At 32.3% G+C, this 57,671-nt stretch carries 57 protein-coding genes and 1 pseudogene (1 of these 58 running past the window's edge); 23 read left to right on the forward strand and 35 right to left on the reverse strand.

What is annotated here, in order from left to right:
* Window positions 1-182: 182 nt before the first annotated feature.
* On the forward strand, window positions 183-482 hold the full coding sequence (locus tag DHMRE_RS00005) for a hypothetical protein (protein WP_322632032.1): 300 nt from the start codon (window positions 183-185) through the stop codon (window positions 480-482).
* Window positions 483-541: 59 nt separating this feature from the next.
* On the opposite strand, the gene DHMRE_RS00010 is transcribed toward DHMRE_RS00005, so the two are convergent.
* Complete coding sequence (locus DHMRE_RS00010; RefSeq protein WP_195909679.1) at window positions 542-3,451, reverse strand: HsdR family type I site-specific deoxyribonuclease; 2,910 nt, start codon at window positions 3,449-3,451, stop codon at window positions 542-544.
* A gap of 4 nt (window positions 3,452-3,455) precedes the next feature.
* Window positions 3,456-4,610, reverse strand: a complete 1,155-nt coding sequence (locus DHMRE_RS00015; protein WP_195909680.1) for a restriction endonuclease subunit S — start codon at window positions 4,608-4,610, stop codon at window positions 3,456-3,458.
* 35 nt (window positions 4,611-4,645) lie between these two features.
* Between DHMRE_RS00015 and DHMRE_RS00020 the strand changes: the two genes are divergently transcribed.
* From DHMRE_RS00020 to DHMRE_RS00030, 3 genes are read left to right on the forward strand one after another with little or no spacing between them, the layout of a single operon-like run.
* Window positions 4,646-4,996, forward strand: coding sequence for a hypothetical protein (locus DHMRE_RS00020; RefSeq protein ID WP_322632033.1), 351 nt, complete (start codon window positions 4,646-4,648; stop codon window positions 4,994-4,996).
* Window positions 4,997-5,019: 23 nt separating this feature from the next.
* The gene (locus DHMRE_RS00025) at window positions 5,020-5,301 is read left to right on the forward strand and encodes a hypothetical protein (protein ID WP_322632034.1); all 282 of its coding nucleotides are present in this window, start codon (window positions 5,020-5,022) and stop codon (window positions 5,299-5,301) included.
* An 8-nt stretch (window positions 5,302-5,309) separates the two neighbouring features.
* Window positions 5,310-6,821, forward strand: coding sequence for an N-6 DNA methylase (locus DHMRE_RS00030; protein ID WP_195909682.1), 1,512 nt, complete (start codon window positions 5,310-5,312; stop codon window positions 6,819-6,821).
* A 106-nt stretch (window positions 6,822-6,927) separates the two neighbouring features.
* Here DHMRE_RS00030 and DHMRE_RS00035 read toward each other — a convergent pair whose 3' ends face one another.
* From DHMRE_RS00035 to DHMRE_RS00060, 6 genes are all read right to left on the reverse strand, one after another.
* Window positions 6,928-7,059 carry a hypothetical protein gene (locus DHMRE_RS00035; RefSeq protein ID WP_322632035.1) on the reverse strand — a complete coding sequence of 44 codons (132 nt, stop codon included), beginning with the start codon at window positions 7,057-7,059 and terminating at the stop codon, window positions 6,928-6,930.
* Window positions 7,060-7,065: 6 nt separating this feature from the next.
* Complete coding sequence (locus tag DHMRE_RS00040; RefSeq protein ID WP_195909683.1) at window positions 7,066-7,482, reverse strand: hypothetical protein; 417 nt, start codon at window positions 7,480-7,482, stop codon at window positions 7,066-7,068.
* 39 nt (window positions 7,483-7,521) lie between these two features.
* Window positions 7,522-8,178: an AAA family ATPase gene (locus DHMRE_RS00045; RefSeq protein WP_195909684.1), complete on the reverse strand. Its 657-nt coding sequence runs from the start codon at window positions 8,176-8,178 to the stop codon at window positions 7,522-7,524.
* On the reverse strand, window positions 8,145-8,567 hold the full coding sequence (locus tag DHMRE_RS00050; RefSeq protein ID WP_195909685.1) for a type II toxin-antitoxin system PemK/MazF family toxin: 423 nt from the start codon (window positions 8,565-8,567) through the stop codon (window positions 8,145-8,147). Before DHMRE_RS00050 ends, DHMRE_RS00045 begins: the two co-directional genes overlap by 34 nt.
* Entirely contained in the window at window positions 8,557-8,844 is a 288-nt protein-coding gene (locus DHMRE_RS00055; RefSeq protein ID WP_195909686.1) for a hypothetical protein, read from the reverse strand. Before DHMRE_RS00055 ends, DHMRE_RS00050 begins: the two co-directional genes overlap by 11 nt.
* 286 nt (window positions 8,845-9,130) lie before the next feature.
* Window positions 9,131-9,289, reverse strand: a complete 159-nt coding sequence (locus DHMRE_RS00060) for a hypothetical protein (RefSeq protein ID WP_195909687.1) — start codon at window positions 9,287-9,289, stop codon at window positions 9,131-9,133.
* A gap of 334 nt (window positions 9,290-9,623) precedes the next feature.
* Here DHMRE_RS00060 and DHMRE_RS00065 point away from each other — a divergent pair, with 334 nt between their 5' ends.
* Both DHMRE_RS00065 and DHMRE_RS00070 read left to right on the forward strand, forming a co-directional pair.
* Window positions 9,624-10,196: a hypothetical protein gene (locus DHMRE_RS00065; protein WP_322632036.1), complete on the forward strand. Its 573-nt coding sequence runs from the start codon at window positions 9,624-9,626 to the stop codon at window positions 10,194-10,196.
* Between the two features lie 2 nt (window positions 10,197-10,198).
* Entirely contained in the window at window positions 10,199-10,465 is a 267-nt protein-coding gene (locus tag DHMRE_RS00070; protein WP_195909689.1) for a hypothetical protein, read from the forward strand.
* 136 nt (window positions 10,466-10,601) lie between these two features.
* Here the strand turns inward: DHMRE_RS00070 and DHMRE_RS00075 are convergent, their stop codons facing one another.
* The 10 genes from DHMRE_RS00075 to DHMRE_RS00120 all read right to left on the reverse strand — a co-directional run bounded on the left by DHMRE_RS00075 (window position 10,602) and on the right by DHMRE_RS00120 (window position 23,347).
* On the reverse strand, window positions 10,602-11,213 hold the full coding sequence (locus DHMRE_RS00075; protein WP_195909690.1) for a GTPase: 612 nt from the start codon (window positions 11,211-11,213) through the stop codon (window positions 10,602-10,604).
* A gap of 13 nt (window positions 11,214-11,226) precedes the next feature.
* Window positions 11,227-12,570 (reverse strand): GTPase, encoded by a 1,344-nt coding sequence (locus DHMRE_RS00080; protein ID WP_195909691.1) that lies wholly within the window; start codon window positions 12,568-12,570, stop codon window positions 11,227-11,229.
* Between the two features lie 4 nt (window positions 12,571-12,574).
* On the reverse strand, window positions 12,575-17,851 hold the full coding sequence (locus DHMRE_RS00085) for a lecithin retinol acyltransferase family protein (RefSeq protein ID WP_195909692.1): 5,277 nt from the start codon (window positions 17,849-17,851) through the stop codon (window positions 12,575-12,577).
* Between the two features lies 1 nt (window position 17,852).
* The gene (locus DHMRE_RS00090) at window positions 17,853-18,896 is read right to left on the reverse strand and encodes a GTPase (RefSeq protein WP_195909693.1); all 1,044 of its coding nucleotides are present in this window, start codon (window positions 18,894-18,896) and stop codon (window positions 17,853-17,855) included.
* Between the two features lie 8 nt (window positions 18,897-18,904).
* Window positions 18,905-20,341: a GTPase gene (locus DHMRE_RS00095; protein ID WP_195909694.1), complete on the reverse strand. Its 1,437-nt coding sequence runs from the start codon at window positions 20,339-20,341 to the stop codon at window positions 18,905-18,907.
* Window positions 20,342-20,674: 333 nt separating this feature from the next.
* Window positions 20,675-21,052: a hypothetical protein gene (locus tag DHMRE_RS00100; RefSeq protein WP_195909695.1), complete on the reverse strand. Its 378-nt coding sequence runs from the start codon at window positions 21,050-21,052 to the stop codon at window positions 20,675-20,677.
* Between the two features lie 355 nt (window positions 21,053-21,407).
* A complete protein-coding gene (locus DHMRE_RS00105) occupies window positions 21,408-21,776 on the reverse strand; it encodes a type II toxin-antitoxin system PemK/MazF family toxin (protein ID WP_195909697.1) in 369 nt (122 codons plus the stop codon).
* The gene (locus DHMRE_RS00110; protein WP_195909698.1) at window positions 21,763-21,999 is read right to left on the reverse strand and encodes a hypothetical protein; all 237 of its coding nucleotides are present in this window, start codon (window positions 21,997-21,999) and stop codon (window positions 21,763-21,765) included. The genes DHMRE_RS00105 and DHMRE_RS00110 overlap by 14 nt, the downstream gene beginning before the upstream one ends.
* A gap of 17 nt (window positions 22,000-22,016) precedes the next feature.
* Window positions 22,017-22,805, reverse strand: coding sequence for a hypothetical protein (locus DHMRE_RS00115; RefSeq protein WP_195909699.1), 789 nt, complete (start codon window positions 22,803-22,805; stop codon window positions 22,017-22,019).
* Between the two features lie 257 nt (window positions 22,806-23,062).
* Window positions 23,063-23,347 carry a hypothetical protein gene (locus DHMRE_RS00120; protein WP_195909700.1) on the reverse strand — a complete coding sequence of 95 codons (285 nt, stop codon included), beginning with the start codon at window positions 23,345-23,347 and terminating at the stop codon, window positions 23,063-23,065.
* Window positions 23,348-23,583: 236 nt separating this feature from the next.
* Here DHMRE_RS00120 and DHMRE_RS00125 point away from each other — a divergent pair, with 236 nt between their 5' ends.
* Window positions 23,584-23,919 (forward strand): hypothetical protein, encoded by a 336-nt coding sequence (locus tag DHMRE_RS00125; protein ID WP_195909701.1) that lies wholly within the window; start codon window positions 23,584-23,586, stop codon window positions 23,917-23,919.
* Between the two features lie 45 nt (window positions 23,920-23,964).
* Window positions 23,965-25,569, forward strand: a complete 1,605-nt coding sequence (locus tag DHMRE_RS00130) for a protein kinase (RefSeq protein WP_195909702.1) — start codon at window positions 23,965-23,967, stop codon at window positions 25,567-25,569.
* Between the two features lie 119 nt (window positions 25,570-25,688).
* Here the strand turns inward: DHMRE_RS00130 and DHMRE_RS00135 are convergent, their stop codons facing one another.
* Window positions 25,689-26,147, reverse strand: a complete 459-nt coding sequence (locus tag DHMRE_RS00135) for a hypothetical protein (RefSeq protein ID WP_195909703.1) — start codon at window positions 26,145-26,147, stop codon at window positions 25,689-25,691.
* A 247-nt stretch (window positions 26,148-26,394) separates the two neighbouring features.
* Here DHMRE_RS00135 and DHMRE_RS00140 point away from each other — a divergent pair, with 247 nt between their 5' ends.
* On the forward strand, window positions 26,395-26,724 hold the full coding sequence (locus DHMRE_RS00140) for a hypothetical protein (protein ID WP_195909704.1): 330 nt from the start codon (window positions 26,395-26,397) through the stop codon (window positions 26,722-26,724).
* Window positions 26,717-27,145, forward strand: coding sequence for a hypothetical protein (locus tag DHMRE_RS00145; protein WP_195909705.1), 429 nt, complete (start codon window positions 26,717-26,719; stop codon window positions 27,143-27,145). Before DHMRE_RS00140 ends, DHMRE_RS00145 begins: the two co-directional genes overlap by 8 nt.
* A gap of 44 nt (window positions 27,146-27,189) precedes the next feature.
* Here DHMRE_RS00145 and DHMRE_RS00150 read toward each other — a convergent pair whose 3' ends face one another.
* Entirely contained in the window at window positions 27,190-28,032 is an 843-nt protein-coding gene (locus DHMRE_RS00150) for a hypothetical protein (protein ID WP_322632037.1), read from the reverse strand.
* 399 nt (window positions 28,033-28,431) lie between these two features.
* Between DHMRE_RS00150 and DHMRE_RS00155 the strand changes: the two genes are divergently transcribed.
* A complete protein-coding gene (locus DHMRE_RS00155) occupies window positions 28,432-28,683 on the forward strand; it encodes a type II toxin-antitoxin system CcdA family antitoxin (protein ID WP_195909707.1) in 252 nt (83 codons plus the stop codon).
* Complete coding sequence (locus DHMRE_RS00160; protein ID WP_195909708.1) at window positions 28,664-29,047, forward strand: type II toxin-antitoxin system PemK/MazF family toxin; 384 nt, start codon at window positions 28,664-28,666, stop codon at window positions 29,045-29,047. The genes DHMRE_RS00155 and DHMRE_RS00160 overlap by 20 nt, the downstream gene beginning before the upstream one ends.
* Window positions 29,048-29,157: 110 nt before the next feature.
* Here DHMRE_RS00160 and DHMRE_RS00165 read toward each other — a convergent pair whose 3' ends face one another.
* The 4 genes from DHMRE_RS00165 to DHMRE_RS00180 all read right to left on the reverse strand — a co-directional run bounded on the left by DHMRE_RS00165 (window position 29,158) and on the right by DHMRE_RS00180 (window position 33,721).
* Window positions 29,158-29,883, reverse strand: coding sequence for a 3CxxC-type zinc finger protein (locus DHMRE_RS00165; RefSeq protein ID WP_195909709.1), 726 nt, complete (start codon window positions 29,881-29,883; stop codon window positions 29,158-29,160).
* 65 nt (window positions 29,884-29,948) lie between these two features.
* Window positions 29,949-30,449: a hypothetical protein gene (locus DHMRE_RS00170; RefSeq protein ID WP_322632038.1), complete on the reverse strand. Its 501-nt coding sequence runs from the start codon at window positions 30,447-30,449 to the stop codon at window positions 29,949-29,951.
* Window positions 30,450-31,165: 716 nt separating this feature from the next.
* Window positions 31,166-33,148, reverse strand: coding sequence for a hypothetical protein (locus tag DHMRE_RS00175; RefSeq protein ID WP_195909711.1), 1,983 nt, complete (start codon window positions 33,146-33,148; stop codon window positions 31,166-31,168).
* Between the two features lie 6 nt (window positions 33,149-33,154).
* The gene (locus DHMRE_RS00180; protein ID WP_322632039.1) at window positions 33,155-33,721 is read right to left on the reverse strand and encodes a hypothetical protein; all 567 of its coding nucleotides are present in this window, start codon (window positions 33,719-33,721) and stop codon (window positions 33,155-33,157) included.
* Window positions 33,722-34,062: 341 nt separating this feature from the next.
* Here DHMRE_RS00180 and DHMRE_RS00185 point away from each other — a divergent pair, with 341 nt between their 5' ends.
* From DHMRE_RS00185 to DHMRE_RS00205, 5 genes are all read left to right on the forward strand, one after another.
* Window positions 34,063-34,320: a hypothetical protein gene (locus DHMRE_RS00185; RefSeq protein WP_195909713.1), complete on the forward strand. Its 258-nt coding sequence runs from the start codon at window positions 34,063-34,065 to the stop codon at window positions 34,318-34,320.
* Window positions 34,321-34,427: 107 nt separating this feature from the next.
* The gene (locus DHMRE_RS00190) at window positions 34,428-34,763 is read left to right on the forward strand and encodes a hypothetical protein (RefSeq protein ID WP_195909714.1); all 336 of its coding nucleotides are present in this window, start codon (window positions 34,428-34,430) and stop codon (window positions 34,761-34,763) included.
* Entirely contained in the window at window positions 34,753-35,148 is a 396-nt protein-coding gene (locus DHMRE_RS00195) for a type II toxin-antitoxin system PemK/MazF family toxin (RefSeq protein ID WP_195909715.1), read from the forward strand. Before DHMRE_RS00190 ends, DHMRE_RS00195 begins: the two co-directional genes overlap by 11 nt.
* A 28-nt stretch (window positions 35,149-35,176) precedes the next feature.
* Window positions 35,177-35,755, forward strand: a complete 579-nt coding sequence (locus DHMRE_RS00200) for a hypothetical protein (RefSeq protein ID WP_195909716.1) — start codon at window positions 35,177-35,179, stop codon at window positions 35,753-35,755.
* A gap of 486 nt (window positions 35,756-36,241) precedes the next feature.
* The gene (locus DHMRE_RS00205) at window positions 36,242-37,252 is read left to right on the forward strand and encodes a leucine-rich repeat domain-containing protein (protein WP_195909717.1); all 1,011 of its coding nucleotides are present in this window, start codon (window positions 36,242-36,244) and stop codon (window positions 37,250-37,252) included.
* Window positions 37,253-37,283: 31 nt separating this feature from the next.
* On the opposite strand, the gene DHMRE_RS00210 is transcribed toward DHMRE_RS00205, so the two are convergent.
* The 7 genes from DHMRE_RS00210 to DHMRE_RS00240 form a co-directional block, all read right to left on the reverse strand.
* Window positions 37,284-37,955: a hypothetical protein gene (locus tag DHMRE_RS00210; protein WP_195909718.1), complete on the reverse strand. Its 672-nt coding sequence runs from the start codon at window positions 37,953-37,955 to the stop codon at window positions 37,284-37,286.
* A gap of 4 nt (window positions 37,956-37,959) precedes the next feature.
* A complete protein-coding gene (locus tag DHMRE_RS00215) occupies window positions 37,960-38,214 on the reverse strand; it encodes a hypothetical protein (protein WP_195909719.1) in 255 nt (84 codons plus the stop codon).
* A gap of 58 nt (window positions 38,215-38,272) precedes the next feature.
* A complete protein-coding gene (locus tag DHMRE_RS00220; RefSeq protein ID WP_195909720.1) occupies window positions 38,273-40,273 on the reverse strand; it encodes an HET domain-containing protein in 2,001 nt (666 codons plus the stop codon).
* A 46-nt stretch (window positions 40,274-40,319) separates the two neighbouring features.
* Window positions 40,320-40,763, reverse strand: coding sequence for a nucleoside 2-deoxyribosyltransferase domain-containing protein (locus DHMRE_RS00225; protein ID WP_195909721.1), 444 nt, complete (start codon window positions 40,761-40,763; stop codon window positions 40,320-40,322).
* 1 nt (window position 40,764) lies between these two features.
* The gene (locus DHMRE_RS00230; RefSeq protein WP_195909722.1) at window positions 40,765-43,077 is read right to left on the reverse strand and encodes a hypothetical protein; all 2,313 of its coding nucleotides are present in this window, start codon (window positions 43,075-43,077) and stop codon (window positions 40,765-40,767) included.
* 5 nt (window positions 43,078-43,082) lie between these two features.
* On the reverse strand, window positions 43,083-49,406 hold the full coding sequence (locus tag DHMRE_RS00235; protein ID WP_195909723.1) for a leucine-rich repeat domain-containing protein: 6,324 nt from the start codon (window positions 49,404-49,406) through the stop codon (window positions 43,083-43,085).
* A gap of 236 nt (window positions 49,407-49,642) precedes the next feature.
* Window positions 49,643-50,788, reverse strand: coding sequence for a leucine-rich repeat domain-containing protein (locus DHMRE_RS00240; RefSeq protein ID WP_195909724.1), 1,146 nt, complete (start codon window positions 50,786-50,788; stop codon window positions 49,643-49,645).
* Between the two features lie 397 nt (window positions 50,789-51,185).
* On the opposite strand from DHMRE_RS00240, the gene DHMRE_RS00245 reads away from it, so the two are divergent.
* Entirely contained in the window at window positions 51,186-51,380 is a 195-nt protein-coding gene (locus DHMRE_RS00245) for a hypothetical protein (protein ID WP_195909725.1), read from the forward strand.
* 851 nt (window positions 51,381-52,231) lie between these two features.
* Window positions 52,232-53,144: pseudogene (locus DHMRE_RS00250) on the forward strand (tyrosine-type recombinase/integrase).
* A gap of 44 nt (window positions 53,145-53,188) precedes the next feature.
* Here the strand turns inward: DHMRE_RS00250 and DHMRE_RS00255 are convergent.
* Window positions 53,189-53,635 (reverse strand): Hsp20/alpha crystallin family protein, encoded by a 447-nt coding sequence (locus DHMRE_RS00255; RefSeq protein WP_195909728.1) that lies wholly within the window; start codon window positions 53,633-53,635, stop codon window positions 53,189-53,191.
* A 106-nt stretch (window positions 53,636-53,741) separates the two neighbouring features.
* Window positions 53,742-54,344: a protein-L-isoaspartate(D-aspartate) O-methyltransferase gene (locus tag DHMRE_RS00260; protein WP_195909729.1), complete on the reverse strand. Its 603-nt coding sequence runs from the start codon at window positions 54,342-54,344 to the stop codon at window positions 53,742-53,744.
* Window positions 54,345-54,883: 539 nt separating this feature from the next.
* Here DHMRE_RS00260 and DHMRE_RS00265 point away from each other — a divergent pair.
* Window positions 54,884-55,138 (forward strand): hypothetical protein, encoded by a 255-nt coding sequence (locus tag DHMRE_RS00265; RefSeq protein ID WP_322632040.1) that lies wholly within the window; start codon window positions 54,884-54,886, stop codon window positions 55,136-55,138.
* A gap of 17 nt (window positions 55,139-55,155) precedes the next feature.
* Entirely contained in the window at window positions 55,156-55,287 is a 132-nt protein-coding gene (locus tag DHMRE_RS00270; RefSeq protein ID WP_322632041.1) for a hypothetical protein, read from the forward strand.
* Window positions 55,288-55,410: 123 nt separating this feature from the next.
* On the opposite strand, the gene DHMRE_RS00275 is transcribed toward DHMRE_RS00270, so the two are convergent.
* The gene (locus DHMRE_RS00275; RefSeq protein ID WP_195909731.1) at window positions 55,411-56,043 is read right to left on the reverse strand and encodes a hypothetical protein; all 633 of its coding nucleotides are present in this window, start codon (window positions 56,041-56,043) and stop codon (window positions 55,411-55,413) included.
* A gap of 47 nt (window positions 56,044-56,090) precedes the next feature.
* On the opposite strand from DHMRE_RS00275, the gene DHMRE_RS00280 reads away from it, so the two are divergent.
* Window positions 56,091-56,411, forward strand: coding sequence for a hypothetical protein (locus tag DHMRE_RS00280; protein WP_195909732.1), 321 nt, complete (start codon window positions 56,091-56,093; stop codon window positions 56,409-56,411).
* A 6-nt stretch (window positions 56,412-56,417) separates the two neighbouring features.
* The gene (locus tag DHMRE_RS00285) at window positions 56,418-56,834 is read left to right on the forward strand and encodes a hypothetical protein (RefSeq protein ID WP_195909733.1); all 417 of its coding nucleotides are present in this window, start codon (window positions 56,418-56,420) and stop codon (window positions 56,832-56,834) included.
* 34 nt (window positions 56,835-56,868) lie between these two features.
* On the opposite strand, the gene DHMRE_RS00290 is transcribed toward DHMRE_RS00285, so the two are convergent.
* Window positions 56,869-57,671, reverse strand: the 3' portion of a protein-coding gene (locus tag DHMRE_RS00290) for a hypothetical protein (RefSeq protein WP_322632042.1). The gene runs 220 nt beyond the window's last position; 803 of the gene's 1,023 nt are visible here — the last part of the coding sequence; the start codon falls outside the window, past its right edge; its stop codon occupies window positions 56,869-56,871.

Raw genomic sequence — 57,671 nt, forward strand, 5'->3', positions numbered from 1 at the left:
TATTTTTATTTATCACATAATAACCAATAGGAGTTGTAGGTGTCCAGATATTTCTTCCCCACAAAAACCACAAACCCCTGCTCAGTTTTACTATTCGTCCAAGCTGCTGCTTCACCGGAATGGAATTACTTTTGCTCCGCAGTCTCTTTCCCCGGCAAGATTATATTGTTAAGGAAAGAATTATGATTACTTGTGCTTTACCGGTCAGATTAATTGAGTTAGCCAAAAGTCTAGTGGAAAGTAGAGAAATAGAAAGCGTTAGTTTTTTATTCAGATTAGGACTAATGTATTATGAAAGAACCAGTTGGGTCCCCCCTTTATCGGAATTCTCGCTCTGGTCCAACCCCAAAACTGATTATTCTTTTCGGATAGAAAAAGAATCTCTACATTTTTGACAGAACATTAAAGGAAATAAAGTCAAAATTTTGGAGAGTTGAGGTTGATTTTTAGGGAGAATGTATGTGGGGAAGTTGGTTAGGTAATTAATATTTACCGCTACCTAATATTTTACACTTTTAATCTAGCGGCTATATCCTTTTTACTATCTAGCTGCTAGATAATGCTCACTTAAAAAATAATTTTCCAAAAGGGAAATTAAATCTTCCCTATCTTGGACAACCATTTTCTCTCCCCAACTCCTTTTGCTCTTTTCAGCGATTTCCATCCGAGCCTTTCTCCTTTCCTCTTTTCGTAAACTCCAATCCGGAATATCTTCATTTAATTTAAGAAAATATTCAATCAATTCATTAACAAAATTTTCCTTTCCTTTTTGCGATAACCTTTCCATTAACTTTTTCCGTAATGGATAATGAATATCTTTTTCAATTTGCTGATTAACTTTTTGATTTTCTTTTTCTAATTCTTCATTCAACTCCATTAATTTACTATTTAAATCCCGAATATCTATTTTCTTTTCATTATGCTCCTCTAACAAGCGGCGAAATTTTTCCTCCCACTCTTGGACACTAAATCATCACCTTTGGCGGCGGTCTAAATTATTCTTTATCCTATTTTTCTTAACTCAAATCCCCACTTCGGGATATTTTTCGGGGTCAATCGCCATAACTTCTTTTCTAATTTGAAAAAAGTCAAAATTGCGAAAATCATATTTATCCACCTTAATTGCCTCCCCACTGGCTCCTTCTACTTTTCCAGCTTCCACTTTCGTTATCTTTTCTTCCTCCTCTTTCTCCACTTCACCCGAAAAATCAAAAGTAAAACAATGACCTAAACGGAGACACCAATTCACAAACTCTAAATCTTTTTTTTGTTTCTCTTTCTCCTCCCCTGTTTTATATCACTGCGAACTCAATATTAAACGCAATGATTTAGCTTCTGTAAAAAGCTCTCTTCTTTCTTTTTCGCTCTTTTTGGAACTTAAACAATAGCTTAGAGCCTCATCAAGAAAATCCTTTTCATCAATTTTTCGGTAGTCAAAAAGTAATTGATAAAGTTTTTCTGGCGAATGAAACTCAGCAAAAAAATTTCATAAATTTTCTATCTTTCCGGGTTTTTTTTCTTCCTCCTCAGATTCTTCAAAATACTCCACTAATACTTTTTGGTAAGTTGCTTCATTATTTACTAAATCAACAATAAATCCTTGGTCTTTGTCAGCATATTTACGATTAACCCGCGATATTTTTTGGAAAAAATTATGGGGAGCGGTGATGGGCTGGTCTAAATAAATCCGCTCCAAATTTTCCATATTAAAACCGGTAGTTAATTTATCCACTACTATCGCAATATTTAAGTCTGACCGCGGATTTTTAAAATCTCTAATATTTTCTTTCTCTTTGCCAATGGCACTAATTAATTCAGAAGATTGATAATGATACTGTTTACTAACAATTAAGCAAGCTTTATTTTGATAATTTGGGTCTTTTTGTAATTCCTTAAAAAATTTATAGGCCGCTTCTACATTGTAAGCCATATACATTACTTTTGGTTTACTTTTTAGGTAATGAAAACGAGAAAAATTTTCGTAGTCTTTTTTAAAAAAATCACTTATCATTTTGACTCTTTCTGAACTTTCAAAAAGAATATCCTTTTTACTTTTAGTGCTTTTTCTTTTATCAAAAACTACTTCTTTTTCGGGAAACGCTTGGGCAAATTCTTCTTCATCTCAATAAACTTTTGGTAAATATTCATAAGTTTTTTCATATTTTATCTTTACTACTATCTCATTTTGTAGAGCCTGATTTACTGAATAGGTATGAATGCGAGGTCCAATTTCTTCATAAGTTTTTCCGGCAATCGGGGTCGCAGTAAACCCCAAAAAAAAAGCCTGGGGGAAAACTCGTCGCATTTCCCAAGCCCAACTTACTTTTTTCTGTTCAGCATCCGCCACTAAATTTTGGGAACGATGAGCCTCATCAATTAGCACAAAAAGCCCTTTCGGATTATGAAATTCAGTTAATTCCTGAAACTTTTGAATGAGAGTAAAAATTATTTTACCTTTTCTTTCTTTTCCTAATTGTTCTTTTAATTCTTTAATGTTATCAATTACTATTAAATCATCCAGAGTGAAAAAAGTTCCAGCATATTCTCGGAAGCGTTCATAGATTTGTCGGTCTAACTCGTCGCGGTCAGTAATAACAATAATAGTGCATCCGGAATACTTATGGCGTAATTGGTTAGCCAAAAAAGCCATGGTATCTGATTTTCCACTGCCCGTAGTATGATTATTTACTCCCCCTTTTTGAGAGGAATTTTCAATAGTTTTTAAAGTCTCTTGGACGCAGTCATATTGGTGATAACGAGCAATTTTTTTAATTTTTTCAGAATTGAAAACGATATAATTTTGAATAATGTCTAAAATAATTGGGGGAGAAAAGAGATTATTTTTTTCAGACTTTCAAGGCGTATAATGAAAAATTTCACTACTAGTAGTGCCAACCAAATAATTGTCGCCATCACTCAAAACATTAAAAGCATTAGTAAGAAAAAGGGCGGGCAAATCCTCTTCGCAATCTTTCATTTGGTGAAAGGCTTCTTTTTTTCAATTTCTCCCCGCTCGAAATGGGTCTTTGAACTCCAAAATTACTACTGGCAAGTAGTTAATAAACAAAATTAAGTCTGGTTCTAAATAATTATTCTGTTTGGTGCGAATGCGTAAATAAGGAAAATAGGAGAATTTATTTTGTTGAGGATTATCAAAATCAATAAATTTAACTTGTTTATTTTCCCCTTGGATAGTGATTTTTAAGCCATTCCGTAAATAATTAAAAGCCGTTTGGTTATTGGGACTATTCAATAATTCCTCAATTCCTTGCGTAATGGCATGGTCGGTTAAAGAGGGATTTATTTTTTTGATTTGGTTAAAGAGTTCACTTTCATAAATGGCTCCATCAGTTTTATTTCGCCCTGTTTGAATACCTTCTATTCGATGTCAATCTCATTCTTGTAATTTTTTTAGAAAATCGTTGACTAGGTCTTTTTCTTTTAAAACCATATGATTAATTTTTTTTACCGAAATACTTCAAAAGCAGCAAATCTCTGATTTGCGAATGCAAATCTCTGATTTTCGCGAGCTTACTATCTAGGATAGTAAAAAATTTTTTTTGGTGGGCGGGGTTGGAAACTCAGTTGATTTTCATATTCATTATTTCAGCACTTCGAAGCATTTGGATAATTGAACCGTGCGAATAACCCCTTTTATGTTTATTAATTCACATTCTCAAAGCAAAAAAAAGCGTGGCATTTTCTAATTTATTATCACTTATTAAGTTTCAAATACTATCACCAATAATTATGTCATCGTTTTGGCATCAGGCTATTTTATCTGAATCTAATTGAATACGAGTAATTAAAACCGAATTTATTTTTCCATATTTTAAATCACACTCTTTCACCGCCTTTTCCGTAACCAACTTACTTGGCAGAGTATATTCCGTCAAAAAATATAAATTCGTTAAAACTCCGCTATTTATCCATTTAATCGTGCCATTTTCATAATACTCTTTATTTTTAGTGGAGGGCGTTTTGCCCCGCACTAACTTAAAATAATCTTTAATTTTAATTTCACTATCTCTATACTTCAAAAACAATAAATCAGCATATTCTAAAATAGTCTTAATTATCTCTAAAAGCCTATTATTATAAACTATCTCAGACTTAAATATCTTATCATAAACTATTTGAAATTTTTGGAGGATTTGGTTTTGTTCTGGGAGAGGAGGGAGAGATACTTTTATTGAAGAAAACGAATTTATACTCAACATAGGTATGGTGCTTCCAGTAGTAGTTTGTTTAATTTTTTCTTTATTAGCAGAGAGTAAATAATATAAATAATTAGGATTTACTATTTTAAGGTTGGGTTCCAAACATAAAACCGTGCCAGAGTAAGCCAATCCAGGTTTACCTGAATAAAAAATACTTCCAACAGTTCCTATTGCTGAAAAAAGTAAAGAGTTTTCAGTAGTCAAGGGAATTTTTAAATTTTTAACTGCGTATTCAGTAAGTTTTCTGGAAGGGTTAACAGTTTTTGATTCGACCTCTCCTCCTCGATAATAAGAAACTGTTCCATCTTTTCAATAAAGAGGATTGTTTAATTTTTGTTTATATCCAGACTTAACTTCGCAAATCTCCCCCAACTTATAAATTTTATCCATGCCAAATATACTAAAATTTTAATTAAAATTACTTAATGGTAAAAGTTGAGGAAAAGATTACTTATCGTCCTTATCTAAAGAGAATTGTGGTTAACAATTGAGAATTTGATACGATAATTATCAGTTCTCATTACGAAAAAGAACACGGCTCTTATATGAATGATGAAAAGATATTGAAGATAGTGGAACAGTTAGATAAGAGAAACGGCTTCGCTCCTAAACTCCAAGGTAAATTACCGGGTAGGGTAGAATGGCAATCATTTTTTTGAGAGCCTTTTTGCTATAATAAAAAAGCTTATCGGTTAATTTGATATTGAGAATTAGATACTCCTTGCTTGTGAATCCTTAACTGCTATCGGCGAAGTAAATTTGATAAAAAATGTTAAAATTTTCAAATATACAAAAGAATATGAAAAAAAAGTTAATCCAAAACAAAAACAATTACGCTCCTCATTTGCCCGAGAAACAAATAAATAAAATTGTGCGAGAATTGTCCGACCCTAATCTTTCTCCCGCTCCTTATTCTCCCAACCAAGCACAAGACTTAACTAATAGAGTAGCCGATATAGTTAGCGAGTTAATGAACGAATATAATCACAGAGTTATTGAAATTATTGAAAAAGAGAGAAAAGTAGCCTTTCAAGCCGGCCTAAAAGAGGGAAAAAAGCACCTTAAATTAAATAGAAAATAATCCTCATTATGAATGACTTCTATAATGATTTATGAAAACTACTTGATAACCAACGAGGTAGCATGGATTTACATAAATACAAAGAAATCTGCTTTGATTTAATTTTCCTTTTAGCAGTTAACCGAAAATTTGAGCAAAGAAAAGCCGAATTAGACCCCGAAGATAAAGAAGACTCCGACTATCACGAATTATGACTAGAAAAGGAAAGCCGTTGAGACTATATTAGCCAGCATGTTGACACTAATAAACTAAACCAAGTAATTCATGATGCTCTTTTAACCATTGAAAAATCTAACCCCGACTATAAAGACCTGACCCATAAAGATACTTTTCTAAGTAAAAATCTGGACTTTCAAAAGCTTTCCACCATTTTCCATGACTTCGATAATGCTTTTGCCAAGAAAGAGAATAATTTACAATTAGATTATTTAGGCAATACCTATCAATTTTTCCTTCAACAATTTGCTGCCAGTAGCGGTCGAACTGGCGGAGAGTTTTATACCCCGGCTTGTGTGGTTCAACTATTAGTTAACCTGCTCCAACCTTTTCCCCGCCCTAATTATGAAATAGTAATTTATGACCCATGCTGCGGTAGCGGCGGCATGTTCGTCCAGAGTCAAGAATTTATTACTAAAAATAAAAAAAATAATGAGAATGGCAATTTGGATGCTTATCAACCCCTTTGTCTAGGACAAGAAATTGATGATAGCACTTGAAAATTAGCCCGAATGAACTTGCTTATCCATAGTTTAAAGTTTCATTTAGGACTGAAAGCAGAAGATACTTTTAAAGAAGATTTACATCCGAACAAAAAAGCCGATTACATTATCACTAATCCCCCTTTCAATTTGGCTAATAAACATATTAAAGAGAATGACCCTCGCTGAAAATGAGGAATACCACCGAAAAATGATGCTAATTTTGCTTGAATAGAACATTGTCTTTCTAAATTGAAAGAAAAAGGAGTAGCAGCAATAATTATGGCTAATGGAACTTTGTCGGGATTGAATAAGAAAGTCGCTAGCATCCGGCAAAATTTAATAGAAGATAATTTAGTGGAAGCCATAATTACTCTGCCAAATAACTTGTTTTATACTACCGGTATTGCTCCTTGTGTATGAATTTTGCGAAAAAATAGAGAAAATGAAAGTGTATTAATGATTGATATTTCCCAAGATGATTTTGGAGAAAAAATTAGCAGCAGTCAAAGAATATTAACTGAAAAAAACATTAGAGAGGTTGCCGAATTGTATCACCAATTTCGTGATAAGAAAAAATTGCCTAAAAATGGGTTATTAGCAAAAATCGTCTCCCAAGAGGAAATTAAAGAAAGCAATTATATTTTGGTTCCGGCTCGTTATTTATCTCAAAGTGAGATTGAATTAACTCCGAAAGAAATAGATGAAAAATTATTGAAAACTACTCTCAAATTGAGGGATTTAATTAATCAACAAGACAACTACCACCAAGAATTAAAAAAATTGTTGGAAGAAGTTGAAGGAGAAATTAAGGAGAGGTAAATGGTTATTTTTAATGGTATGTCAAGAAAAAACAGGATAATATGGGAAGCAAGAAAATAACTTCTGTTGCTGTGTTTATTTGTTTAAGCTGTTCTTTTTTGGCATATTATTTCTTAATAGGCTCATCACAACCCAATCCACAATTTTTCGGACAAGTAATAATTTCTATGGTTCCATGAAGCGGAGCCGAACATTTATAGCCCGAACGGCAACGACATTTTAATATTGTTTTTGGCATGATTTTCTATTTCTTTCGTTGCTTACTATAACACTCCAAAGCCTTCTCCAACACTTCATTATAATGCTTTCTTTCCTCATAAGCAATAGATTTTAATTGTTCTATTCACTCCTTTTTTACCCTTGTAGCGAATAAATGAACCCGCCCAGTTTTTTTTAAGGTTCTTTTATCAATATTTAGGGATTGAGTATTTTCGCTAACTTCATCAATAGGAGCCGAACCTCAACTCTTTTGTTTTTTAGTTTTTGGTTTGCTTTCTTTTTCGGCTTTTTTCTCCTTCTTCTCAACACAATTAACACAGTAAGTATGATTATTATCCAACTCCTCTCAATTACGAGCCATGGAATAAGCGACTTCTTGCTGAAATTCCTTTCCGCAACTATCACAAGTAAAATTTGTTTTTGAAAAACCAGTTAGTTTCATATATTATATTTTACTGTTAACTGCTAACCAAGATAACAGTTAACATTTTTTTAATATACTTTTCACTAACCCTTTTACTTGTTCTTGTAATCTTTTATATTTTACCTCGCCAATACTTAATCCTTGATTCTGGGCTTCTTGATAAGAAACTTTTTCCTCCAACGCCAGCGGGAAAATAAAATAACCTGTTTGCGATAAATATTCACGAGTGGCTTTTTCCATAGCAGGAGAACCAACCGCATTAATCAGGAAATTTAATTTACTTTTCGGAATTCCCGCTTTAAACAATCCATTAAATTCTCTAATGGCAGGATTTAGGTCATCCAAACTTGGCCTGACTGGTTGAATAATTAAATCAGCCTGTTTGGCAATGGCTAAACTTTCTTTACTTATTTTAGCTGGTCCGTCAATTATTAAGTAGTCGTAATTTTTCTTTAACATTTCAGGTGGGAAGTAAGGAGAAGACTGACAATTAATAACAGGTTTTATGCCTTGGCTTTTTCTCCTTTCCGCTCATTCTTGGCTGGTTTTTTGTTGGATATCAAGGTCAACCAGTAAAGTATTTGGTTTTTGCTTGGTAAGTTCGACCGCCAAAGCCCGAGCCAAAGTTGATTTTCCTCCCCCGCCTTTTTGTGATAGACAAGCAATTATTTTTGGCGTTTTTATACCAGTTCCCTTTTTTTTAAGTATTCCCATAAATTACAAGCAGACATTATTTTTTCTTGGATTTCCTCCATTTCTTTTTCACTGACCTTCCCTAAAAAAGAATTTTTAATAATTCGTCCCAAACTATAAGTTTTCAATTGGTCGATCATGGCTTTTCCTTTTTTACCCTCAATAATTACTTTTACTTCAAAGGGATAAATTTTGGCTAGTTCAGTTTTTTTAGTGGTAGCAGGCACTATAATACAGCGTTTATTCCATTTATTTAGTCCTTCCACTGATATCACAATTCCCGGCCTAGTTTTCATGGCTTCGGTGCCTTCGGTTTCTTTGCGACTGATGCGGAACATGTAAACTTCACGGGGATAAACAATGGTAGGTTTGGAATATTTATTAGTTTTTAATATCACTCTACTTGGCATATTTTCTGCTTAGTTCTTCTTCATCCTCCTCGTCAGCTTTTTCTCATAAGGAGATTTCCTTTTCCCGCTCTTTATCCTTAATGGCTTTGCCATAATCAGCAAAAATATTTTCTTTGCTTTTCATTTCAATATATTCTCGCAATTTATCTTTTTTGCTACTTGGTTTTTTATCAACTAAAAGTTGGTTATAAATAACCTCATGTTCAATATGATTTTTTGCTAGAATACTTTTTAATTTATTGGCATTAGCAGTTTTAATTATTAACAATTCAGTCATAATATTATATTTTAGTTTATTTTTCTAACCAAGATAACAGATAACCATGTTAGCAGTTAACATAGATAACAGTTAACTTTTATGAGTTTTATTGCTTATCGCCCAAGCAGTCTCCTATAACTACTTCCCCGATACCCCAATTAATCCAGAGGCTTAATTTCCCCTATTTAGGCAAATTTCTTCATCTCTCATTCTTCTCTTTCTAACTCTCTAATCTTATCCCGCAATTCATTACACTCTCTTTCTAATCTACTACTTTTATTCATTCTTTTGATAATTGTGATGATTAGAATGATAAAACCAATCAAGGGCAAAAATATTCAACAAATAAACCAATAACTTGCTCAAACTTGTTCTTTCTCTCTCTCTCTCTCTCTCTCTCTTGGAGTTGTTGTTTTAAACGCTCAATTTCCTGGACCAATTCAGTTTTGGTGTATTTTACCATATAGAATATTTTACTTTTTTTCTATCTTGGCTAATTAGTGATAATTTCTACTTCACTAAATTTCAGATCTTTTTTTGTAAGTTTTCCAGTCAATTCTTTAATCTCTTTTACTCTTTTTTCAGCATTTATCGGCTTTTTTTAGGTTTTTTACTTTTCGCAAGGAGGCATTACTCCCTCGTTATTATTTATTACTCATACTTATTATTATTAATTTTTTTTGACTTAAACCCGGCTTTTTGGAATAAATTCCAAAATGAAAAAAAGGGTTTTTTTCAATTCCCCAATGACAATTTGGGAAATAGCCTTTTTATTTGCTTATTTTTCTTTTTTAAGTATGAATAATAAGTTCATAAATAATAACGGAGTAAACCTCCTTAATACGAGTAAAAAAACCAAAGTTGAAAGCCAAATTGAAGAGTTAAAAAAGCAAGAACAAGAGATTATTATTGAATTGAGTAGTTGAGAAACTAAACAACAAAAAGCCAAACAATTGGCTGGTTATTTAGATGAAGTAAATATATTTAGCACTAAACATTTAGCCGAAGCGGTAGACCAAGCCAAAAAGGAAAAAGAGAATTGCGATGACTGATGATTAGAACTCTTAATTGAAAATAAGGTTAACTTTGCTCTCAAATTTGAACCTGCCAAGCAAACTTTTTATCAATTAGTTTTCCAAAAAATAGAAAACCAAGTCAACCATTTAAAAAGTCAACTTGGCACTATTCAAAACCAATTATCTCACCAAGAACGGATATTCGCTCGCATAGAAGTCCGTCGGCAAGGTCGCGAACTTTTAACTTGCGAATATAAAAACCGTCTTGGTTGTTTAGGTGCTTATCAGTGCGATAATTGCCAAATTAATTACTCCGTAGCTGACAATAACCAAGCCACAGAAATTTCTCAATAATCATGGCAAGTATAGAATTAAAATTTCAAGGAACTTTTAATAAGTCTGATTATTTACAAGAATTTTCCTGCGGCATTTGTCAGCAAACTATTACGGAGCAGGATATTTGTCAGAGCAATTATCGCCTTTATGTGAGTGATTATGCTAATGAAGTTAGCAAAGATGAATTTTTCTCCGACCGCTTGGGTCGGAGTCTAACCGCTTATGGATTAACATTTTGGTTAAAAGTTGTAGAACACTTGGAGTGTCCGGATGAGGGGGAGGGCTAACCCCCTCTTTTTCTCTCTTTTGGCACATCTGCGTCTGTGCTTTTAAGAAAATTATTAGCAATTTTATCCTCTAAATTTTTCTATTCTTTTTTTATTCCCGACCCTTTTCCAACTTTAATCCCGACTTTTCTGTTGTTTATTCCTCCCTTTTTTGGATAAATTTCCCTCTTTTTACCCTAATTTTCAATTTATTCCTCCCCAAATGTGCTATTTCGACATAATGACTAGTCATTGGTGGATTATCAATATGAATTATTTTAGAATCTTCCAATATATTGAGAAGATCATTCCTTATGCTCCGACAGTCTTCTTCATAAGCTTGCTTTTTCTCAAAATCAGGGAATTTAGTTTTTACAATAGTGATACAATTAACTACGTCATTGTCAAAAATGACCGAATTTAATAGATTAAAGGTTTTAATTTCTTCTTCAGAAAACCGCTCGCCAACAACGAAAAGAATCTGAAAACCCTCTTTGTTTAAGTGGTTGATTATATTTCCATCTAACTGACAAAGAAATTCTTCAGCAACAAATCCAGCAGTACCAAATCCCGCTGTGTCAACGATACGATAATTGATTCTATTTTCCTCAAACTCCGCAATTTGAATATCTCTAGTTTTACCGATGCTACCAGCACTTTCTTTAAAAATTTCTTCAAAATTACCATGGCTGTTAAGTAACACGTTAGCGAGAGTAGATTTACCACTTCCAGTTCGACCGATTAATAATATATTTCTAGTATTTGTCATAATTTTTTATTATTTACATTATTCTGCAAAGAGCAGTGACTATAACCCCGGCAATGCTAGTTATCACTCCTGCTCCGCTTAAAACTAACTTAGCGGTTTTTTCTCAATTTATGTTTTTTTCTTGTAAGTATTGTTTGGTCTCTTGATTAATAAGTCCAGTTTCCTGTTTTTTTTCTTCCTGCAATTCATTTAATTTTTTAATTTCTTCAGCACTTAGCCCACCTTTATTTTGCAAAGAAGTTATTTGCTGTTCTAAAGTAGCTTTATTTTCCATATGTTTACTAATTCTAGTGGCTAATTCTTCCAAATTTTTAGGTTTATAAATATCTGGACAATCTTCTAAATGTTCCAGAAGGATAAGTCGAGATTTCTCCCGGGCCTTTTGATAAATTTTTAATTCTTCAGGGTCATCAATGTCCAAGGGCGGGTTATTGACATGGATTAGTTTATGACAAGAAGTAATTATTTCTGCTAATTCAGCATTATTTTTTTTCATTCTTTCAATATCCTCCCGACATCTATTCTCATTGCGAAAATTAGGAAAATTGGTGCGGACAATGGTAGTATATTTAGCAATATCTTGGTCAAAGATAGCTTTTTTTAACAGTTCTTCATAAATGATCCTTTCTTCTTGGGTAAAACGACCACTAGTGACTAAGAGGACTTGGCTTAAACCATAACGAACCGCGTAAACAGCTTCGGCTATTTTTTGTAAAACTTCTTGCTCGGATAATTTGGTATCACCAATACCGACCGTGTCAATTACTTGATATTTTATATCATTATGTTTAAACTGACCAATTTGAATATTTTTAGTTTCACTGACTGCAAATTCACTTTCTTTAAACTTATTGGTGTTAGTTAGGACATTGGCTAAGGTAGATTTGCCTTTACCGGTACGGCCTATTAGTAGTATATTGCGTTGGTTGCTTAGTTTGGCCTGGAGGTGAGTGATTATTTGGCCAGCAGTGGCAAGTTGTTCTTGAGTGTCGGATAATTGGGTAATCAACTGGTTATTATTTTTTTCTAGTTGAATTTTATCAGTAGTTAAAGTTTGACATTGGGTTCGTAAATAAACTAGTTCTTGCTCATTTTTAATTTTTTCTGCCCTGTGAAGGGCTTTTTCTTCCTTATACCCGTTAACTTTGGTGTTATTAGGAAATTTACTTAGTTCGGTTAACTTTTCGGTTGCAGGGTTATATTCTAGTAAGCGAACGGCAAAAAGGACATATTGATTAATCACTATTGCTCGGTTTTCATTTCATTCTAAAGGGATGATTTCTTTAACAATTCCACCTATTTCTAGTTTTTCTTTATGGTTTTGGATTATTTGATTTCATTCAGGGATGGTTGGCATGATTTTAGTTATTTTTGGGAAGAACTTCGATTTGAGATGCTTGCTGAACTTCTGACCTTATCCTTAATTCAGTAATTCTTTTTTGAAGTTCGCAAAGGGAATTTATTTTCTCAATACTTATTTCATAATCCTTGCTTGTTGTTTTTTTAATTTTTTCTAGTTGTTCTTTAACAAAGGAGACATTCTCCTCACCCTCATTACTAAAAATCATCTCCACTAATTGGATCTGCACCGCTAAAAGAGTATCCACTTGTCCTTCCACTTCTTTCTTTCCTGTGTTCATATTTCCTGAAATTTTTTGACTTTCAAATGCGTGAGGTTTCACTTCGTCATGTTTCATACTACTGCCAAGGATAAGAATAGCAGGGGTCTCATTGTGTGGCATAATTCGAGGAAAGACACGATATTCCTTGACGTTAGACGTTATCTTGTAAGGCGGGTATTCTCATCACTCATCATCGTTTCTTAAATTTAAGTTTTCATCAATTTTTTCTAATCATTTATCGTTTCTTTCCAATGCAAGCATCTCAAAGAACTCATCACTTTTCTTAATTGCTTCATCCAACTTAGTTTTACCAAACAGGAGTTTCACTTTGTCTGCCTGTTCAGAGAAAGAAACACCGCAAACACAAAGAGTAACAAAATGCTCACAATTTTTTTTGAGCAGATTATACTCCTCTTTAGCGTATCTTGAAAAAACAGCTTTAACGATGTGTTCTACTATTTTTTCTGGCTTTTTGAACGGAACAATTAAATGGCATCTAATTAATTCGTTTTTTGTCGCTTTTAAAAATTCATCTCAACTGGTAATTCCAGTGGCGAATTTTCCAAACCTATCCTTAATTTTTCTTCCCGAATGAGCAGAAATGTGAACTATTTGTTTATTACCTAGGTAAATACCAACATGGTAGTGGTTTGTTCAGGGAATTTTTCGCCAAACCATGTCTAAAGGTTTAAGATAATCGTCGGGATTGACTATTTCTTTTACCGCAAGTTCATTTTTTTCACTTGGTAAGAAATAAGTTTTTTTCATAACGGTTTGCAGAGGGAAATTTATATTAGTATATAAAGCTGTAATAGGGTTTTCTCCATTCAACTTCTCTTTTATTTCCTTTATCTTTTCCTGAATCTTTCCCACTGCTAAATTTTCGCTGACTTCAATAACTCCAAAAATCTCTTCTACTTTTCCAAAGGCTTTTTCGTAAACTACTAGTCAGATATTTTTTGACTCCCCGTCACTACCTTCACTAGTAACCACCGCACAATTAGGATTTCACCAGGTAGCAAAAATATCAACCTCCTCCACCTTAGAAATGCGAGAAAAAATTAATTCTTGCAACTTTTCGTGGTACTCTGACACTAGTTCTGATTTCTTTTCTATTTTCCTTGCTCATTCTTCCAAAATTAGTTGAGCGCCTTTTTCTCTTTGATTTTTTAGTTCTTTAATATTATAGTCAAAAATTCTTAGATATTTAAGGTCTTTATCCATGCCAATTCCATTGATAGTTAATTTTCTCAAATTTCTCATGCCTTCCAAAGGTTTTAGGTTAATAATTTTTTTCTCCCTTTGCTCACCTCATCTTTTTTTGCCGCTTGGTCCTATTATCAGTTCTTCTAAGTTAGGAAAGACAGAGATAAGTTTCAAATCTGGGAAAAGCAGTCTATTGTCGCTAATGTCGAGGTAGGCCAAATTTTTAAAATTATCCTCATTTTGCCTTTTCACCTCCATAATGTCCTTTAACTCACTAAACTTCTCTTGATTAAGGATAAGCGACGACGAAAAAACCAAGTTAGAAAGTTGATTATCTCGACAATCCAATACCTCTAATTGCGGACAGTTGCTTACATTAAGATCAATTAATCCGCTTTCAAAACAACTAACTTTTCTAAGTTCTAGATAGTTACTTAAATCAAGTTTTTTTAATTTATTTGCTCCTGAGCAATTAACCTTTACTAATTTTGGACAGTTAGACAGAACTATACTGGTGACATCTCCGCTATAAGAACAATCCAACTCCTTTAAATTTACAAAATCTCTCAGGTCTAGATGACCACTTAACTTCTCTTTTCCGCTTTTAGGAAAGTTTAATTTTTCAATTTCCTTTCTTGCTTCCTTGGGATAATTTTTATCTAGTCAAGTTTTAAAATCAACTGCACTTTCTAATTGCGGAGAGGTTTGGTGGGTATCGCCTGTTGACTTGATTTCTCTGTCCCTTATTCAGTCAAGTTCATCATTCTCATTTTTGTCTATTATATGAATCATTTCAGCGGCTTTGGCATTTTTTTCTTTAAGCAGTGAAGCGGGGTCATTATTCCTTCATTTTTCGACATCTATTCCATATTGAACATAATGTGAGGATAGAATGAACCTCTTTTCGTAAGGTTGGAGAACATCATAAATTTTCTTTACTGCCATATTCTTTTGCACTGGCTCGCAAAATAATTCCTTAAGGGAATTAGGCAAATATTCCAACCCTTTATCAATGTGGGTACCACTAATGTAGAGGCTATGCAATTTATTTAAATCTTTCAGTGACTCTAAAGAACCATAAAGACGATTATAGCAATTTTTCTTTATCCTTTGCTTATCGCTGTTACCTATTCATAAACTTCCGAGATTAGTAAAACGGGAAAATTCTGACAGATCATGAGAAGCAATGTTATTATCCGTGATATTTAAGGAGACAAGATTTCAAGAATTAACTGAAGATAAAAATTGCAAGTCAGTAAATTTATTATCATTACAGAAAAGTTTTTCTATTTTGAGACAATCACTCACATTCAAATTACTTATTTTATTATAACCGCAATTAAGTTCTTTAACATTGGTAAAACCGTTTAGATTTAGGGGACCCTCGAGATTTTTTTTGCTAATGTCTAAATGAATAACTTCTCTTTTTTCCGAGTCAGAGGGATAACTATTATCTAATCATTGTTGAGCATCAGTAAAACTTGCTAGTTCCCAAGGAGTTTGACGAATTATTTCATCCTTGTTACTATCAAGTAAACTAATTAAATCTGAAAGGAGAAGATCATCCACTTTTGAAGATTTATTTATCTCTCTCCATCGTCGGTAATTACCTTGTTCTCTTCTTACTGATGTGGGAGCATCTTTTTCTTCGTAAAGCCAAAGTTCATTGGCAATTTTTTTTACCTTAGTTTCTTTTCGACAACTAGAACTACAATTAATCTCCTCTACCGAATCAGCAAGATACTCCAGACCGTTATCAATGTCGGTGCCTCGAATGTCAAGTCTTTTCAACTTAGTTAATTTTTGTAATGGTCTTAAACTTCCATCAAAACGGTTATATATACCCCTTTTCACTCTTTCTTTTTCTCACTTCATTGCTCCTATTTTTAATGTTTCCAAGTTGGTAAAACGAGAAAAAACCGATAGGTCAGAGGAAGCAATATTATTATTGCTGATATCTAAATAAACTAGTTTTTCAGGACAAGGTAATTGCGACAGAAAATCAAGGCTAGTCAATAGATTTCCTTGACAAGAAAGAATTTTTAGTTCTTGGCACTTCTTCAATTTAATTCTATCCAATTTATTATTGTCACAGATCAATTTTTCTAAGTTAGTGAACTTTTTCAGATTTAAGTATCCTTCTAAGTTTACATCAAACCCTTGCTCAGCGTTAGAATAATTACGCATAAGATTTAATTCTTTGACCAATTTGGCCTTAGCTTTTGGATAATTAGCTTCTAGCCATTTTTGAGCATCTATTGTTTTCTCTTCATAGTTTAGTCCTAACAATTCGTTCTCTAAATGTTTTTTATATTCCCCTCTTAATCCCTCCTTGTTTCCATGATTTAAAACTTGATAAAAATTTAAGTTTTTAACATCCCTCAACCATCGAGCGTAATCAGCATCGCTGGACTTCAACCCAACGTCTAATCACTTTTTGTATTCCTCATAACTAAATCTGTATTTTGCTCACTCTGAAAAATAACTCACATATTCTCTTTCTAATTCCTGCCAAAATAATTGTGGGTCCGTCTCACCGCAATCCAAAACTTTCTTGGTATCATAGCCTCGCTGCTTTAGATACCCAATGATTCCATTATCGTTTATCGGAGGAAAAAAAATACTTCCCAATGCTCCTAACTTCACGCTTCTTAGTACAACAGTTTCACCTTTTACTAATTTGCTATATCCATCTCTTAAATATTCGACTATTTTCTTACCACTAGCAGTAAATCCGACAGCAACGCCTGCAGGAGAAGCACCTATTTCATTTCTTAGTCACTGAGCAAATTTTGCTTCTGTTATCTGCAACCTTGCTACATTTATTCATTGTTCTGTTTCTTCGGGACTAAATCCTAACTTTATTCACTCTGTTTGTAATTTTGGAGAATCTAGTCCAGGAATACTATCTCATTTTTGTTTTAAATATTCCTGGTATTGTTCACGCAGAAACTTGTCATTATTTTCTTCTAAACAATTAAAATATTCGGGAGAAGTCAGTTTATAAATATCGCGAAGCCAAACTATATATGTGGAATCTTGATTACTTGTATTAACATTAATTCATTCTTCAATTTCTTTCCAACCAAATCCTTTATTTCGTAGTTGGAGAATTAACTGTCAGGTGACTTTTTTGCTTTGCTCGGTTAAATATTCTTGATATTGTTCTCGTAAATCGACTACTTCCTCACCATCTATATTATTTAAAAATTCCCCTGCATCCTCCATTTCTACTTCATCACGCAATCAGGCACAGAAACCAGCATCTTGGGGTTGAAAGCCAATATCTAGTCATTCTTTGGTAGTATCATAATCAAATCCTTTTTCTTCTCAGTTTTTTTGTAATTCCTCGGTAAACTCCGTATTTATTTCTTGTCAATTTATTGGCATATTTTTATTACTTTCTTTTGATAGTTTAATTTGCTGTTGTTGTTGATTTATAAATTGTTCATTTTCCTTTTTTTCTTTCTTGCAATATTTCTTTCCCGAACTATGTCTAATTAACTTGGCTATTTCTTTTTGATCATTATTAAGCAAATCACTTACCTTAACACCCATTGTTGCTTTTATATGAGCCGATACCTCTTGGCGAATATCACTTTCTACTTTTTTTATCTCATTTTCCAATTTTCCTATTTCTTGCTCTGTTTTATTTAACTCTGCCAGTTCGGTTATGATTTCTTCTTCTTTAAATTCATAAATAACTTTATCATTGCTGCCAGAAGATTCTTCTTCAACACCAATGCTTTCTGCTGTAATATATGGTTGCTCACTTTCTATTGAATTTTGGCTGTTTTTCTTATCTGTCATACTATTTATAAATTGTTTCTTGAATAATATTTTCGAGCCTTATCTCTTTCTTTTTTTGACTTCCGTGCTTTTCTCACTGTTCTATTTGTTGTCCTAAACCAACTAACCTTTCACAATAACGAAAAATTTTTTCTATATACCCTTCCGGAAAGCCTTTTTCTCTAAAAGTTTCCTTCAGTAATGCTTTGAGATTGTCCTTTGCTTCTTCTTCGGCTCTTATCTTGCTAATATCAATAAAATTCTCTACTAATCTTGTTAATTCACTACTTCCAAGCGATTCCTTAAAAGTTTTTATTTCTTTGCCAACCTTTTCGCCAATTGTTTTTAACCGTGAGTAATAAATTTTCCTTAACTCCTCTAATTCCTCTGTCAACTTCTCCTTTCTTTTCATATGTTCGCTGATTTTGCTACTAAGTTCTTGCAAATTCTGAGGTTTATAAGTACTTTGGCAGTTCTCTTGTAAATATTTTAGCAGTCTTTCTTTGGATTTAATCCTCATGCTTTTATTAAAATCATCACTTAAAGGAGGGTTATCAACATGGATAATTTTTTTTTGGCAAGAACTGATTATTTCGGCTAACTCATTGCTTTCTTTAGTCATTAAATTAATATCCTCTTCACTTTCCTTTTTAGTCCTAAAGTTTGGAAAATTAGTACGAACGATAGTAGTGTAGTCAAGAATATTATCGTCAAAAATGGTTTTCTTTAGTAAGTTGTAAACAATTGTCTCATATTGGCTAAACTTACTATTAATAACAAAAAAAACTTGTTTAACACCGTCCTTTGATAGATAAACTGCCCCCGCTATTATATCTAATATCTCATGTTCGGCCAATTTTGTGTCCCCAATTCCTGGAGTATCAATTATTAAATAATTGATATCATCACCTTCAAATTTTTCGCTTTGAATGTTTCTGGTCTGACTAACACTCAAGGAACTTTCTTTGAATATTTCTTTAAAAGAATTATCCTTGTCAACTAAGACATTAGATAAAGCAGATTTACCGCTGCCAGTTTTTCCAAGTAATATTATTGTTTTAAACATGTTTCTAGTTATTTTTGGGTAGGCATTTCCATGTGTGTAATGTATTCTCCAGAAATATTGACACTAACAGGGGTTCCTGGCACACTCACTCCGATACTGCCTCTTATACTTTTATCCACTTTTTTAACCAATTCATCTTTGACCTGTTTTAGGTCTTCTTCTTTAGTTGAACTACTACTTTGCTTAATTTTTTCTTTCTTTCCCATGTATTTTTCTACCATTTCATAAATATCATCTCACTCTTTTAATTTATAAATTTCTAAACAATTTTTAACTAAATAATTCAGCACCCTCTCTCGTGATTCTGTCCTTATTTTTTTATTGGAGTTTAGTTTTCTTTCTCTTTCCTCTCTTTCTTTCTCATCTTCATCGTCAGCAGCAGAAATATTTGTAGAGGGATTATCAACATGAATAATACTATTACAAAAACTAATTATTTCTTTAAGTTCTCCGCTCTTTTCATTTTCATTAAATAATGCTTGTTGATCTTTTTGACATATTTCCTTTATCTTGAAATCTGAAAAATTGGTTCGAACTAATGTAGTAAATTTAGTAATTTGACTTTCGGAGATAAAATCTTTGAAAGTTTTATAAGCGAGACTTTGTTCGCTTGTAAACCTCCCCTGAAATATAAAAAGAACTTGGTTGATTCCTTCTTTAGTTGAGTGAATCCCTTCGCCTATTTTGAATAAATTATCCCTCTCGGAAAGTTTGGAAGTATCTCCAAATCCTACATTATCAATTACCCGATATTTTTTGCCTTTTCATTCAAAAATGTCACTAACTTGAAAATTCTTAGTTGTACTGGTGCTATAGCCTCCTTCTTTAAATTGTTCAGTATTAGATAAAGCATTAGCTAGAGTAGACTTTCCATTTCCAGTTATGCCAACTATTAGGATATTTCTAACATCATTATCTACTACTTTTCTTATTTGGGGACTATTTTTTATCGAGCCCTTGGCTAACTTTCCTTTTTCAACATCATAAGTAAGGCCAGACTTTATCGCACCTTCACTAAGGTTTAAACAACTGTTTATATTCACTTCTTCTAATTTAGGACAAGTACTTAAATCTAATTCTCGTAGGGGATTATTTGAACAATCAATTTTTTTGAGATTAGAGCAACCGGTTACATTTAAATTAGTAAGTTCATTACCACGGCAATCTAATTCCTCTAAGTTAGGACAGTCACTAACATCCAAACTAATTAACTGATGAGAAGAGATTATTAATTTTCGTAAGTTGGTAAAATCTTCTAGTTTTAAATCTTCGGTTAAATTTTTGTTTCTGCTAAATATTCCGTTGCCAACTTTTCCTTTTCTGAGGTCTAGTAAGGTTATGCCTTTTCTGGTTTTGCCTTTATTTTCTAGATCGTTGTCTCTTTGGCAAGTGCCGTTTGTTGGATATTTTTCTTCCAGTCATTGCTGGGCGCTTACGTTTACCATATTAGTTTTGTTAATTATTAGTTAAGTTTTCCAATCACAACTCGGCAATTAAGCCAAATTATACCCAACCAGGAGTGATATATAGTTAACTAGCTAGTTAGATATCTCGTTTTTTCTGACCATAGACAATTATTTATTACACTATTGATATATAGAAATCATTTCCCAGAGGGAATTAGCACCTATATTTTAGATTTTATATATTTTTTTCAGTCAACTAAACTGCCAACTTTTATTAGAGCCGCAAATACTTCGACGACTTCAACCAATACAAGTTATAAGTATCCAAATACTTCTTCCCCCACAAAAACCACAAACCCCTGCTCAGTCTTACTATTCTGCTTCCCAAATGACACAATTAATATAAATTCCTTCATCAGTCTTTTGTAAAAGAGAAACTTGACAAATCCCGGTCATCACCTCTCTCTGCTCTATACTCACTTGCCCAAGCCTTTGAGCATTCACAAACAATCTAGTCCCCTGATGCCTACTCAAAGTTATAAAATGCATCAAGAATCTTTGCCGTTCTCTCACATCCTGCACTATATTCCCTTTAAACAATAAATTAATCTCATCCAAAAAAATAGTTTCAGTCACCCCTAATCTCTGACTAGGAGCATAAGAAAAATCCAATTGCCCTTTCTCCGCTCAAGGGAGTTGACAAGGAAAAGTAGCATATTTATTCTCCCCGGGCAATTCATTAGCTAACATCGCCAATATTGCCGTCTTCCCACTTCCTATGGGGCCAAAAAATACGAGACCGTTGCTTTTAGCACAGTAATCTAAGAACTAAGGAGTATTATCCAAAATTAGTTGGCCTTTATTTTTGAAAAGGACTAGGAGGAGACCCCCAGTTAGGATACCGAGAGAGGCTCAGATACAAACTCCTAACAGGAATTTACATTTATCTAATAAATTAGATAAAAAACTTCCTTCAGTAGGCCTATAAAAAATAAACAATAAAAAAATTGGAACTATTAACAAAAATTTATAAGCCTGTAAAAACTCTCGTCAGTTGATTTTTCTCAACCTTTTTAGTTTTTTCTCCGGTTTATTTTTTTCCATACTAATTTTCCAAACCCAAAACAATATGCAACGCCTCTTCCACCTCTCTTAAAACTTCCCAACCAACTCTCCCCAAACACTTTCCTTTAATCCGGGATTTATCAGCCACTCGCATTTGTTCCGGTAAGATTTTGGCTAACTTATTTTGGAAAACAAAACTGACATGAAAAGGAGTAGGTGGTAATTTTTTGCTACTAGTTAAAGGAATGACCATTACTCTTCGGCTAACTTCATTTTGTTCATCATTACTGATAATTAAACAAGGGCGGGTTTTCCTGATTTCACTACCTTTGACGGGATCTAATTCTACTCAGTAAATTTCACCTCTCTTAACTCTTCGGGATATTTGAGGTGGATTAATTTTCAACATCTTCTAAATTAGCCTTTTCTCATTCTTCGGCTTCTTTTTGGTATTCAGAACAATTTTCTAAGGCCTGGTAAGCAGCTTTTAAACTTTGCTTATCAGTTTTTTTAAGTTCTTTTTCTACGGCTTTTTTAACAAATTTGCTGATATTACCTTTGCCAATTTCTCGTAATAATTGCTCGTATAAAGGAGTTGGTAAACTAATGCTAAAAGTTTGTTTTACTTCCATAATATATTATTTTAACGTTATTTAATGTTATGTTGGTTAGGTCTTTTTTTTAATTCTTTTTCTGGTTCTTGATTCTCTTGGTCTAAATCTATTTCCTCAATTTTTACTGGTTTACTCTTCTTTTTCCCCTTTTCCTCCTTATCAAACTTTTCAATATCCTGAGGAGTTAACTTTTCTGTTTTTAACTGATATTTTTTTAAGTTGGATTTGATATCTTTTATTCTTTCTCTTTTTTTACGAACCACTTTCTCTTCTTTTTTCCTTTCTTGTAAGTATTGCAGTAAAAGATTACGATTAAATTTCATATTTTTTAATCATTCCTCTTCACTCCTCTCCATACCACTCTCCTCAATCACCCTTAATATCTCCCCAGCCTCCTCCGCTTTCAATTTCTCCTCAAAAATATACTTAAGTCAATTCTCCTGATAATCTTTGGGTATATTTCAATGAGGGTCATAAAAACTTGTTATTTCTTTATTATCTATGGGAATTATTGTGGGTAATAGATTATATCAGCTATCATTGGCTTGGACGAATAAGAGACTTTTATCCATAAAACTAACGTAAGTCAAAACTTTTCAAGTTTTATTTTTATTAGTAGCAAAAACAGTATTGGAAGTAGGACTATTAGTAGTTCAAATAAAAGTTCCACCTAGTTTTCCTGCTTGGCTAATATAATCAGTTAGAGCAGAATAGCCTTGTTCCCCAAATTCCTTACCTGCTCACTTCTCAAAAGCACCTAAATCATCAATAAAATAATAAAACTTATGAGGTGTACCTCATTTACCTGAAATATGAACTTCCAAAGTCTCTTTACTAAGAGTGTAAGTAGACTGAGGAGTAGGAAAATTAGTAAACTTTACTCCATTTAGATGTTTAAAAAGATGACTTAAAAGTCAGGATTTACCTTTGCCTGAGGACCCTGTTATTTCAATAAAACTATGCTTAGAAAGTAAAGAAAAAACTTGTTCTTTTTTTAGTTAGTCTAATTGTCGTCAAGTAATTAGTTTATTGTTTTCGGTGTGTAAATAAAAAAGATTCATTATACCAAACCCAAAAAAAATTACCTTCTTCGTCTATTAATCCTCCCCGTAGTCATATTCAAAATCCCTTCTACTTCCCCACTATCTATCCTAGCCAAAGCTTTCCTCCTCCTATAAGCCCGCCATCTTTCTTTATCATTAGCATATTTAGCGGGTCTACCACCTAATTTACCTCATTTTTTAAAATCTTTGAGAGAAAAAATTTTTTTGGTTATTTTTTTCCGGTTCAAATTATCCGGTAATTTTTCAGAGAATTTTTTTTCCTCTTGATGGTTTTTTCCAGAAAATTTTTTTTGACCTTCCATATATTTTTTTTACTCTATCCGCTACGAAACCCCTATTAAAAACCTCTCAAAATTAGTTATAAAAAGCAATAGTTTATTTTATAAACTATATTATATTTTTATTTATCACATAATAGACCATTAGGTGGGAAATAAAGATTTTAGAAATTAAAAATAATTTTCTGGTTTGTAAAAAATGTATGAAAATTATAATATAGATTAAAAGATTCCCAACAATAAGTAAATATAAAACAAATATGGATAAATTAAAAATTATACGAAAAGAATATAAACAATTTCCTTGTAATCAATGCCAACAATATCAATGCAATAGATCAAAATGATATACTTACTATGATTTAGAGGTAGTTGTACCGGTAGATGGAAGAAGCGGAGGCACTTGACGCCTTTTTTGTTATTATGATCCAAGTCAAAACAATCATCAAGAAGGTGGTTATTTATATATTAATCTACGTGAATTAGGATCTCAATATCATGAATATGATAATAGAGTTTTTTTTAATTTTAATGATCAAGCATATGAATATAATACGGTCTGTTATAGTGTTCCTCCTCCTAGACCACCAAACTAGTAGTTGACTAATAAGAATTTTATTAACTTATAGAATAAACTAAAAATGGTAAACGCCCAAGAATGACTACAAAATAATTATCCCAATAAAGAAATTGTAATCAAAATCAAACGAAATCATCTTTCAGAGAGAATTGAGGGAGAATTAGTTATTGAAAACTTTCCTAATTTGCAAAAAATAAATGTTAGTTCGTTTAGAAAAGGAAAATTAACTAAACTAAAAATAATCAACTGCCCTCAACTAAGGAAATTAAATTGTGAAAATAATCAGTTAGAAAAATTGGATATTGATGAAATTAGTCATCGTCACTTACAGAAAGTTAATTGTAAGAATAATGAATTAAGATTTGAGTTAAATCCTTTTCCTAATCGAGATTTAATTGATAAGTATGGTCAGTGTCAAAAATGTTTTCGAAATAACACTAGTTATAATTGATGCCAACCTTGTGCTGAACAAGAATGACAAGAAGATATAAAAAACTTAACAGGGCAAGAAGTAGTGAAAAAGTTTATTGAACAACAAAAAGAAAGAAAAGAATATGAAAGATTAGCATGAATTCCTTATGAAGAATTTACTAATGTAGAATATCTAGCCGAAGGTGGTTTTGGCAAAGTTTATAAGGCTAAATGAAAGTGGAAAGATGGCGATGATAGAATGGTTGCTCTCAAATCTCTTACTGAATCCCAAAACATCACCCTAGACTTCTTAACTGAAATTGCTAATACTAAGTTAGTTGATGGTGAGGTTGGAATTGTAAGATGCTACGGTATTTCTCAAGACTCCAACACTAAGAATTACGTGATGGTGATGGAATATAAGGAAGGGGATAACCACAGAAATTATTTAAAAAATAATAATAGTAAATTAACTTTGGGGGATAAAATTCATGGTTTATTTTCTCTTGCTAACGCGTTAAGAATTATTCATAAGCAAAATTTAATCCATGGAGATTTTCATAGTGGGAATATATTAAATGATCCTTGAATCGAAAGAGGCGAAAAGCTTTTTTCTGGATATATTACTGATCTAGGATTCAGCCGACCAGTTAGTTTCCAGAGAGAGGAAGGAAAAATTTTTGGGATTCCCCCTTATATAGCTCCGGAAGTTTTACAGGGAAAATCCTATACGCAAGCATCCGATATTTATTCTTTTGGAATAATTGCTTACGAACTCTTGGCTAATGCTTATCCTTATACCGAGATGGATAATTTAGACTTGGCTTTAAGGGTATGTAATAAAGAAAAACCATTACGACCTAATATTGACAGTTTGCAAATACCTCAATTACTAAAGGATTTGATTAAGAAATGTTGAAATGATAATCCAAAAGAAAGACCTAATTCCACGAATTTAACTTATGATTTATACCATTGGAATCAAGGAAATGATATTGAGTTTACTCAGCAAGTTAAAGAAAAAGAAGAAAAATACAACACTTTCTCCCAAAACACTCCTTACCAAATCCATTCCACAGCCATTATTGCTAGCAAACCGATAAACACTAAGGAAATTACTGAAAGTCTAAAGACGAAAGAATGTCAAGATTCTGGTATTTTGGAACTAACTTTGGATAAACTTAATCTTCAAGAAGACCAGTCAGAAAATGCTCTTCAAGCCCAAATAGAAGTTCCTCTGAAAGAAAATAATTAGAATTTAGTTCTCAGTTGTTTCTGTCGGCTGAATTTTTCTAACAGTTTTTTCAATTTTTGCTGTTCTTTTCAGCACTCTATAATGTTTTTGATAAGAGTTTTTTTTCAAGCATATAGTAATTATTTATTAAAAAATGGCTCTTTGCTGATTTCTTTATCTAAGTTATCGAAAATATTGTTTCAAAATTCTTTAAACCTTTTTTCTCGTTTTTCTGCTTTTTGATATCTCTTTTCTTTGGCATCTTCGTTTATATCATTGTAAAGTAAGAAATTATGATAATTAGTTCGTGCTTCCTCTTTGTAATTCTCTAACCTTAGAAGGAAGTTTTTTAATTCTTTTTGATATTCATATTTTATTTTTCCGCCGCTAAATCCTTTAAGCAAAGTTCATTTTCCATTTATCAGTAAAAATAATCTGTCTTGTTCTTCTTGGTTAAATATTTTTTGTCAACTGGGGATATAACCTAATAATTGGTGTTCGGGTTCATTACAGAATTCTTCTCACATATAACTATTGAGTTCTTTCTTTCCCTCTTTGCCGGAGTTTTCCCATTTTTTTCCATAAAAGGCCCTAGCCATATTCCCTATTATTTCGTGGTAATTAGGATAGTAGATGTCTCTGTGCCAGAGAATTAGTTCTTGTGCCTTTTTTGGTAGTGATTCAAAAATTATTCATCCAGTGTTTTTTTTCTGTTCCTTGGTCAACTCATCTCATTCTCTTTGGCTTAGTCACTTTGTCTGTTTTTGTATAATGAATTGTAGATATTTAACGTCATATTATTAGTTTTTACACTACTTTCGCAAAACCTTACTAAAATTACCATATATGATAAAAGCGACCGATGATTATCTGGTCTATAACCGCAAGGGAACATTCCTAACTGAGAAAGGCTATTTAGTAGGTTTGAAAATGAAACTTTGACAGTTCCCTAATGTTAAAACAGCAGACTTCCCGCAAGGATATAGATTGAGTTGAATCGTCCTTAACTTATTTAACAAAAAAGAACGGATTCTATTTGATAACCACGACCAGAAACCACCGCGTTATCATATTGACGATCACCAAGAATTTTTTAATTGAAAATCATTAGCCGAAACCGAAAAAATGTTTTGACAAATGGTTTATCAGAAATTTGGCTATTTTAATTATGAATAATAAAATTAGTAAGCAAAAGACTTTTATTTTTAAATATGACCCTCATTTCTCTCCTAAACAAATGTTTAGCGAGTTTAAAGAGGCCATTCAGGGCAAAAAGTATATTCAACCGGAAAATGTTATGATGGCAAATGATTTATCAACCATTCACCGCATAATTAGCAAGGCTCGTTTAAAAGTTTTTGCGAGCATAAAATCATATCAACCAGCCAATATTCATGAATTAGCCCAATTATTACACCGGGATTATACTAATGTTTGACGGGATTGCCAAGTGTTAGCCAATTGTGGAATTATTGAACTCAAAGAAAAAGGTAAAGAGACGAAGCCAATTGCCCTTTACGAGCAAATTGTTTTGGATTTTCCAGTGAGTAAGGAAGTGTTGACAAGGAGGAGTGAAGATTTGGAAGTGGGAGTTTAGTATTTTACAGCCAGCGAATATTTTTTATTTACCAAAATGCTTTTCTACAACCTCCCCAATCTCCTATATTCATTAAATTTGGCTCTCCGTAATGGTTTCATTCCTGTCTTTTTCTCTTCCAAACAACTTCCGCACAACACTTTCTCCACCACACTCAATCCTCAAAACCTCGGGTCATTCCTATTCCTAATCACCCTTTTTTTACTGGCGACAGAAATATATCCCTGACAGCCTTCACAACTCGCAAAATGGTCACTATCCACCCTTATTTTTTCACTCTTTTCACAAGCACATTTTTTTAATTTCTCTTGTCATCTCTTTAAATTGTCATTTACTAGTAAATAGTGTTCTTTCGCTTCCTGCTCCAAGCAATCGCACTTCTTTAAATGCTCCTTATCTTTTAACCATTCACCGGCACACTTATAATTTACCGGTAAGCACTGAAACTTGGTTAATCATTCAGTCAAATCAATCCCCTGTCGCTTTTTATACCAGTTTTGTTTCTCTAAAAAACTAATCGCACCCGAAGCACCACCCTCTTTTTTCATGCGGCAAGGTTGACATACTAACCGATTATTTTCATATAAGGAATAGGCGTCAACCTCTTTACTACCACATTTCGGACATCCTGGATAATTCCTTAATAATTGGTATTGCTTAATTTGGTCTTGCCTTTCCTTAACCTTTTGCTGATAAAATTGCTGGTAGTCAGAATAGTCCTTGGCTCTGGTTTGCTTTCTCTCATAATAGCACCAGCAACAATAACTCTTTCACTCACTATCTCAGTCAGTTAATAATTGGCAAGGTTTCCTCTGTCTACATCCAGCACAATAATAACTCCTAAATTGGTGCCTTTTCTTTTTAAACTCTTTTCAATTTCACTCCATTTTCTTTAAGTCCTATATTTCCTATGTAATTAATTAAATATAGTGGTTATATAAGGTATTTTATATGATTTACCACCGCCTATGGAGATATAAAAGAAAGTTGCAAAGAAAATTTGTCCACTTTTTGCCTTTTCAACTGACCTTTTTCAGCCTTATTTTAATAACCTTTTTGACCTTTAATTAAAAAGTTTGTTTTTAGAATAAAAGTGTATTTACCATATTTCAGCCAAAAAAAAGGGGGGGGTTTGTTGGCTTTTTTTGCGTTGCTAGAGGTGGAAATTTGGCAGAATTGGGAAATTTTTTTTGGTTCTTTTTTTTTAATCCCTATTTTCTATTATGAATAATGCAATTTCGTTCTTACTTAGTTAAGCAAGAAATAAAATATAAAAATATAATATTATGACTGGTAAAAATGCTAATATCTATTTTTCAGAAAAAACTTATGATAAATTACGGCAAGTGGCGGGTTCAAAAATTAGTCGCTTTGTCAATGAAGCGGTGGAGGAAAAGATTCAACGAGAGAAGCAGCAAGAAAAGCAGGAATTTCAACAAAAACTTATCGCTGATTATCAATCCATAGCCAGTAGCAAAAAAAGACAAGCCGAGGATGAAATTTGAGACGAAACTTTAAATGATGCCTGAGAAAATTAATAACCAAGAATTCCCCAAAGAGGGTGAAATTTGGCTAGTAAAATTTGATAAACTGAAAGAATTTTCTAAAACTTATCGCCCTTGTTTAGTAGTCAGCAATGATACACAGAACCAATTTGATAAAAATGTAGTAGTAGCAGGATTAAGCATGGACGAAATGGAGCGGATTCGAATGTTTGAAATTTTTATTGAGGCTACTCCGGAAAATGGCTTAAAAGGACCTAGTAAAATTTGCTGTAATTATCTCCATACGATTAATAAAAAGTTGAGGTTGGTTGATAAGCAACGCCTTGGAGTAGTCAGTCCCGAAATAATGAAAAAAGTCAAAAAAGCCTTAAAAATAACGCTTAATTTGGGGGAGTAGTATGTTTTTATCAAAAAAAGAAAAGTTTTCGTGACTTTCTCTATTATTTGTTTTAACGCTCTTTTGGCTACCTCAAATTTAACAAAAAAAAAAACCAAAACCCAGCAATTTTACCACTTCCTAAATGGTGGAACATAACCGATCTGGCTAACCTGTTCTTGCTGATCTAATCCACTACCACAATGTCTACCCAATAATTTACATTTTTCACAAAGTTCTTCTATATGACCTTCTAACATTTTTTTACCATCCCTTTCATTCTCAAATTTATCAAACTCTTTTTTATAAAAATTGTAAATTAATTTCTGTTTAAATCTTTCTTCTAGAAACTTGTCTAGTAGTGTTTCCACATCAAACTTAGCATATTTTTTACATTTTAAGCATTGTAGACGATATTTTTTTAATATTTCTACTTGTTCTTCTTTGACTTTCAAATCAGCATTACATAAGGAAGAAGAAAATTTATGCCCGCATTGACAGGACAAACTTCAATAGAATTTAATCCCTCGTTCCCAGCCATTCTTTTTGGTCAAAATTTCTTGTCAGTTCAAGTTTTTGATTTGGTGTGAAGTTTTTACATGTTCCAAGAATTCTGGAAAATCATTAAATCCTACTCCGCATTTACAGAGAAATTTGTAATAAATTTTCTTTTTGGCTTCTTGAAAGGTTTTTCTTTTATTCTCGATTTTTTTCTCAAAATTGGAACTATTTGGTTTTTTCTTTTCTTGTAAGAGATGAGGGGTAATTGTTAATTTTCTTTTGATTTTTTGCTGGATGAATGTCCTTTGCCTTGTCAGGAAGAGAATGGGAAGTTTTGCGATAGTAGATTTAAGCATGTTATAATTTTAGGTTTATTTTAATTTAATCTGATAAGTAACAAAAGAGATAGAATTTTTAGGAACTAATAATTACTGTTTAAATACTGAATTAATTCCATAGTTATTTCCTCATTCATTTTTCCTTCACTTAAAGAACTAAACAAAGCCCTTTTAAAAGCACCGATATCAATTTGACTCGTTGGCATATAACTTCCGCCATGATTAGAACATTTAAAAGAAAAGTTTTTTATGTCCTCAATTAGCGAGCAACCATTACATTTAAGACGAGCCTGATTGGATATCTGAAAATTACCACCACAATTGGCATGATGCCAATCGAAAGCCGTTGTATTACTACAATTAGACCCTAAACACCGTATTTTTAAAGGTGTGAATCTTTCATTTATACTTCTTTCTGCCGAAGCCTGATACATTGGTCCGTAGATTTTGGGACTGCTTATATCAGTGTAATTGTCAAACTCAAAATTATAACTGTCGGATATTTTTTGTTTTATTTCGGTTTCGACTGAATTTTGTTCTAAATATTTAATTTCTTCGGTTTTTGGTAAATATGTGTTTTTCATTTTAGTAATAATTGTAAAAATAGGGGGGGTTTTTGAGGCTCCTTGTTTTTGTTTTTTTATAGATAAACTTATCACCTATTAGCGTGATTTCTCAAATACATAAGCAAGTCAAGCACTAAATCATCATTATTCAATGTCTTAGCAACAATAGTCAAAAAATCCATTCACTCACTAGAACTTGTAGAATGATACTCCCCCCCATGAAAGGAACGGTTAGAGCAGGCAATTCTTCAATTTTGCATGTTATCAACTGAACCACAACCCTTACATTGAATACGAACTTTATTAGATATTTCTAATTGACCCCCGCATCCTACTGTATGAGTTAAATTAGAAGTAATTCTATTATTACAACCAACGGTAGGGCAAGGTCCTCTTAAATCAACCCAATTTTCTCCATATTGACAACTACATCGCGGATTACTCCAATTACAGGGACCGTAACCCTTTATTGTTCCTAAATCCTCATTAACTAGATCATCGTAATTTAATTGTTTATTTTGTAAGACTTTACAAATTCCTCATAAGAGGGAATTTCTGTATTTATTTCTTTAATTTGTTCTCTTTTTTGTAATTTTCTATTAGATATGTATTTTTTGGCATAGTTTTATTATCTAATTAATTAATTTCTTTTTTCGTATTTTTTTCACAAAAGTGAGAGTTTTTTTTTGATAATTTGATAAATTAGGGGAGCAACTTTACACTCCCCTATTTAACTACTTACTTTTTAACACTTTTCTAAATAATCTTTTTTTTACCACCACTACACCTCCGATAATTAGAATAGTAATTATTCCTAAAATACCGAGGAATCTACCGGTGCTGATTTTATTATCAGGTTGGGTATGAGTAGCATTTTCTACTCCTTTTAAACTATAATTTTTCTCATTACCATAATTAGTAGGCAAGATACTGGAAGTCGCCCAGGAAACTCATGATTGACAATTATTTAAAGCAGTTTCAATTTCAGTTCATTCCTCGTTAGTAAATCTTTGATAGGGATGTAAAAATTGTCCTATTTCACTTTCAACATACGGTTTTTGGGCTTGCTTGTGGACGAGCCAATTATTACCGTTAATTAACTTAATCTCTCAACTATTTACATCACTTTTTATAGTTTCAATTATTTGACGATCTTCATCATTAATCTTTAAGGCATCATTAATTTCGGCTAACTCTTTATCATCAAAATAATCTTTTCGGTAAAATTTATTAGACAGATTTATTAATCCTCCGGTTAAGTCATAATCCTCATCAACACTTATCTGAACTGTTTTACGAATAAGAACTTTACCTTTTTCTCCTCCATCAAAGTCCAAGGTTATCACTTCTTCTCTAATTTCTCATTCATCTGCATTCTTTCTAATGTTATTAATCAATAACTTTTTTTCTAACTCTTTCGCTCAAATTTCTAGTCCTTCACGAGTTTCTCCGTATTCAGGAGATATTTCACCCTTCAACTTTCTCAATGCTATTCCATATTGCTTATTTAATTCTAATGTCTCCTTGACTTCCGCTCACTCTGCTTCACTAAATTTCTCTTTGCTATGTATCAAAGTTCCGATTTCACGATTATTATTTCCTCGTGCGGAACTATGAATAAGATATTCATTTCCTTTTATTGGTTCAATTCTCCAAACGCTTGGATTATCCGCAAATTCTTTAATTACAAAACTAATTTCATCATCAGTTAAATAAGTCTTGTCTAAATAAACTCTATTTTCAGATAAGGTATTTTTTATCTCAAACTTCTGTTGGACTTTAAAGGAATTTCACTTGTAGACTGGATTGTTATTAAAGTTTAATTTTCCTTCTTTGAAATCATTTAGCCGAGTACCTTGACGAATAAGCATAATTTCTTGCTTTTTCGCTCTGCCAAAATTGTCAATTTCAGTAGTAATTTTATCGACTTTATCCGAGAGGAGACTGCCTGGTGGAGTACCACCATCACCGGAACTTGCTGATTGTTGGTCTTTTTGGATAAAGTGATGAAAATTTTTATAACTATTAGCAACTATTCCAGAAATCTGGTCAAAAATCTTTTTGCCTTGTTCCTCATTACCACTACTAAATTTACTTTCAATTTTTATATCTTTATGAGTTTTATTTTTAAGTAATCTTTCTTGTTCTCTTCCTTTATCCAAAGGAATTTGAATAGCAGCATAAAAATTATTCAGTCGTTCAGCATAATCAGGAGAATTAACATCCAAAACTTCCTTTCTATTCATTACATCTTCCATAATTTTTTCCCCATTTCCTTCTAGTATTTCATTAAATCCAAACAAAATAAGTTTTAATCTTTCCGGACAATTATTAACATCAATTCTCGTAGCACTAATTCATCGATAAAATTCATCTTTTAATTCATCATGAAGAAATTTTGGATTATCTTCTAAAACTTGTCTAAGTCCAAATAACGTAACAGATAAAGATTTTTCTGCTTTTTCTGGCTTGCCAACAATGTCTTTTCTTATAACACCATTATCTTGAATTTGCTTTCTGGCATCTCAATCAGAATAATAACCTGCTATTTCAACATATTTTTCTAAATATTCCATCGTTGTGTTAAAGATATTATGAACTGTTTTTCTTTCGTGAGCAGACAAAGTGATTGACTCTTGCATTAAAATTTTTTGTTGACTTTCATTTTCGTCTTGTTGCGGATTATATCCGTATTCATTATTTATATCTTTTGGCATAATTTACTAAAATTTTCTCTTATTTTCAGGTTTTCTTAATCATATTAATAAGTCAAGAATTAAATCATCATCGCCTCATAATTTGCCAGCAGTAGTCACAACATCTGTCCATGTTGAAAAAGATGCTCGTGAGTATTCTCCTTTATGAAATGAATGATTAGAACATTTAAATCGTCAATTACTCATAAGATTAGTAGTGCAATATGACTTTTCACATCTAATATTAGCATGATTAGATATTCATATATAACAACTATCTGTCGAATGAACTCAATTAGAACGAGATGTATTTCCACAACCATCCGCAGGACAAGGCATATAGAGTTTTATGTATCTTTCGCCATCTTCACAATTACAATCACTTCTTGGACAACTACATTTACAATGAGACTTTTTATAAACACAAGGACCATACCCCTCACTTTCTCAAACCTCGCCACCACTTAAATCATTATAATTAAGATTGCTATCACTCTTATAATTCTTTAAAAATTCCTCATAACTAGGAACTTTATATTCGTCTTTTAATTCCGCAACTATTTCGGTTGCTGGTATAAGATTTTCTTTAACCATATTTTTAACTTTTTTTAAATATTTATTTAATTTCTTATTTGCTAATTTTAACAGCATTAGCCAACTGCTTCTTTATAAGGCAATCCAGCAAGCAGTAAACTTACTTTATTGTCGTGATTGGTTTTTTAAATTTCTAACTTCTTTTGTCGCGACTATTGTCGCTGGACTGGATGTTCCCAAATATAGAGAACTAGTTTTGTTTGTGTGTTTACCATGATATTTCTGTTTCATATACTTTTATGTCTCTTTAATTATATTTTACATATTAATTAATTCAAAAACCTCAATTTTTAGAAAAATTTTCTAATATTCAGAAAAAAAATGACAACAAAAATAATCATATGCCAACACTAAATTTAAAAAACATAACCATCCAACAAAAACAAGACACAAACAAAAAAACTTACTATTTAATAGTAGATAAAGACACCGATAACGCTTATTTTTGCTTCTCAGGAGCAGTAAAAAGTGGCTGGGAGGACTTAATTACTGATTATCAAAATATTTGTGAAGTAGAATTAGAATTTAAAACCAACGAACGGGGGAATAACAAAGTAATTAGTTTGTATGCTTTTAGAGAAGGAGAAATAATTGCTTAATATGTTCTTGGCCGTTCTAAAAGGCTTAAAACTACCATTAAAATTATTGGTTGGATTAGTCCGAAAAAAACCTAAAAGAACCAAATTAGAACAAAAATGCCATCAACATGTGCGAAACTTCTCCCCAACCCATTATAGCTGACAACAAAGACCGGGCAAAAAAATGACTAAAAAACAGAGAGAATATTACAAAAAAAGGAGGAAAAAGAATAAAAATAATTATTATGAGAGAAATATTACTAATAAAAACCAGTGAAAGCCAGAAAATAAAGGCTCTGCTCGACCAAAATAATACTGATTACGAAATTGTTTATAAAGACACAATCAGTATAAGCGAGGAGGAAATTTGACGCCACGATGCTTATTTAGCCAGCCAAGATAAAGAGCGAGAACAGGAATTAAAAGAGTGAGACAAAGTAACCAGCAAAATAAATGACGAATAATTATAAACGAGGACAAATCTATTGAGTAGATTTTAGTGAATTAGAAGGGGAAAACAAATCCAGCGGAACCGAAATAAACGGCAAAAAGCGACCCATAGTGGTTATCTCTAACAATTTTTATAACGAAAAATCCTCTCGCATAGCCAGTTTACCATTATCTAGCAAAGTAAAAAATATTAGAATTTTTGAATTATTTTTGGGAAAAGTAGTAATTAACGACCCCAAAAATAGAGAAAGTAAAGTCATGATCGACCAAATAAGAGTAATTGACAAGGCTAAATTAAGAGAAAAAGGCGGTGAATTAACCCCCAAACAAATGACCGAAATAGAGGAAATATTAAAAAAGTTTTTAGAATTAACCGAGAAAATAAAGGCCAAGTTATAAAGCAAAACCTTAAAATTAGAAATATAACATGGTAAACGCCCAACAATTCATCAATCAACTAAAAAATAAAGAAAAAAAACTCTCTTTTAATATAACGCACGAGGAATTGGAAGGAGAATTATATTTGACTGAATTCACTAAATTAAAATGATTAAATTGCTCGGAAAATGAACTTACTAGTTTGAATTTAAGCCAAAATAATGATTTAGAAAGTATTAATGCTTCCAAAAATAAACTTAAAAATTTAGACTGATTAGCCAATTTGTCCCAAAAAGCGAAATTAAAATCACTTAATTTGTTTGGGAATGAGATAGGGGAGGTGGATTTTGCTTGATTATTCAATAATTTTCCTAAATTAGAGAAAATTAATTTAAGCGGTAAACCTCTAAAAACGAAAAATTTGGATAATTTAAGCAACGAGCATTTTGGAAAGTTGGTAAAAGGGATAAAAGATAAAAAAATCAGAATTAATTCTTATAAAGGAACAATCAATATTGATGGACTTGCTGGAATATGCTCAAAAATTAGCCAGCCAAGGGAATCAACAACAGCAACAAAACGCTCAATATTTACAGACGCTTATTCAACAGGGTGGTTCACCTGTTAAAACGGAGGATAATAAGCGGTCCGGCAATAATGTCCCACTTTTGGTGGGCGGATTGGTTGTTTTTGGAATTGTGGCCGTGATGATTGGTTATTTATTAGGTAAAAGGAGAAAAATTAATTATGAATAAGAGAGAAATAGGAAAAATTAAAAGGAGGATTTTTTATGGCTGGCGGAATTCTTTCGGCCATCCATCTCCATTCTAAATGAAGGCTTGGTTGAGTTTGGTCTCTAATACTGGGACTTGTTTTTATCACTATTCTTTGGCTAGGTTTGTCATGAATTATAAAAAAAGCATTTTGGTAAATTAAAATATTCGCTGTTGTAAAATACTAAACTCTAACCTCCAAATTGTCATCCCTCCTCTTCTCCAAAACTTTCTTATTAACTGGAAAATCCAAAACAATTTGCTCGTAAAGGGCAATTGGCGGTTAACTCCCTTTTTTTCTTCCCACCAATGTTATGGTAACTATGCTAAAATAATATATTATGACCACTATCCAACAATGATTAGAGGAAACTAACTCCAATAAAGAAATTGTAACCGAAATCAATTTAAACACCCAAAAAAATAAAGACATTACCCCAGTTATCCAATTAACAATCAGTGATTATCCTAACTTAAAAAAAATAGAAAGCGACTCCATTAAAAACATCCAAAAATTAATTCTAAGCAACTTACCCAATTTAACCACCTTTCGCTGAGTCAAAAGTGAACTCAATAGTATAGAAATAATTAATTGCCCTCAACTAGCAGAATTTCGTTGTTACAACAATAAATTAACTGATTTAAATCTAATTAACTGCCCTAATCTGAAAGTTGTTGATTGTTCTAATAATTTACTCACAAAAATAGAACTACCTTTAAAGGCGAAAAAACTAGAAAAATTGTATCTCGGCAACAATAATTTTCCGGAGCAAGATTTATCCCTGTTCAAAGATTTAGTGAACTTAAAAGAACTAAGTATTGGTAACTATAGAAACACCAACTTAAAAGAAATAAGTGCTGGAAATTATGGTAAAAACTTAATCCGCCAAGATTCTTATAACCGTTTCCATGGTTCCTTAGAACCACTAGCCGAATTAACTAAACTAGAACTTTTAGAAATTAATAGCACCGATATTGATAACGGTTTAGAATATTTGAATGATGCTGTTATCGTTTATTGCTTAGCAGAAGAAAACAGTAAAGTCAAAGATATCTACGAACAATTAGAACCCTATAATGATAGCGTACAAGCCTGACAACAGGCTAATCCTAATTTGGTAATAGCGGCTTTACGCAAGCAATTAAAGAAAACTAGAGAGGAAAAAACGCAACTAGAAGAGCAACTGCAAGCTGAAAAAGAAGAATTTAAGAAATTTCAAGATAAAAGTGTGGAATACCAACAAGCACGGGAAAATAAAATAGAAGAATTAGAACAAGAAAATACCCACTTAAAAGAGCAATTAAACAGTCTGCAGCAGAACCAAGTTGAAATCAATACTAGTCAGAAATAATTATTGCAGTTTTAAAGTGCAAAGCCAATTTTTACTGATTGCCTGATTCAGATAATTTTCTTCCTCGAGGTTTATATTTCCCTTCCCCCTTTTCATTAAATCCATATTTATTCGGCTCCATCCTGCCGTAAGCATACTTCTTAAAAGGAGAATTAATTAATTTTTTATGAAATGCTAAATATTCTAAATATCAAGGATTATAATCATGTCCTTCTCATTGTCGGTATTTACTGATTATTTTCTGGTGTTCTTCATAGTAATTTATTAGTTCGTACTCCTCAATTAAAAAAACTTCATACTTATCTCGCAAATCATACATTTTCTTAATTATTTTTCTTTCTGTCAAAGCAAACTTTTTTTCAAAAGCCGTGATATGTCCGACTTCGTGTGGGTTAGTCTCAAAGAACTCTTTTTTGCTTCTTAAAGTATATCAAGGAATATAAATTATTTGCTTAATGCCGTCGGTCCAACCTCATTTTCAGTTGTTCGACAAAAGAGGGGTGTTAGTAGGAAAAATAACTTTTGCTCTTTTTCTAGGGAAGCAATAAGAAATCATTTTTTTTGCTATTTCCTTATGTTGGCTTTCTAATTTTCGAGCCGAGCAAGCAAAAGGACAGTTGGCTCCTTGATTAGGGATAAATGTTGACTTACAACTAGGACAATTTTTTACTAGTTTTTGCTTTTTTTCATCTCAAAAATACATCTAACTACTTATTTATTACTAAATACTTTATGCGAGCTCGATCCAGAGAATTTATTAATTCTTTAATATTTCTGCTTTTGGGGGAAGATTTGGCTTTTAAATTGGCTTCTGGTCTATAAATTTCATAATCAACCTTTTCTCTTTCTAAAATTTTTTTTACTTTTTCTTGCTGGTTGGTTTTGATTAGAATTAGAGAGCTGGGGTTACTTTTAAGATTCTTTTTCTTTCCACTACCTAGTTTTTTCTTTCTGTCTTTCATACCTTCGTAATATTTTAATAAAAAACTAAAAATTCCTCATTACCAATCTTTCTCCAGCCTAATTCTGCCCAGTTTTAGGAGGGATTTCTATTTGTGCTTTGTATTCCTGGATTGCTGTCTCTCCTTCGATTAATTTCTTATTAACCATGTCAATGAACATTTTGGATTCATCTCGGAAAGTAGTTATCGGGTTATCAGAGTAAGTAATTTTAATGGGCAAATGTTTATTTTCCTCAGTAGGCACTAAAATATAAAATTTTTTATCACTTTTTACTGTTTTTTTATAATCAGCAGTTAGTGTAATGTATTGCTTATTTCAATCTCATTTTTCCCTTTTGCCGGTAAATTCCAATCCCTGAGGAGTTATCTTTAAATCTTCGAACTGGGCTGCCACTCCACCACATCCTTCCACACTAGTAGTGCCATCCGTTTGTATTCTTGGTATTCATCATAATTCTGGTTCATTGCGGCGTTCTCCTATTCAAATCAAAGGCTCATTAGGAAATCCTTCTTGAATAGCCACTTTCATCATATCTAGCAGAGCCTCCTCCAATTCTTCCTCAGCATATTTATGGTCCATTTCTTTATACTTAACTCTTATTTTATCACCATAGGGCAGCAAACCTAAGATAGAGTAAATACCGTCCAGAGCCACTGTTTGCTTACGGTGTTTGATAGCATCAAGAGCTTGGCTTAATCTGAGACTAATATTTTTTTCTCTTTGCACATCATGACCTCAGCCGAGCGGGGTGACAAATATTTTATTGTTTAACTGGATCCACGAATTATCTCAAGAACTTTTTTGCTGAGTGCCTCCTCAAATATTAGCCAATATCCGTCCATCTACTAAACCATCGTCAAACATGAAAATAGTTTGCTTAGAAAGCAACCCCTCTTGAAAGGTCCAGGAACGAGTGAACCAACTTGAATTAACTATTTTTGAAATAATATGTTTAGCAAATTGAAATTTATTTTCTTTATCCACTTTTGCATCAATTTTGGCATTGACAGCGATTAAAGTCACTGTAGAATTATTATAATAGATCTTTTGCTTTTTAACTTCTTGACCTTTTTCTTGAGAATCTCCTTGATTAATACAATAATTATCGATTCAAATGTGATGTAGACTGGCCTGGTTTTGATTAATCAGACCTAAAGTTTGGGTAGCTTTCTGTGCAGCTTTGCGGCCTAATTTAGTCAATTTTACTTGATAAGATTGACCATCACTTTTTAGTACAGTTAACTCACTTTTATTCTCCCAATCGGTTCCTCAAACATAAGAGAGAATGGCATAATCTTGCAGATCACTTCTATTTTTTGTTTCTTCTACTTTTTTTTCCTTTAGATTATAAAGTCGGAGGGGCAATTGTTCCGCAGTTGTGGGTTGGATTTCAGATGATTTTTCTCAACTAAATGGCCGAGGATCGCGGAAAGTAAAGATAGAGTAGTTTAAATCGGTCAGAGCTGGGAAGGTTTCTTTATTTAACTCGCTTTTTAAATATTCCGGAGTGGTGGTTACTATTTCTAAGGAATCTTTTGAAACATTGCTGATTGCCTTTTTTTCCACCAGTTCCGAGTGAGATTCTCGCCAAACAGACAAGTTGTTTCCGCAAACAATCAATTCTTCTTCCACTTTTTCGTCGCGATTAACTCATTTTAAGTTAGGTGGTAAATATTTTAAGTCGTACTCTATATTAGTATTACCAATATCAAGCACTTCTAAATTAGTCATATTTTGGATGAATTCCAAAGAGCCATTAAAATTATTTTGTCTTAGATAAAGTTCCTTTAAATTAGCTAGGTGACTAAGCCAAGTTGGATTTTGTGATGGAAAACTATTTTTAGAAATAGTTAAACTTTCTAATTTAGTTTGTTTACTGATATTTAAAGAAGTTAAGTTATTGCTATTACAAATTAATACTTCTAAGTTAATAAAATCACTTAAATCTAACTCTCCCTCTAAATTTTTGTTACTAATATCTAATTCAGTAACTTGTTCTCGTTTTTCTTTAGTATCATATTTTCTTTGGCTTTCTAGCCAGATTTGGGCGTTTACCATATTTAGTTTGATTATTGTTTAAGATGTTATGTTAAATAAGAAAAATTTAAATTATTTGACAAGGGGGACATTTCCTTGGAACTTCTACCCTTGCCTCCTGCTCACTATTCAAATACTCAGCTACTTCCTCTAAACTAGTAAACACTTGGCTTCCGTTAGCTTTTACTAATCGAGCCGTAGCTTGTAAAGATTTGACCTGATGTTTACCAAAACCTTCTTCTAAATAGCAAAAAATAGTCTTTTTAGGTCTTTTATTGCTATCTTCTACTACTTCCGCAATAGAATAGAAGCCGAGCATTTCTTTGGTGATGGTGTATAAGCGAAAGTCAGAAGTTACTTTTTCTTTTTCTTCCCTTTTTTGGGCTTCCTCATTTCACTCTTCTACTACCGGATTAAAGTACGAAATTTTACTAGTGTCTAATAAGGGAATTAATTGTTCCCGTCATATTGAATTGTTGGCGGTGCCGCCTAAGAATACTTTTTTAGTCATATTATTTTTGATTGATTTCTATTTGGGCTTGGAGAGAACTTTCTTGCTCGTTTAAGGAAACTTTTTTGGAACTTTCTCCTCGCTTTTGAGTTTCTAAATTATTTTTTGATTCAATTTCTTTGGTTGTTTGTTTATCTTTATTTTCTTGGCAACATTCTCAGCAATCTCAGTTCTGAATGGGAGTACACATTTTCGATTTAAAGTCGGTTCATCAGTCTTGGAGACTTGTGGTTATTTTTTGGTAGGAGGTTCTGGGAGAAGTTGAATGAGATAAAATTGTCTTATTATTCTCTAACTTCTCTTCTTCTCTTAACTTGACCTTAATTTTATCAATTAAATTTTCTTCTTCCATTGCACTACTAACCCCTTCTTTTGCATCCTCTTTTCTTAATTCCTTTAGTATTCTAATAGCCTTTCTTTCTAGTTCAATTTCTTGAGCCTTATTTTTAGCCTCTTCTTCTGAATCAAACTGTCATGGAAAATCTTTACTCTTTTTCATTTTTATTCAACTGTTGGTTTTATATTCAACTAAGTCCAACGAGTATTGCTTTTTGTTAGGATTAAAAAAAGTAAGCAGATTTTTCCTATTTTGACTAATAACTAAAAATTGTTGCTTTTCTCCTAAGGAGACGAGAGGAATAATTTCCACAACCTCCCTTTGCAGAAATTTTTCTTTAAATTTATTTTTTAATTCTTCCGGCTCTTGTTCATTTTTTAACTCCTTAGATAATTTTTCAATCTCTGACTTTATTCTCTTTTCTTCTTCAAGTTTTTTCCTGCCAGCAGGACCTTGCCGATAACTAAGTACTTTTTCTTCTAATTCTTGCATATCTTGCACAATTGCCTCTACTTTATTTAACTCTTCAGCGAACTTCTTTCGTTCATTGATTAGTTCCTCAACATCTATTTCTTCATTACCATCATCGTCGTATTCTTCTAAAAATTGATTAACTTTATCTTTTAGATCTTTTAAGGCTTGGTTTACTTCTCCTAACTCGCCCACTTCAATTTGTTTTAGTATTCCCAGCAATGCATTATAATTATCTAAAAAAGTATCAGCATCAGTTTTAAATTCTTCCCATTTGGCTTTTTTGGCCTCATAGTAGTTAGCCTTTATCTGGGATGCTCCTTCACCAATTAAGGGAGCTGTTAAGGTAATCACTCCTCCAGTAGTGGAAAAGTCTAGTAGAGTTAAAGCGCCTCCTATTACTGTGGTAGCAGTAGAAGCATATTCTACTCCCGTTAAATAGTTAAATTTGCCGAACTGTTCAGGGGACTGGAGTTTGCTAAGTTCGGTTTTACCTTCTTTATCTTTGCTTTCTTCACTTCATTTTTTTAAAAATTGTTTGAGATTGCTGCGGATAACAAAGAGCCTTTCCAAAGGAACAACAGAAGCAACTGTATTACTTTGTTTGTCTTCCTTGTCCACTTCTTCCCATATCTCGCTAAATTTTTTAAGTTCTTTCTCTAAGTTTTGAAAATTAGTGATGAGTTTGTCTTCTGGCTCTCCTTCTTTTAGTTGCCTGCTGATATTTATAGCGTCAGATAATTCTTTGATTGTCTTACTTTTTTTATCAGTTAATTTGGTGTAATTGGCTATAATTTCTCTAAGAACTTTTTGAAAGTTAGTGGGGGTAGCTTTCATTAGTTCGGTAATTTCTTCTTTATTTAGTCCTAATCTTCTAATGATGTTTTCCTTACCTCAACTAATTACCTGCAAGTTTTTTGGTAAATCTGCTAACTGATTGTCGTCAATATAAGTTCCTTCAATTTGGAGTTTTTTTAATTTGGTGAGATTTTTTAAGGATTTTACGGAACCAGTAAAACGATTATAAATTTTATTGGTTAATCTTTCCTCTAAATCGTTACCTAGGCAGAGTTCTTCTAAGTTGAGGAATTGGCTAAAGAGAGATATGTCTTGCCACTGAAAATTATTGTTACTCATACTAATATTGGTTAAACTTTGGGGATTAAAAGTCTTTCAATCTACTTCGGTTAAATGGTTAGTTCAAGCGTAGAGTAATTTTAATTTTAACTGAGAATTAGGAAATTTTATTTCCGTTAGTTCATTTTCTCAGCATTTGAGTTCTGTGAGATGGAAACAATTAGAGAGGTTTAAAGAGGTGATTTGGTTATAAGAGCAATCTAATTTCTCTAAATTAGGAAAATCGGAGAGGTCTAAGTCTCCGGTTAGTTTTTCCCAGTTAGGTTTAGGGGTTCAATCTTTTTCATTTCAACCGCTGAGGTCTATTATTTTGATTTTTTCTTTATTTTGGGGGTATTTATTGTTTAGGTATTGTTGGGCTGCTGGCATAGTGATTACTTTTTTGGTGGGATTTGGATTTGAGTTTGGTATTGTTGGTTATCGAGACCGATTATGAAGGTTTTTTCTTCAGCTTTTGGTTTTTCAATTCCATTTTCTTTAGTTATTAAGTTTTTATATCCTTCTTCTATTCTAACCAAATCTATGCGGTGGCGAAGATTATTAGTTTTTTCTAATTCTTTTAACTCATCCTTTTTATTTTGTAATTCTTTCGCTTTTTCAGGAGTGTTTTTCAACTCAATCATTTCTTCAATTAACTTTCTTATTTTTTCTTCTTTTTTATCACTTCCGACCCTTACTGCTAATATAGCAAACTTTACATCACTTTTCCATGCCTCTTTGTTAGGCACTATAAGCATCCTTTCTTTATCCACAGCCTCAACACCTTCTTTAGTTCCGGATAAAGTTAACTTTGCTAAACTACCCTCAACCTCTATTCAAACTTCTCTTATTCAAAGACTACCTTCCATAGCTTCTCTCATCTCCACCTCGTACAAACCACTACTTTTTTTGCTTATCACATATTCTGAAGCTTGAATTCTTATTCCTTCATTGGGATCAAAACTAAATCCTTCTTTTTCTAACTCGTAATCTACTTTTATCCCCCCCGTCACACTACTTGACCCACTTTCATCTATAGATGGCACTCAGCATAATCCTAATCTTCTGCTACCTCAACCACTTCAAGCCAAAGGCTCACCATGACCATGACTTAAGGCGATAAGCATGACTTCCCGCAACACTGACTCCGGGTCCTTTTCATAATCAACCTTTACCTTATCGCTGTAAGGTAACAAACCAATTATTGAATAAATGCCATCGATAGGCAGTGCTCTGCCTCTATCTTTTACTGCTCAGAGTGCCTCGGTTAATCTAAGAGAGGCTTTGTCTCCTAAACTATATCCTTTTTTATCTTCACCCTCATAATATACTCATCCTACTGGAGTAGCTATTTTTTCTCCACATAAATCTTTCATTCACCTACACTCTTCGTAATGAGTTGAGGAAAATTGCTTGAGTTTTCAAACCAAAGCCATAAATCTGCCATCAATTAAAAAGTCATCAAACATGAAAATAGTTCGCTTGGACAGAAATCCTTCTTGAAAAGTTCAAGAGCGAGAGAATCACTCTGAACCCATTATCTTTTCTAAGATAGGCAAGGAGCTTTCAATTATCTCGTTAGGATAAATAAGCCCACTTTCTCCTCTTTCAAAAGATTTTAGTAATTTTTTGATGTCTTTTTTACCGGCCTTAGCATGAATGGCTATCAGCGTCACTGTAGCATTACCATAATAATCTCTCATTTTGGAAACCTCGTGTCCCTTTTCTTTAGGGTTATCTTGATTGACACATAATTGATCCATCCAGAGGTATTTTATGTTATCTTCCTCTAATAAATGAAGTTCATTGAGAACTCTTAGCGTCTTAATGGCTTTGTCTAAAGATTTTATTCCACCTGGACTTAATCTTTTTTCGGCATTTTCTTGACTTCATGGTATTTCTTCTTTATGTTTACCACCTCAGGAATAAGATAAAATAGCGTAGTGTTTCGCATCATCATCACACTCTACCCTCCTTTTTATTTCGATTTTTGCATCATTTACTTGTTTCCTATTAAGCGACTTTTGATCTTCATTCTTCTCCAAATAAGCTTTAATTTCTTGTAATTCTGGCCTCTTCTTATCAATGTTTTTTACTTCATGTTTATCTTTGCTCTCTTCACCTTCATATCTAATTGTTAGTGAACCATTATTTTCTAACTCAACTGACTCTATATCATTTTTCTCAAAGTATTTTCTGAATGAGAAGAGTTCAAATGCCTTTTCACTAATATGACAAAGTCTAAGCGGTAGATCGCTGGTTGATAATTGCTCACTAATTTCTCATTTAAATCCCGTTTCTTCTTCGTAAGGATAAATTACTTTGCCTTCATTATAATAATCTATTTTTCTAGTTTCATAATTATCTTTTGATACACTTGCCTTACGTTTTTTACCATCCGACAAAAGCGGAGTTTTCAGTATCACCTTTATTTTGACATCGTCAGACATCCCTTTCCTCCGCAAAGCTTTAATATCATAAAATTGGTTTTCTTTGACATAACAATGTTTATTATCACTTTTTTGCTCGTCACCTTTAGATGGCTTGTTTTTTTCGTCCTCTTTGCCAAGTCTCCCTAATTTTCCTACTGTTGTATTCTTTGACTGTAATTCTTCTCCATCTTTTTTATCTTTCTTTTCAACATGATATATTTTCTCCAAATTTTTTAGCCACGACCCTGCTTTTTTTAGTTCGTTTAGAAAATTTTTTACTTCAATACCATTATTGCGGATGTCAATTTCAAGCAGTTCATGTAAGCCTTTTAATTCTTCTAAAGAATCAGTGAATTTATTTTCGTATTTCTCGTTCCTACCAATAAATAGACTTTTTAGTTTTTTAAATTTAGCAAAGTTATTTAATTTGCCGTAGGAAATTTTGTTATTATTGTTGATGTCAAAGTGAGTCAAACTTCCAGGGTCTATATGACTAATAATATTTTCCAGACTAGTAAATTCATTGTCAGAGCCACGAAATTCTTTTAAATTAATTCCCCCAGCAAATGTTATCGCTTTTAACTTATTTTTTCTGCAATCAATAATTTCTAACTGATTACAAGTACTTAAATTAATACCCGTTAGCCGGTTATCACGGCAAATTAAGTGTTTTAATGAAGTGAATCCTTCTAGGTTTAATTCGCCAGTCAATTCCTCGCCACTAACATCTAATTCCTTAATTTCCTCTCTTTTTTTGCCTTTGTTTTCTCAGTCAAATTTTCCTAAACATTTATCACCCGCAGGGTATTCTTTTTCTAGCCAATGATTAGCCCTTTTTTCTTTTCATCTTCCTTCTTGCTTTTTTCTCTTTGCACTTTTTTCTTTATTTCCTTTATTTTTTATGATTTTTTTTACTAGTTCTTCTACCTTTTCTTTACCTAGAAGCGTACTTAAGAATTCCTCTAATTCATCTTTTTCACTGTCTTCATTTAGAAAAGATAACTCACTACACTTTTCAATACCCAATATTTTTTTTAATTTATTACCACTGCAATTTAATTCTTCCAAATTAACATTAGTTGCTAAATTGATTTCTTTTAATTTGTTGTCAGAGAAGTTGAGTTTTCTAAGTCTAGTATTTTTACTTACATCTATACTAACTAAGTTATTATCAGAGCAATCTAACTCCTCTAAATCCTTATATTCACTTAAATCTAAATGCCCTCTTAATCCTTCTGAATAAAGATCGTCCAACACTTTAGCAAACTTGTCAGGATACAGTTTATTTAAAAGTTTTTTAGTTCGATAATTGTCCATTCCCGCAGCAATAAATTTTACTCTGCTATTAGGCCTTCCTTTAGTAGAACAGACAACTCCCTCTACACTATTGGGAAGGTATTCTAAACCACGATCAATATCAGTGTTAGAAATATGCAAATTTTCTAACTTGGTTAACTTTTTTAAAGGTTCTAGGGAACCAACAAAACGATTGTAAATACCATTTTTTATTTTGCATTTTTGATTTTTTATTATTTCCTTATTTTCTGAAACTGAGCCCTCCGAATCAGTTTCGTTATTTTCGTCTTCTGAACTCTCCTCCAAATCTATTTTACTCTCTTCATCTTCTACATCCGAGTACTCATATTCTTCCATGCCTAAGGAGTCCTCTATTAAATTGTTACCAATAAGTAAAGTTTCCAAATTAATAAAGCGACTAAAAATACCTAAGTCCTGCTCAGTCAAGTCATTATCAGCGATAACTAACTCAGTTAATTTTTCAGAGTTAAGAGAAGAAAAATCAAGGTCAACTAAAAGATTATCGCAGCATCCTAATTCTTCCAATTGAGTTAAACCATTCAAATTTAACTCAGTAAGTTTATTAAAATTACAACTAATCTTTTTTAATTTTTTTCCTAACTTCAATTCGGCCAGTTGATTGAAATCACAATTCAACTCAACAAGCTTTTTATTCTTGCTTAAATCTAAACTAGTTAGTTCATTTTTACTACAATCTAACTCTTCTAAATTGGCAAAATCACTTAGGTCTAACTCTCCTGATAAATATTTTCCACTAATGTACAGACTAGTGATTTTATCTCTAGACTTTCCTTCATAACCAGCCAAATTACTTACTCCATCCTTGGGAAAATTTTCTTCTAATCATTGTTGGGCATCTTTCACTTTTATATATTTTCCGCCTTGGAAAGTAAAATCTGGTTTTTTTTCTAGTAACTTATTTATTTTATCCACTTTACTTTTTGAACTTTCTTTACTGGAACAATAAATCTCTTCTACGCTCTCGGGTAGAAATTCTAGACCTGAACCGATGTCAGTATTATCAATATATAAGTTCTTTAATTTGCCTAAATTTTTCAAAGGTTCTAGGGAACCAAAAAATTGATTAACAGAAAACCCTTCTTGGATATCTTTATCACTACTACCAATTCATAATCATTCTAAATTAATAAATGGACTAAAAACACTTAAATCTTGTTCCGGGAGTTTATTAGCCGTGATATTTAAAAAAGTTAACTTTTCTGGATTTAGAGAGGAACAATCAAAACTTTCTAGATAATTGTTGCAGCAATTAACTTTTTCTAATTCATTTAGACCAGTTAAATCTAGGTTAGTTAATTTATTGTAAGTACAATCGATTTCTTTTAAATTTTCACAATTACTTAGATTTAAACTATTTATTTGGTTAAAAGAACAGTTTAATTTTTCTAAATTGGTAAAGTCGGATAAATCTAAGTTACCTTCTAAATTTTTATTGGAAATATCTAAATTAGTTATCTTATTTTTAACTTCTGGTGAGTAATTATCTAAATAATTTTGTGCAATTTTTATTCAACTATTGAACTCTTTTCTTAAATTTTCTAGACTTTCTGTTTTTAATTCAGCAATATTATTATAACTTTTTTGTTTTTTTAAATAGGAAGCAAAGTCACATTCATTTGCTTTTAAGCCCGCTTCTTTTCATTGTTTAATTTCTTCACTACTAAAGCCTCTTCTGTTTCATTCTCTTCAAATTTTAATCTCATTGTCGCAAGGAGCAAGTTGTTCATGGATTTTGCTTACTTGGAAATTAAATTCATCAGATATAACCTCACATTTTAAAGTTTCAACACTCTCTGGTAGTAATTCTAGACCAGAACCTATGTTAGTGTTGCTAATACTAAGTTCAATAAGTTTAGTTGAACCTTTTAAGTACTCTAAAGAGCCAAAAAAGCGGTTATATTTACCTTGCTTAATCTTTGCTTGATCACCACTTCCTAAATAAATTTTTGCTAAGTTAGTAAAAGACGATAAGAACGATAAATCCTTCTCTTCAAAATTATTATTAGAACAATCCAAACTTTCTAAGTTTTCACAACCTGCTAATTTTAACTCCGTGATTTGGTTATTGGATAGATTAAGCATTTTTAGTTCAGAAAAACCTACTAAATTCAAAGAACCTTCTAAATTTTTGTCACTGATATCCAACTCCTTTATTTCTGCTCTTTTCCCTTTTGGAAAATTTCTTTTCATCCATTCTTCCGCATCATTGGCATCATTCAAATAAACCTCACTAGCATGACTAGTATCTCCTATTAACGAGTGATTTATGCCACTATTTCTTGCTTCTAGCAATTGAAGATTAGGAAACGAAAAAGAAGCATTTCAAAAACCTAGATTATTATGCCAGTTGTTATTAGCCAGATTTAAAATTTTCAGGTTAGTGGGAACTTCAAATTTCCAAGTGAGTTGCTTTAAAAGATTATCATTAGCAATTAACTCTTCTAGAGAGTCGTTGCTATCAACTATATTTAGAAAGGTAAGTTTGTTATGAGAACAATCAAGTTTTTTTAGGTTACAAAATCCATTCAGGGATAATAAGCCTTCTAAATTTTTATTACGAATATTTAATTCTTTGATATTTTCTCTTTCTCCTTCGGGATATTTTTCATCTAGTCAATCCTGAGCATTTATTTTTTCTTCATATTCTTCTTCATCATGAGAATTAAACTCTTCTTCACTTTCTTCTTTCTGCTCATCAAATTCTGCTCGCAAGTTCTCTAAATCAGCATTATCTTTTATTCACTGGGGGTCAGCAAACTTCTGATCTGGATAATTATCAACATCTTTACTTTTTACATCTCGTAATCAGGCTGCTAATTTAAATTCAAAAGGCGTTAGACAAGCAGTATTGATTCATTCATCAGTCTGTTCATAATCAAATCCTTTTTTTATTCATTTTTGTTCTAATTCAGGAGTAAAATTTTGATGTATGTCTTGCCAATTTACCATATGGTTTAGATATTTATTTGCGAATTGTAATTTATAGGTTTAAAAAAACATTTTTTACAATCACCACAAATGGTAATTAACTCTCTTATAACAAATTAGGTGGCAATTGATTTTTAAAGGTTATTCTAATTTGTTACTTCCATATTCTGACCATAGGCAATATATTTATAATTTTACATAATTTCATTTTCCTAAAAGGAATGGGAATTATATGTTTTTTGTTTTCAGTTGGCAAATTATTTAGGCAAGCTTTCTATCTGTTGTTCTACTTGTAATTGACTTAACTCCTTTTGTAATTCATATAACTGAGTTAAATTAGTCTGAAGTTTAGTAAAATCTTTTTGCAACTGACTAATTTCTTGTAGGTAATTTTCGATATTTAATTCTTGAATGGCCTTTGATTTAATTGCGGTTAGTTTTTGTCAAGCCAAGCTTATAATTTTAGGTTCAATATTTTCTTCTTGACTAAAAAGATTTATTTGCTTTTCTAGACCAGAGATAGTTTGTTGCCAAAAAGTTTCCTTGGCTAAATTGTTAGCGGCTGTTATTTCTTTTAATAATTCTTCGTTATTTTTTTTGGTTGAATAATTTAGATTAATTCTCTCTGGTTCAGGGGCCATATGCTTGGCTAATGGCTGATTTATTTTTTTTGAATCGGACTTAGGAAGAAAGTTGGCGGTTCTGGCTTGATTTACTTTAGCAGTCGGATATTTGGATAAAAATTCTTGGTGCTGATGCAATTGGGGAACAATTCATCTCAGTTTGCAATCAGATCTTTTATCAGTAGAGTATTCAATTTTTTCTAAACTTTGGGGTAAATGCTCGATATCTACTTCATTTAGATCGGTATTGGAGATATGAAGTTCTCGTAATTTAATGAGATTTCTTAAGGGTTCTAGACTACCATGGAAGCGATTATAAATATTTTGTTTTATTTTTTTGGTATTATCATTGCCTATTTTTAGAATTTCTAAATTAGTAAAAGAGGAGAAGATAGATAAATCAGAAGGGGAGAAATTATTGTTGCTAATATTTAAATGCTGTAATTTTTTGGGATTAAGAATTGAGAAGTTAAGATTAGTTAATTGGTTATTAGCACAATATAATTTAGTTAAATTAGGGCAATGCTTAGGTAAAGATAAATTGGTAAGTTGATTGTGATAGCAATAGAGTTCTTCTAACTGAATGCAATTGGTTAAAACTAAAGTGGTTAATTTATTATTATAACAATAAAGTTTTTTTAAATTGGTAAAGTCGTTGAGATTTAATGAACCAATTAGTTCTTGGCCAAGGAAATTGCTACCAATTTTTAACTCGATAGTTTGGGTTCTTTTTTGTTGGGTGTTGTATTCAGTTTCTAGTCAAGTTTGGGCATGGGGCATGAGTATATTTTATAAAATTATTTCTTATTATTTGCTATAACTAAATTTATTATTTTTTTTCTAAATATAATTCTGCTCTGGCCTTAAATATTTCAAACTCTTCAACCAATAACTATTATACGTTTGCTGTAAAACAGACAAACGCGAATGTCCTAGTCTAAACCAGAAATAGTTGATTCAAGAAATAAACATTGAAATACTAATTTAGTTTGTGCTAAATGTTGTGCCAAAGCGAATAATTGTGGTCTGTGCCGAGCAAATTGGCAATCATGAATGATTAAAAGATAAAAAATATAATATAATAAAGTTGTTTATTGTTTCTAACTAGCCAGTCGGTTTTAGAGTTAGCGAAATTTCCTAGTTCCGATGTCGGCTGGTTAGAAAGAGTAAATAACTTATGGAAATTTCGCAAAATATCCAAGAAGTAGTTGCTTATACCAAAAAAACTAATTCTTGAAAGAAAAACAAAGAAAATAAATTAAAAAGTCAGAAAAAGGAAAGAAAACATTTCGCTTTTTTAGTTTATTTATTCTTTAATTTAATATTAATAAGGGGAGGAGAATATTTTTGCTTGACAAAAAGTCCACCATAACTCTCTATTTGAGAAATGAATAATCTGCGATTATTCTATTGTCGGAGACTAATTAATTTTCGAAAATAGAGAATTTTAATCTTTACTTTGGGAAATTAATCCTTACATGGATATTCCATGCTTCCCAGGCTGATAAGGCACAAAAAACCTCATCAGTTCATAGGAAATATAAAGTTTGCGTTGGCTTTCGCCTGAAATAGTTAGAATGTTAACTACTAAAAAGCACGGACACACCAGTAAAAAACCCACTGACCGCTCAGGGCATTCCCGAAGTCAGTGAACCGGAATTGGTGCCGGCTGGTTCAAGCAACCGAGCAAATTTTAATCTCCTAAATGGAACTGTATATAGAGGATATTACAACTATATCTTTTATTTTATAGTAATCGAAGGGAGCGGAGGGGGAATTGTGTCGCTTTTTTAGCCTCAATTTTGCCCCTTACTTATTACAAATAAGTAAATACATCTCATTTTTGCTCTTTTTGCTCCTCTCTCACGCGTGCGTCGCAATACTAACTATATAAAAATTAAGGGGGAGGGGGACCTGTGGTCCCGAGGGGGTTATATAATGGGGAGAAATATTTTTAACCAAAGGACCATAGTGTAAGATATTCAGGTAAGAACTAAATTGAAGAAAAAGAAAAAAAACTTCAAGGATTAAAACTTGGTAGAATTTTATGCCGGTATGTTTAGCAAGAGCAAACAAAGAGCAGATTTGTGGAAAAATTTTGTCAAAAAAGTTTTTTACAAAAATAAAATCTTTAAGCGATTAAAGGAACAATTAAGCGATTGTGCTAAAATTAGTTATATGCTCCCTAATCAGCAACTTTTAGCAAAAGTTAGCAAAAAAATCATGTCGGTTCCCAACCGAAAAAAAGAAAGCAAAAGGAAAATCCACTATTGCTTATTTTTGCTGGGTTATAAATCGGGGTTGCGAATTAGTGAAGCAGTCCGTTTTGATTTAGCAACCAAAAATAAACAGGGCTTATATCGTATAAGCAAAACCAAAGGCAAAAAGGAGCGGTTTGTTTATGTCAACCAGGCAAGTCATCCGAGAATTAAAAAAACTCAATTGACAACCTAATCAGACTAATCGCTTCAATTTTTACCATTTCTTAAAAAAAATTAAGCGAGAATTAGAAATCAATGGAAATATAGAATTAACCCCCCACACTCTACGGCGAAGTTTTACTACTTATCATGCTGAAAGTGGCATGCCATTGCCACTATTACAAAAGCAGTTGGGACATAGAAGTATTAAAACTACTTCTTTATATTGGAGAAATATTTACCAAGAGCCTTTTGCGGAAAAAATTCCTATCAATGAAGACATTGCCGACATTTTGGCGGTGAAAAAATGATTAGAGGATAAGAAAGAGCCAAACGAACCGCCAACTACGGAAAATTTTCCAACAATCGGCGATAAAGAATCCGATCAGCCGAATAATTTTTCACTAATTAGCTCGCATGAAAAAAAACCGACCATTACTAATCACAATCCCAACAAATTAACTGGTGAAATGCGAAGTTGTTCTAACAACAAGCATTCTCAAATCTCCCCGCCAAAGAAAAAAGAAAACAAACAGCAATTACCGAACATTAATGACAAAGAGCAAATTTTATTAGCCAAAATTAAAAATTTGGAGGAACAATTAAAACAAGTTCAAACCGAAAATAATAATTTGCGATTAGAGAATAAGCATTTAAAGGTATTAGTTCAGTTAACGGAAAAAACCGAAGCGAAAGTCGTTCAACCACTCCTCTAAAAAGTAATTACGCCCATTGCGTATTAATTAATCTCTCAATTTCATTACTCAATATTTATACTTTGAACTTCTTTTCCCTCTACCTTTTTTGGAATAGTAATTATTAACACTCCATCCTCAAACTTAGCTCTGATTTCTTTTTCGCCTTCAATATTATTAGGCAAAGTAAATCTTCTCATATAAGAACCATAATAGACCTCTGAGTAATGGCTTTTGGTATTTTTAATATCTCTTGTTTGTTTTCTTTCCCCACTCACTTCTAAAACATTATTTTTTAGATTTATTTTAATGTCTGGTTTTTTAATGCCCGGTAATTCAACTTTCGCATAGAAGTTTTTGTCATCCTCGTAGAACTCTGAAAGAGGTTGTAATTCTTCTAATTCCCTAAATTCTGTGGGTCATCAAAAATCATTGAAAAAGTTGTCTAGGCTTTTTTGTAAATGTTTTAAGCCGTGCAGTTGATTTCTGTTTCTGATAATTCTTGTATTCATATTATTTTTATTTTTATAAGATAATAAGGACCGCAGCGGAAGGACGATAAGTGCTGCGGTCTAAACATGCGGTCGCAGAATTGTCCGAGCGACCGCATAAGTATTTTTACAATAAAGGCACAAATCTCACCGACAACAATTTTTTTAATTCTGTTTTATTTACTAATTTTTTCAGCAAAATTAAATATTGCTCATTATTTTCTAATTCCAAGGGCAAAATCATTTTGCCTCCAACTTTTAATTGTTCGACCAGTTGTGTCGGAATTTCCCAAGCCACAGCCGTGATAATAATTTTGTCAAAAGGAGCCATCTCCGGTCAACCTAATTTTCCATCTCCTATTTTGTATTTAACATTTTTGAAGTCTAATTGGTTTAATATTTGTTGGGCTTGGTGGGAAAGTTCGGCGTGAATTTCTACGGTAAATATTTGATCCGCTAATTGGGCTAATACGGCTGCTTGAAATCCGCTGCCCGTGCCAATTTCTAATACTTTATCAGTTGGTTTTAATGATAATTGCTCCGTCATGTAAGCGACAATAAAAGGTTGAGAGATAGTTTGGCCGCAAGCAATTTGTAAAGGGGTGTCTTCATAAGCAAATGCTTGATAGTTTTCGGGAACAAATAATTCTCGGGGTAAACCACGAATGGCTTGGAGGACTTTTTTATTAGTGATGCCTTGGACTTCTAGTTGGGGATAAGGGGAGTTCATTACTTAACTTAATTTTTCTTTATTTTATTTTCACCAACATGATAATTAGAATAATTATCAAAATAACGAGCAGAGAAATAATAAAAAAAAGAATGCAAAGCGGAGAAGACAGAAAAATATTACAGCCTCCCTCATTTATTTTTTTGGATATTTTAAGATTGCTTTTCATATCCTTGTTAATTGTTTTACTTTATTTTGTGATGCTCCTCTCCTCTTCTTAAAGGTTGTTTTCTTTTTTTTCTTTTGATTTCGTGGGTTTTATACTTAGTCTTAGTCATAATATTATGTTTTTTTTATAGGATGTTTTGTTGGCATAATGAATATTTTAATTTAAATTAGACAATTTACTACTATTTTTATATCTTAGTCTTAACAATAAAAATAAATCTTATTACAAAGTGCAAAATTATTTTCCGCTTTTTCATCTTAAAAATTATGAGTTATTAATAAAGTTAATAGTTGTTTATAATCTCATTCCTGAAAGCGGACATTTAATTTGCACGCTATATATAACTATATGTTGTTATGTTGTTATAATTATGAATAAGTGAAATAAAATTAAGAAAACAGATTTAAAATCATTAGGCGAAGCACCAGTAGAAGCCAGCGAAAATATAAAAGCCCCTGAGTTAGCCCCGCGGGATAATCGTTTTACTGGGCGAAATAAACGCATTGCTTTCACTTGCCGACCAGAATTTGCGGAAGAGTTGAGGAAGTTAGCGTTTGAGGAAAAATGTTATCAGATTGAAGTATTGGAGCGGGCTTTGACTGAATATAAGCGGAAAAAGAAATAATTATGAAAAAAAAGATCATGCCAAAAACAATATTAAAATGTCGTTGCCGTTCGGGCTATAAATGTTCGGCTCCGCTTCATGGAACCATAGAAATTATTACTTGTCCGAAAAATTGTGGATTGGGTTGCGATAAACCAATTGAGAAATAAAAAATGATTAATACGCAATGGGCGATATTTGCTTATCGGCTTTTTTCTCCCTTTCTTTCAATTTTAACAATTCTGGACCATATATTACAAAGTGCAAATTAAATGTCCGCTTTTCCAGTAAAGCTAAATTACTGCGTAATTCAGTTGAAAACAAAAAGCGGAAAATAATTTTGCATACTGTAAGAGTTCTTTGGCTTCTTCACTGGCAAATTGTTGGTATAAGTGATGCACTAATTCATTAATAAACTCTGTTTTACCAGTTCCGGGGGCTCCGTAAAGTACCGCATTATTTCTTTTAAGTTGAGTAGAGTAAGGATCATTTTCTCCATCGGCTGATAATTCTTCTCCTTGCTTAAAAGCAGTAATATCATTTAAAATACGCAATAAATGTTCATTGGCTTCATCTTTAAAAATCAAAGTTGGTCTCTTACAATCTTCACATTTTAAAGAAGGATGATTACGCAAACCTAAATGCTTGATATTATGAGGTGAGAGAACTTGTCCGCCTTTGGCTGCATTATAACCTTTTAATTTTTCCTGCGTCATTTTGGCAATATCATCTTGGACTTTTTGACGCTCTTGGGCTTCTTTTAATTGTTCTTCTAAATTTTTGTCAGAGTATTTAAGCATCATTTTTTTCTTTTGCAGATCATTATTTTTTCAGGCTAAAAAAGTTTGGATTCCTAGGATAACTAAAAAAAGTATTACGGCTAAGCCAATTAGTCAGCCGATTATTTTTTTGAAAAAGTTAGGCATAAAATTATATATGTGCTAAAAATACCTATAAAATTAGAATATAGTTCATGAGTAAGTTAGTAATCTACCACAGAAAGATAACTCTATTAACTGCTCGGGCTATAGTAATCAAAGTAGAAATGTCCTTGGTTAAATTTACCAGTCAAGTCAGTACTGAATTCCCCGAAGGTTATAAATTTCGCTGAATGGCTTATAATGTTGATAATCCAGACAAATTACTGCGTTTTGATAATCATACAGGTAAATTTCCGCACTGACATGACAATGGCCAAGAAGGAGAGTTAGAATGGTTGGGTTTGGAGAAAACCGAACAATTATTTTTCCAAAAAGTCAAAAGTAAATTTGGCTATTTTGATTTTGACAATTAATTCACTATGTTAAAAAAACAATTTATTTTCAAATATGATCCATCAGCCTCTTTAAAGGAGATGTTTGAGGGATTTAATGAGGCACTGAAAACTGGTAGACCTGATATTCAACCTTCAAACACCTTAGTCTCTAACAATTTAGAGGTCATTTATCGCTGTTTGACTCCTGCAAGGTTAGAAATCTTTACTTGCTTAATTGAAAAAAAACCTAATAATCTAACCGAGTTAGCACAATTACTCAAAAGAGATTACGCTAATGTCTGAAAAGATATTCAGGCTTTACAAGGTTTAGAAATAATTAAACTAAAAAAAGTAGGTAAAGAAATTCAACCAATTGCTCTTTATGAGCAAATCACTTTTGATTTTTCAGCGGTGCGAAAACCTTCGGCAACTCCTTCTCTACATTTGACAACTAATCCCTAATTTTTTTGTTAGGGAGAAAATTATAAAACTCCCATTAGTGGTCAAGCCTTTTCTTAATAACTCACCAAATTAAAAATAATCCTAGTAATCCTCCCGTAATTAATAGGGCATTCTTACCCGCCTCTTGAGAGATAAACCCTAAACATTTCTTGCTTTCAGAAACTTTTTCTGCTTCCTCCTCCTCTTTTCTCTTCCAAGTAAAAAAGGAAGTATTACGACTTTGAAAAATATTACGGACTATATTACTCAACTCCTCAGACTTCTCCGCACTAAATAAATCATAAACCGGATCTTTCCTTAATTCAACTTGTAAAGATTTAATGGCTTGATTTCGCAACTGACTTAATTGTTGATAATTACCGACTTGGGATATTTGCTCTTTTAGTTCGCTGGCTAATTCAATATTTAAATCTTTTTCCAAGGTGGTTAAATTGATAGCAATAATTTCGGCTAAACTTTCACCGGTGGTGATGGGCTTTTCCACAATTTTTTCTTTTTCTACCTCCTTAATTTTTTCGATGGTTTGGGTTTTAGTTTCTACCACTACCACGGGTGGTTTATTTTCTAATTCCCGGATTTTCCGAGCCTGTTCTTGGATTATTTGGTCTTTTTCGGCTAATTGTTGCTGATAATTATCTCGCTCAGTTTCGGCTTGTTGTTTGGTTAGCAAATGACTTTGCTGCTCTTGTTGATAGAGTTTTTTTGCTTCGCCGAAACTCCGTTTTCACTTGGCGGCTTGCTTTTTTATGGCTTGGATTTTATTATCTAAATGCTGCCAACCTCGGGCGATAGAAGGAGGAGTCTGATTAGGAAATCAGAGTTTAAAAAGATTTAGTT

Source organism: endosymbiont DhMRE of Dentiscutata heterogama (assembly GCF_002888635.2).
In the GTDB taxonomy this organism is placed as follows: domain Bacteria; phylum Bacillota_I; class Bacilli_A; order Mycoplasmatales; family CGIF01; genus CGIF01.